Origin of the sequence: Mesorhizobium sp. B2-3-2, from assembly GCF_006442295.1 — a bacterium.
In the GTDB taxonomy this organism is placed as follows: domain Bacteria; phylum Pseudomonadota; class Alphaproteobacteria; order Rhizobiales; family Rhizobiaceae; genus Mesorhizobium.
Map to the genome: position 1 here is coordinate 1 of NZ_VFWA01000015.1, position 57671 is coordinate 57671.

At 60.5% G+C, this 57671-nt stretch carries 41 protein-coding genes (1 of these 41 running past the window's edge); 12 read left to right on the forward strand and 29 right to left on the reverse strand.

What is annotated here, in order from left to right:
* A partial coding sequence (locus tag FJ964_RS25015) for a caspase family protein (protein ID WP_140552874.1) occupies positions 1–1408 on the reverse strand: 1408 nt, incomplete at its 3' end.
* Positions 1409–1790: 382 nt separating this feature from the next.
* Here FJ964_RS25015 and FJ964_RS25020 point away from each other — a divergent pair.
* Both FJ964_RS25020 and FJ964_RS25025 read left to right on the forward strand, forming a co-directional pair.
* Positions 1791–2894, forward strand: coding sequence for an OmpA family protein (locus FJ964_RS25020; protein ID WP_140552875.1), 1104 nt, complete (start codon positions 1791–1793; stop codon positions 2892–2894).
* A gap of 19 nt (positions 2895–2913) precedes the next feature.
* Entirely contained in the window at positions 2914–4152 is a 1239-nt protein-coding gene (locus tag FJ964_RS25025) for a caspase domain-containing protein (RefSeq protein WP_140552876.1), read from the forward strand.
* Positions 4153–4198: 46 nt separating this feature from the next.
* On the opposite strand, the gene FJ964_RS25030 is transcribed toward FJ964_RS25025, so the two are convergent.
* Entirely contained in the window at positions 4199–4777 is a 579-nt protein-coding gene (locus FJ964_RS25030; protein WP_140552977.1) for a hypothetical protein, read from the reverse strand.
* A gap of 204 nt (positions 4778–4981) precedes the next feature.
* Between FJ964_RS25030 and FJ964_RS25035 the strand changes: the two genes are divergently transcribed.
* Positions 4982–5518, forward strand: coding sequence for an OmpA family protein (locus tag FJ964_RS25035; protein ID WP_140552877.1), 537 nt, complete (start codon positions 4982–4984; stop codon positions 5516–5518).
* Positions 5519–5590: 72 nt separating this feature from the next.
* Here FJ964_RS25035 and FJ964_RS25040 read toward each other — a convergent pair whose 3' ends face one another.
* From FJ964_RS25040 to tagH (FJ964_RS25070), 7 genes are all read right to left on the reverse strand, one after another.
* Positions 5591–7921, reverse strand: a complete 2331-nt coding sequence (locus FJ964_RS25040) for a M23 family metallopeptidase (RefSeq protein ID WP_140552878.1) — start codon at positions 7919–7921, stop codon at positions 5591–5593.
* A complete protein-coding gene (locus FJ964_RS25045; RefSeq protein WP_224628628.1) occupies positions 7918–8424 on the reverse strand; it encodes a DUF1036 domain-containing protein in 507 nt (168 codons plus the stop codon). The genes FJ964_RS25040 and FJ964_RS25045 overlap by 4 nt, the downstream gene beginning before the upstream one ends.
* An 11-nt stretch (positions 8425–8435) precedes the next feature.
* The gene (locus FJ964_RS25050) at positions 8436–10880 is read right to left on the reverse strand and encodes a serine/threonine-protein kinase (protein ID WP_140552879.1); all 2445 of its coding nucleotides are present in this window, start codon (positions 10878–10880) and stop codon (positions 8436–8438) included.
* On the reverse strand, positions 10880–11659 hold the full coding sequence (locus FJ964_RS25055; protein ID WP_140552880.1) for a protein phosphatase 2C domain-containing protein: 780 nt from the start codon (positions 11657–11659) through the stop codon (positions 10880–10882). Before FJ964_RS25055 ends, FJ964_RS25050 begins: the two co-directional genes overlap by 1 nt.
* Before the next feature lie 156 nt (positions 11660–11815).
* Positions 11816–15373, reverse strand: coding sequence for a type VI secretion system membrane subunit TssM (tssM, locus tag FJ964_RS25060; protein ID WP_140552881.1), 3558 nt, complete (start codon positions 15371–15373; stop codon positions 11816–11818).
* 22 nt (positions 15374–15395) lie between these two features.
* Positions 15396–16907, reverse strand: a complete 1512-nt coding sequence (tssL, locus tag FJ964_RS25065; protein ID WP_140552882.1) for a type VI secretion system protein TssL, long form — start codon at positions 16905–16907, stop codon at positions 15396–15398.
* A gap of 285 nt (positions 16908–17192) precedes the next feature.
* Positions 17193–18248, reverse strand: coding sequence for a type VI secretion system-associated FHA domain protein TagH (gene tagH / locus FJ964_RS25070; RefSeq protein ID WP_140552883.1), 1056 nt, complete (start codon positions 18246–18248; stop codon positions 17193–17195).
* Between the two features lie 250 nt (positions 18249–18498).
* Here tagH (FJ964_RS25070) and tssI point away from each other — a divergent pair, with 250 nt between their 5' ends.
* From tssI to FJ964_RS25085, 3 genes are read left to right on the forward strand one after another with little or no spacing between them, the layout of a single operon-like run.
* On the forward strand, positions 18499–20826 hold the full coding sequence (gene tssI / locus FJ964_RS25075; RefSeq protein WP_140552884.1) for a type VI secretion system tip protein TssI/VgrG: 2328 nt from the start codon (positions 18499–18501) through the stop codon (positions 20824–20826).
* 9 nt (positions 20827–20835) lie between these two features.
* Positions 20836–21264: a DUF6484 domain-containing protein gene (locus tag FJ964_RS25080; RefSeq protein ID WP_140552885.1), complete on the forward strand. Its 429-nt coding sequence runs from the start codon at positions 20836–20838 to the stop codon at positions 21262–21264.
* Positions 21264–22346 carry a HEAT repeat domain-containing protein gene (locus tag FJ964_RS25085; protein ID WP_224713263.1) on the forward strand — a complete coding sequence of 361 codons (1083 nt, stop codon included), beginning with the start codon at positions 21264–21266 and terminating at the stop codon, positions 22344–22346. The genes FJ964_RS25080 and FJ964_RS25085 overlap by 1 nt, the downstream gene beginning before the upstream one ends.
* Before the next feature lie 8 nt (positions 22347–22354).
* Here FJ964_RS25085 and FJ964_RS25090 read toward each other — a convergent pair whose 3' ends face one another.
* The 18 genes from FJ964_RS25090 to tssA all read right to left on the reverse strand — a co-directional run bounded on the left by FJ964_RS25090 (position 22355) and on the right by tssA (position 43033).
* Positions 22355–23149, reverse strand: coding sequence for a type VI immunity family protein (locus FJ964_RS25090; protein WP_140552886.1), 795 nt, complete (start codon positions 23147–23149; stop codon positions 22355–22357).
* Positions 23150–23323: 174 nt separating this feature from the next.
* The gene (locus FJ964_RS25095) at positions 23324–23863 is read right to left on the reverse strand and encodes an SMI1/KNR4 family protein (RefSeq protein ID WP_181172616.1); all 540 of its coding nucleotides are present in this window, start codon (positions 23861–23863) and stop codon (positions 23324–23326) included.
* Between the two features lie 5 nt (positions 23864–23868).
* Entirely contained in the window at positions 23869–24798 is a 930-nt protein-coding gene (locus FJ964_RS31515; RefSeq protein WP_224679312.1) for a DUF4150 domain-containing protein, read from the reverse strand.
* A complete protein-coding gene (locus FJ964_RS25105) occupies positions 24798–25856 on the reverse strand; it encodes a beta-ketoacyl synthase N-terminal-like domain-containing protein (protein WP_140552888.1) in 1059 nt (352 codons plus the stop codon). Before FJ964_RS25105 ends, FJ964_RS31515 begins: the two co-directional genes overlap by 1 nt.
* Positions 25853–26911 (reverse strand): DUF2169 domain-containing protein, encoded by a 1059-nt coding sequence (locus FJ964_RS25110; protein WP_140552889.1) that lies wholly within the window; start codon positions 26909–26911, stop codon positions 25853–25855. The genes FJ964_RS25105 and FJ964_RS25110 overlap by 4 nt, the downstream gene beginning before the upstream one ends.
* 65 nt (positions 26912–26976) lie before the next feature.
* On the reverse strand, positions 26977–27519 hold the full coding sequence (gene tagF / locus FJ964_RS25115; RefSeq protein WP_224713253.1) for a type VI secretion system-associated protein TagF: 543 nt from the start codon (positions 27517–27519) through the stop codon (positions 26977–26979).
* Positions 27501–31037: a type VI secretion system membrane subunit TssM gene (gene tssM, locus FJ964_RS25120; RefSeq protein ID WP_140552890.1), complete on the reverse strand. Its 3537-nt coding sequence runs from the start codon at positions 31035–31037 to the stop codon at positions 27501–27503. Before tssM (FJ964_RS25120) ends, tagF begins: the two co-directional genes overlap by 19 nt.
* A 1-nt stretch (position 31038) precedes the next feature.
* Positions 31039–32361: a type IVB secretion system protein IcmH/DotU gene (gene icmH, locus FJ964_RS25125; protein WP_140552891.1), complete on the reverse strand. Its 1323-nt coding sequence runs from the start codon at positions 32359–32361 to the stop codon at positions 31039–31041.
* Positions 32362–32365: 4 nt separating this feature from the next.
* A complete protein-coding gene (gene tssK / locus FJ964_RS25130; RefSeq protein ID WP_140552892.1) occupies positions 32366–33700 on the reverse strand; it encodes a type VI secretion system baseplate subunit TssK in 1335 nt (444 codons plus the stop codon).
* 39 nt (positions 33701–33739) lie between these two features.
* Complete coding sequence (tssJ, locus tag FJ964_RS25135) at positions 33740–34192, reverse strand: type VI secretion system lipoprotein TssJ (RefSeq protein ID WP_140552893.1); 453 nt, start codon at positions 34190–34192, stop codon at positions 33740–33742.
* Between the two features lie 3 nt (positions 34193–34195).
* On the reverse strand, positions 34196–35659 hold the full coding sequence (tagH, locus tag FJ964_RS25140; protein WP_140552894.1) for a type VI secretion system-associated FHA domain protein TagH: 1464 nt from the start codon (positions 35657–35659) through the stop codon (positions 34196–34198).
* Positions 35656–36723: a type VI secretion system baseplate subunit TssG gene (gene tssG, locus FJ964_RS25145; RefSeq protein ID WP_140552895.1), complete on the reverse strand. Its 1068-nt coding sequence runs from the start codon at positions 36721–36723 to the stop codon at positions 35656–35658. The genes tagH (FJ964_RS25140) and tssG overlap by 4 nt, the downstream gene beginning before the upstream one ends.
* The gene (tssF, locus tag FJ964_RS25150) at positions 36687–38561 is read right to left on the reverse strand and encodes a type VI secretion system baseplate subunit TssF (protein WP_140552896.1); all 1875 of its coding nucleotides are present in this window, start codon (positions 38559–38561) and stop codon (positions 36687–36689) included. Before tssF ends, tssG begins: the two co-directional genes overlap by 37 nt.
* Before the next feature lies 1 nt (position 38562).
* Positions 38563–39318, reverse strand: a complete 756-nt coding sequence (tssE, locus tag FJ964_RS25155; protein WP_140552984.1) for a type VI secretion system baseplate subunit TssE — start codon at positions 39316–39318, stop codon at positions 38563–38565.
* Positions 39305–39760, reverse strand: coding sequence for an Hcp family type VI secretion system effector (locus FJ964_RS25160; protein ID WP_140552897.1), 456 nt, complete (start codon positions 39758–39760; stop codon positions 39305–39307). Before FJ964_RS25160 ends, tssE begins: the two co-directional genes overlap by 14 nt.
* 45 nt (positions 39761–39805) lie before the next feature.
* Positions 39806–41311 carry a type VI secretion system contractile sheath large subunit gene (gene tssC, locus FJ964_RS25165; RefSeq protein ID WP_140552898.1) on the reverse strand — a complete coding sequence of 502 codons (1506 nt, stop codon included), beginning with the start codon at positions 41309–41311 and terminating at the stop codon, positions 39806–39808.
* 3 nt (positions 41312–41314) lie between these two features.
* On the reverse strand, positions 41315–41854 hold the full coding sequence (tssB, locus tag FJ964_RS25170) for a type VI secretion system contractile sheath small subunit (RefSeq protein WP_140552899.1): 540 nt from the start codon (positions 41852–41854) through the stop codon (positions 41315–41317).
* A gap of 6 nt (positions 41855–41860) precedes the next feature.
* Positions 41861–43033, reverse strand: coding sequence for a type VI secretion system protein TssA (gene tssA, locus FJ964_RS25175; RefSeq protein WP_140552900.1), 1173 nt, complete (start codon positions 43031–43033; stop codon positions 41861–41863).
* Between the two features lie 319 nt (positions 43034–43352).
* Here tssA and tssH point away from each other — a divergent pair, with 319 nt between their 5' ends.
* Positions 43353–46124 (forward strand): type VI secretion system ATPase TssH, encoded by a 2772-nt coding sequence (gene tssH, locus FJ964_RS25180; protein WP_140552901.1) that lies wholly within the window; start codon positions 43353–43355, stop codon positions 46122–46124.
* An 883-nt stretch (positions 46125–47007) separates the two neighbouring features.
* Here tssH and FJ964_RS25185 read toward each other — a convergent pair.
* Together FJ964_RS25185 and FJ964_RS25190 are read right to left on the reverse strand one after the other, a co-directional pair.
* The gene (locus tag FJ964_RS25185; RefSeq protein WP_140552902.1) at positions 47008–47622 is read right to left on the reverse strand and encodes a methyltransferase domain-containing protein; all 615 of its coding nucleotides are present in this window, start codon (positions 47620–47622) and stop codon (positions 47008–47010) included.
* Between the two features lie 112 nt (positions 47623–47734).
* Positions 47735–48037 (reverse strand): YMGG-like glycine zipper-containing protein, encoded by a 303-nt coding sequence (locus FJ964_RS25190; protein WP_140552903.1) that lies wholly within the window; start codon positions 48035–48037, stop codon positions 47735–47737.
* A gap of 286 nt (positions 48038–48323) precedes the next feature.
* Between FJ964_RS25190 and FJ964_RS31095 the strand changes: the two genes are divergently transcribed.
* From FJ964_RS31095 to FJ964_RS25210, 5 genes are all read left to right on the forward strand, one after another.
* Positions 48324–48467: a hypothetical protein gene (locus FJ964_RS31095; protein ID WP_181172617.1), complete on the forward strand. Its 144-nt coding sequence runs from the start codon at positions 48324–48326 to the stop codon at positions 48465–48467.
* 170 nt (positions 48468–48637) lie between these two features.
* Positions 48638–49276 (forward strand): hypothetical protein, encoded by a 639-nt coding sequence (locus tag FJ964_RS25195; RefSeq protein WP_224713264.1) that lies wholly within the window; start codon positions 48638–48640, stop codon positions 49274–49276.
* A gap of 850 nt (positions 49277–50126) precedes the next feature.
* Positions 50127–50753, forward strand: a complete 627-nt coding sequence (locus tag FJ964_RS25200) for a toxin-activating lysine-acyltransferase (protein WP_140552904.1) — start codon at positions 50127–50129, stop codon at positions 50751–50753.
* 259 nt (positions 50754–51012) lie between these two features.
* Positions 51013–52014 carry a hypothetical protein gene (locus tag FJ964_RS25205; RefSeq protein ID WP_140552905.1) on the forward strand — a complete coding sequence of 334 codons (1002 nt, stop codon included), beginning with the start codon at positions 51013–51015 and terminating at the stop codon, positions 52012–52014.
* 1642 nt (positions 52015–53656) lie between these two features.
* Positions 53657–57671, forward strand: partial view of a calcium-binding protein gene (locus tag FJ964_RS25210; protein WP_140552906.1) — the beginning only. The gene runs 4109 nt beyond the window's last position; only the first 4015 of its 8124 coding nucleotides appear in the window; its start codon is at positions 53657–53659; its stop codon lies beyond the right edge, outside the window.

Genomic DNA, 57671 nt, shown 5'->3' on the forward strand with positions numbered 1-57671 from the left:
GGGGCGCGGGGCGTCTCGGGGCGGTCTGCGAGCGTTTCGCAGTCTTGCCCCCGGGACTGGGACGCGCGGTGACGGCGTCCGAGGCTACTTTAGCCGGCTTGGGCTTCACGATGACCGGCTGCTTGCAAATCCTGCCCGAGCGCAGAAAGAGATCGCCGAGCAGTCCGACGCTCGGCTCTGCCGTCGTTACGACCTGCTTGGTATTTCTGTAGTAGTCGGTGAGAGCACGGACTGAGCCCTTGCCCCAATCCCCATCGACCTGCATCCGGTAGCAACCCAGGCGACGAAGTTCCGTCTGAATATTGCGCGCCAGATCGCCCGTCTTGTCCTTGTCCGGCTCGCCCGCGGATGCCCCCACGATAAGGGTTTCGAGACCAGAGACGACACTTCGGCGGGCGTCTTCAACTCTTTCGGTTGGAGACAGATTGGCGACCTGAGTGCCAACCGGCTCCGGCAAGACGGCTGACGGTGCCGAAATCTCGACCGAGCGCAACGTCTGTCCAACGATAAGCACGGCGGTTTGCAGGTCATTGGAGGCAAGTTCGACCTGCAATCTCTTCTTTGCTGTGGGGTCTGCCAGGATACGTGAAAGGCTTGCGCTCAACTGTGCTGGATCGAGTACCTGTTGCTCCGTGAAGTAGAACTGCTCGCGCAGGTTCGATTGATCCCACGGCACTTGACGGCCGACCGTCAGCGCTTCGGTCTCGTTGCGCACGCGGATCATCATGTCCGAAATGCTGAGCCCGGGGATCTCGAGATTCTTCAGCAGAGCAACGGTGAACGGGCTGTTTTCGCCGCCGCCATCGGCCGTGACATTGCCGGGCTGAGTGGCAAAGGCAACGAACGTGTTTTCGCCGACTTCAACTTGCGCCAGACCATTGCCGGACCCGGCGCCGAGCGGATTGTTGCGGCACGCGTCCAGGAATATGAACGTCTGGCGGTCGCGGCGCCCGAATCTTGCGATCACATCATTCAGCTTGATGGCGGCGGCGGTCAGTTTTTCCAGGCTTTCAGGATCGGGCGTATCGACCGGGAGCAGGTAGTTTTCGCCGTTTAACTGCACGCCGTGACCGGCGTAGAAAATCAAAACTGCGCTGACCGTCGGCAGCCTTGCATCGGCTTCTCGAAGGAGCTTGGAAAATCCTTCGCTCGAAAGATCGGTGCCCGTCAGGACTTCGAAATTTAGCCGCTTCAAGCTCTCTGATAGCCTTGTGGCGTCGTTCACAGCATTGGGCAGATGCTCAAGTCGGCTGCTTTGATAGTTCGAATTGCCGATGACGATCGCCAACCGGTTGGGCGGCTGCGGCGAGGGGGTCTGCTCAACCGCGGCGCGAGCGCCAGCCGAGCCAAGAAGCAGGAAAAGCAGAAACAGTGGGACACGAAACTGAAGTCTGTTGCAGTGGGTCATGTCAGCATGCTCGCTCCAGCCTGCCTCAATCTTGGTCCAGCAACCTTCCAACCGCACCACAACGCAGGCCACAATCGGGCCTGAGCGCCTGCCCCCATGCCGGCGAAGGTCACCAATTTATACCAAGAAACCTGTCAAGGATAGGGAAAAGGGATCTGTATGCGCTCGGTGATTGGAGTGAGGAGGACAACATGCCTCTTGCGCTGCCCCGATAGGGAGCAGCCAACAAAGCGGATTAGGCGATCACTGTGACCGGGCCACAGACTGGCCAAGCATATCAATCGGGATACTCGCCAACCGAGAGCAAGTGTTCTATTGTGTCTGTGGACGCCGCATGATCGGACGTCGCTACGCCAGTCGGGTTCGGCGGGCAGGGGGTTCCATGTTCGAAATCCTCGGATTTTGGTCGAAAGCACGGCCAAGCTGGCGCGCCACAAAGGCGCTCGGTTTGACCATTGTGCTGTCCGCGGCCATTTTGTCCGGACTGGGAACCGCGAACGCGCAGACAAACTGGACGCTCGATCCGACTGCTTCGGTCCTCACCTATCAGTCGGTCAAGAAGAACACGATCGTCGAAACCAACAAGATCAGGAATATTTCGGGCAGCCTTACTTCGGACGGAGACGCCAAGGTCACCTTCGACCTCAACTCAGTCGATACGGGGGTCGACCTGCGCAACGTCCGGATGCGGTTCCTTTTCTTTGAGACCTTCAGGTTTCCAACCGCCGAACTGACAGCGAAAGTGGATCCGGCGGCATTTGCCGACCTCCCCACCAAGCGACGTATGAAGGCAGTTCTCCCATTCCGTCTCAACATGCATGGGGTCGACAAGGATCTTGAGGCCAATGTCGTGGTGACCATGGTCAGCGACAACATGGTCTCGGTCGCCTCGGAGGCCCCTGTCGCGGTGCATGTGGAGGACTTTGGTCTATTGCCCAATGTCGACAAGCTCCAACAGGCGGCCAATGTGACCAATATTGTTCCTACCGCGTCGGTGTCGTTCGACTTTGTTTTCACCGCTGACGGCAGCAAGCCAGCCCTCGCCCAGACCGTTGCGGCAAACACTGAGGTCGGGCCTGTGGCGACCGACGCGGCGAAGACCAACTTCAGCGATGAGGAATGCCTCAACAGGTTTGCGGTGCTGTCCCGCACCGGGGCGATCTATTTTCGCCCCGCGAGCGCGCGGCTCGATACCCAAAGCCGGCCGCTCCTTGCGGAGGTCGTCGGTGTCGTCAGCAAATGCCCAGGCCTAAAGGTCGAAGTTTCCGGACATACCGATGCCGATGGACCGGTTGCAGAGAACAAGCGTTTGTCGGAGCGCAGGGCCCAGGCAGTGGCCGACGCCATTGTTGGGGCGGGCATTCCGCGCACGCAGATTACGGCGACAGGCTACGGCGAGGAGCGCCCAGTCGCAGCCAACGACACGCCGAAGAACAAGGCGCTCAATCGGCGCATCGAGTTTTCCGCCACCAAGCTCGTCAACTGAGGAAGGATTTGTTGTCCCGGTGGGTTTCGATCTAATCGCCCGTCGCAGTGGCCTTGTTCGCGCAATCGGGCTCGCGGCGGTTGCGCTGCTTTTCACCTTGACGGCAGCCAATGCCGAACGCCGTACAGCGCTGGTGCTTGGCAACTCCCAGTATCAGCATGCCCCGGCACTCACCAATCCGGTGCGCGACGCAAAAGCCATGGCCGAAAGCCTGAAAGATCTTGGTTTTGAGGTCGTTTCCGGCTTCGATCTGACCAAGTTGCAGACCCAGACGACAATAGCGCAGTTCGCAAAGCAAGTGCGCGGGGCAGACATCGCGCTTTTCTTCTATGCGGGCCATGGCTTGCAGGTCTCAGGCAGCAATTACCTTCTTCCGGTCGATGCCGCGCTGGAGGACGAGACCTCGCTCGACTTCGAGGCGGTGCCTGTGGATTTTATTTTGCGGCAGATGTCGCGTGAGACCAGCATAAGGCTGATTTTTCTCGATGCCTGTCGTGACAATCCCCTTGCCGAGGTGTTGGCAAAAACCGCCGGCGTCAAGGGAGCAAAAAGCGGCCTTGCAGAAATCCCGATTGAGAATGGTGGCGCCGGCACGCTTGTCGCATTCGCCACCAGCCCAAATCAGGTCGCCTATGACGGATCGAGCGAACATTCGCCGTTCACCTCGGCGCTGCTTGCGCATATGGGCGAAACGAATGTGTCCATCAGCGAGGCAATGAACCGTGTTACCGCCGATGTCTTCAGGACAACCGGCGGCAAACAGCGCCCTTGGAGCAATGTCTCGCTGACCACTGAGGTTGTCCTGCACAAGGTCGATCTCAACGCGCCGCTGATTGTGGGCGAGGCGAGTGCCCCGGAAGGCGGCTCGGATATGCGCAACGCCACGGCCAATCCGGCGGGCTCCGCTGACGAGAGCGAACTTGCACTCAATATTCTCCGTCAGAAAATCCCAAAGCTTGCCTCTGACGACCCCATCTTTTTCGACCGTCCGATCAATTTCGGTGATCCCGAAATCGATGGGAAAAGTATTGCGGAACTCATAAAGGGCGAGCCACGCTTTAGTCCGGTGGAGGGCCTCGACAATTCGGTATGGAAAGGCAAGCATTGCAGCGGCTGCCACGATTGGAACGAGACGCGGCTGTGTGATCAGGCGAAGAATTTCGCCACCAACGACGTCTCCGTTCTGCGCTTGCAGCATCCGCTTGGGACACGTTTCAAGGTGGCGCTCGCCAAGTGGGCTCAAGGTGGCTGCAAGTAGGCGGGGCGGGATGGCATCCGGCCAAATTTCTGTCTTGGCGAATGCTCTAATAAGCGTCCGCTGATTGGTGCAGTGCCTCGATCTCGGCCATCTGGATGCCCATTTCGACGAACGCCGACAGCACGGAAAAACGGTCGGCGAGCGCGACACGTGCGAGGCCGGTGAGAATTCCGGCACTGATCGCATGGGCAAGAGGAAATGGTTGCAGGGCCGATACCGACGTCGCGTCCATTTCAGCACCGTCTTCATGCGATCCCGCAGCCAAGGCAATCCAGCCGACGGGGGTTGTTGGCGGCCTCGCCGCCGCCGCTATGAGATCTGCTCGATGGCGGGGGCTGTCCGGTTCGCCCACCCAGTCCCGAACAAGGGCGAGCAACTCGTGATCGGCCTGATCGAACCGGTCGCTTAGGTGGCTGAGGCATTCGTGGGCCCACCAGACCGCAGCCCGCTCGGGAAGCAGGTAGGCGCAAAATGTAATCGCTTCCTCGGGAATACCCCCGGCGAGGAGGTCACGGCAAAACGCGAGCGAGGGCTGTTCGGTTGGTGGAGTCCGCATCTCCTTGCCAATCGCGGGACACGCCGTGAAAAGGTCCCGTGCCGTTTTGAATCGGAGCCCATTGACCATGAACGCCACGCTTTCATCCAGGAGCTTTGGCCACTCAAGCCTCCGGCGCGGCGCGGGTCAAGTCTCAAGCCGTGCCGCGTTAAAAAACAGTCGAGCCGATTTCGCCTCCGACGTTGGCGACAGACAATCGCGCTGGAATTTGGTATGCTGCCGGTCAATTAAAATCGGATGCTCGAAATCGGATACTCAAACAGGAGGAGCGCTATGCTGTGGAAACGTTCAGTCTTTGTGTTGGCGGTCGTGTGTTTCTCGACCCATGCCAGCGCCGACCCGGCTCGGAAATCAGAAGACATCGTGAAGTTTTTTGCCGGTGCAGCTAACCTTGGCAAGTCTCGAGGAATTTGTGTTGGCTCCGAAGAGGAGTGCAAAAGCAAGAGGACGCCAGATGCGCAAGAAGGAGGCAAATCCAACCTCGACATGCTGATCAATTTCGGGTTGGACTCCGCCGAGCTCGACGCGACTGCTCGAGCTGAGCTCCAAGAGTTCGCCAAGGCGTTGAAGGACAACCGGCTGAGCACTTTCAGCTTCGTGGTCGAAGGCTACACCGACGCCACCGGCACGGTGCACTACAACCAAGGCTTGTCACAACGAAGAGCGAAATCGGTAGCGGCCTTCCTGACGGCCAGCGGTATTGAGCCCGCGCGCATCAATGCCGTGGGCATGGGCGAAAACAACCCGCGCAACGCCAACCCGTACGATCCTGCGAACCGCCGCGTGGAAATGCGGATAAAGACACAATAGCCGTTCCAAACTGCGCGGCGGCCGTAGGCGACAACAGTCTCGGTGTGAGAGACTTAGGCCGCGACGGGATGCTCAGAGCGTAGCCTGGATCGAGCCTATGAGGCCCGAAATGGCGTGCTTGTACTTTTCGAACTCCGGCGATGTCTGACGGATTTCGGTGGTGGTGGTTTGCGAGCTGACGTTGGTGGCCAGACGGCTCAGCTTCTGGCCCATTTTTCTTTCGGCCCAGTCCACCACATAACTGGCTGTCTTGCCGGTGAGAAAGGGGTTGGCCTGGATGACGGCCGATCCCAGCACAGCGCTCAGTTGCGCCGATCCTGCTGCCGACAGCACCTGATGTGCGCCTTCCATTCCAAGGAAATGACAAAGATAGAGTCGGCCCGCCGTGATCTGGTGACCGCGCTGGCGAAGGTAGGCCTCGCCTTCGCGCGCCAGATTGCGCACCATCTCTCGCGAGATCGTGGCGTCGTAGCGCAGAGCGAGCAGGTCGGCGGTCGAAAGGGAACGGGCAAGCTCCGGGCGGTAGGTATTCATCATCCTGATCCACGTCTTCGTTATGAACTGGCCAGCGCCGGTTGCAGAAGAATTAGGATTCTTGGCGCGAGCACTGCCGCCACTCTCGACATGAACGATGCGCTCGGTGAGCGTTTCGACGGCGGAGTCGTCTGAGGCGACAGCGGTAACCGTGCCCAAGGGGTCGATTGCCTCGCCATTTTGATAAAGTTCGAAATGCAAATGAGGTCCGGTCGAAAGCCCGGTGGTGCCGATATAGCCGATGATGTCGCCGGCCTTCACCTTGGTGCCGGCGCCGCCTTCGATTGCAAATTTCTGCATATGGGCATAACGCGTCTCACGGCCGTTTTCGTGCGAAATCTTGACCAGATTGCCATAGCTTCCCCCATCGCCCTGGAAGGTGATCTCGCCATCGAAGGCGGCTGCGATCGGTGTGCCCACGGGCGCCGCCCAGTCGACGCCCTTGTGGATGCGCACGGTCCCAAGGATGGGGTGCTTGCGTGGCCCGAAGGTGGAGGTCATGACACCATTGACCGGGCTGACCATGCCATTGGTGACCGTCAGCGAGCGAACCTGATCATCACCCGTCACGCACGCAAACTGGCCGTCGCTTTGCTGGAAGACGAAACAGTCGAGGCTATTTTCGCTCCCCTGGACGCCCACATAAAGCACCCGCCCCGCCTCCTCGTTCTTGTCGCGTGGCGTCTGCGAATAGATCAGCACCAGACGCTGATCCTCACTTGCAAAGGCGTCCAGATCCTGTCCTCGCGACAGATACATGATCGCCTCGCCGATCACACTGGTCGGAACACTGTTGCGGGCTGCTGTCGAATAGATGGCGTCGAGCAGACGGTACTGTCGTTTGTGGGTGCCTTCTTCCTGTGCGCCCGAATAGTTGAACAGATCTTCGCGGACCCAAGGATCAACCCCCGAGACGAATGCGCCTGCGGCGTCACGCGTGAGCGTGCCGACAAACACGTTCTTGGCGTAGATCGAAACCTGCATCAGGGACATTGTTGTCGTCTCGCGCGTCGGCCTGAACCCGCGCATGGCAACGACGTAGCCCGCTTCCAGACCGTCCCGGTTGAAGACTGCCTTGAGGGCCTCTCCTGCCAGCTTGGCATCGTCTGCGGAGAAATGCGCGTCCAAGGCTACGCTATCCAGAGTGCGATCGTTGAGGACCTTCACGAACGTGTCTTCAGTCGCCTCGAACCGCTGATACTCGTTCGTGACGGTCGCCACGCTCGTATTGTTTTCGATCTGGGTCTTCTGGAATGTCGGTAGGGCTGCATCGCCTGCATCGATCGTCTCACCCCAGCCCGCTTCGGGATCGTCGGCATCCGCCTTTTGATTGGAACTGGCCTCAAGATTGCTCGTGGCAGGCGACGGCTGAAGATCGTTCTGCAGATCGCTGGATGGCGCGTCAGGCGTGTTCCGTTGTGCCTGGAAGAATGCGAAATCCTCCTGCGTCGACGGTATTGTCGTCATGAATTTTTCGCTGGCGCTCAGCATGACGTCGGACAGGACTTCGATCTGGGGCGAAACGCCGGCCTGTTCGAGTTCTGCGGGGCGCGGGAGCACTCTGCCCTTCGTTGCGGCCCCGGCATCTGGCGCAAGGGTTATCCACATCGGGTCCCCCGCCAGGTCGATAATGGCGGGCACGTAGATGGATGCGTCGGCCGGCACATCGTCCGCTCCCTCGACGGCGTGCAACTCCTCGTCTTCGTCGCCGAATGACCAATAGTCGGCTGTAAGGTAGAAACCGGCGGCAACGGAAAGCAGCAAAGCCAGGACCATACCCGCCGTGAGCCTGCGCCATAGCGTGCGCCGGCGAAGGGCGGCGCGCGCCTGCTTCTTCTGCCTGAAGCTCGTGTCGAGATGGTGCGTCACGGATTGCTTCCGGTCAGGAAGAACGTCCACCGTACTTGTTCGAGCGTATCGACTTCGAGAAATTGCGCGGCGATGTGGCCGCGCTGCCAGCATTCGTCAATGCCACGGATCGAGAAACGTCGCCGATCGATGCACATTTCGGTCGATCCTGTGAGGATGGCGTGACCAAACACGTCCGTTGCATAGATGTAGACGTAGCGGTTGGTCAGCTCCTCGCGGATGACGTTCACGCATTGATTTGCTCCAATGGTCCACCAGCCGTCGGTCTGGTCCGCATCATCGACTTTCTGGCCGACGGCGAGATTGACGACATCGAGTGTCTGATTGCAGACCGTGAACTCGGCTCGCGCTTGGCTGGACGACAGCACGGCCAGCAGTGCGGCGCCCAAGATGACTGCCAGCCTGATGCGCCGGGTCAGGGCAGATAAGGCCCGCACCGGATCATCCTGCTTTCCAGGCAGGGCGGCAGACAAGTGGGACAAACACGAGCAGCGGCGTTCCATCGGCGCCCATGCTATCCGCCGAGCCGAAAATATTTGGCAGTGGCTGAGAACTGAGATCCGTCGGTTTCGATTTCCTCGAGGATTTTCGGCAACAGCTCCGAAGCCGGCGTCGGATTGGAGAACGAAGCCGCCTGAATGTCCTGAGGGCCAGTGATGACGAGTATTATCTGCGGCACGGATTTTCCAGCAGCCTTGTCGGAGGCGCCGAGACCAATCGGGATCCTGAAGGTCGCCTTGTCCGATTCTGCGACGACGCGGTCGTCGAGATTGAAAACCATGCCTTTGTGATCGATCAGCAGGACGCTGGAAATGAGCCCGCCACGCGTCACCAATGTGCCGCTGATTGGCGTGCCGTTCGGCACAGATGTCCGGTCAAGAACAAGCTTCGGCTGGGCGCTCCCAGTCTGCCCAAGAAAGCGCAGAAAATTGGTTACCTCGCATTGGCTTGGCTCAATGAGACGGACGCTGATGTCCGGTTCGACATGGAATTTTGCCTGGAAGTCGGCGAGCATGCGCTCGAATGGCTGGACCGCCGTGCCAAATCCTTCGATCGCGGCGGCTTTGTCGCTAGCAGACGTCACGGCAGCATAAAAACAGTCACCGCCGCCGAAGTGGCGAACCCAGGCAGTTCGTTGCGCGATATCGTCGACGCTGGCGGGCATCGCTGGTTTGGGGACGTTCAACGCCACGACGGGTTGGTCCGGCTGTTTGATTTTCGGCAACCCAGAATTTTGGCTGTCGGCGTTGGCGATGACCGGTGGGGCGGCATTGGATTTGGGTTTCGGTGTTGGGGGTGCCGCCAGCGGATTCGTCCGTAGCTCGGGCGTTTTGGCCTCGACAATCTCTGGCTGAGGCGGCGGTGGTGTTTGGACTGCTTCGGCTGGTGGCAGGGTTGGGGCGGTCGCCTCTGACGGCGACACCGGCGTTTGCCTATCGGGGGCCATCGCATCGGATCGGATCGGCGGCGATGCCTTTTCGGGCGGCTGCGCGTCCGTCGCGGGTGGCTTTGGCGGGACCTCGGTCCGCAAGGGGACGTCGACGGGCTTGGCCGCCGGCGGCTTTTGCGCTGCCACAGCATCAGGCAGGTCCTCAGCCGGTCGTGTGGAGGCCTGCGTTTTCGGCTGCGCGGACGGAACAGCCTTTGGCGGCGTCGGGGTGTTACCGACAGTGTGCGTCGGAGCGGGCTTCGGCGTTTCGGGCGCGGGCCTTGCTGGCTCAGCAGCGGAAAGCGACGTCGTGCCCACGGTCGGCGTCGCGGGCGACATGATGCCGTTCAGATAGAGGCCGCCTCCAGAGGCGACAGCCAGCGTCGCCAAGGCGGCGAGCGTAATGGTTCGGGTCTTTGTGGATCGGCTAGGCACATCAGCCGTCCCCGCCCCCGAGGCGAGGACGGCCGGACCTCGCGGCCCAGACAAAAGCGGGGGCCGCATATGCTCGACAAAGCGCTGCCCGCCTGAACCCGTCGCGGGCACATTGTCATGTCGCTCGACTTTCGGCGGCCGGGCCTCATTCTTGCTTTCCGGAGCAGAGCCTTGCCCTGTGCGCTTCAGCCCCGGCTGTTCGCGGAGCGTGACGGAAGGCGGCCGCATTGTCGCCTCGTCGTCGTCACGGGTCATTCTGGCGACTTCCGCCATGCTGACCGGCCGGTCCCGCGGATCCGGTTGCAGCATGGCTTCGACTATGCCGCGAAAATCGTCGTCGATATCGGAAAGATCGGGCACAGTCCGGCGCTTTTCGATGACTTCGAACTGCGAGCCGCTCATATCGATCGGCTTGCCGCGCAAAGCGGCGACCAGCACCAGCCCCAGGCTGTAGATGTCGGACTGCTCACTGACGTCGCCGCCGTAGAGCCCGAGTTGCTCGGGTGAAACGTAGTTGTACTTTCCCGCGAACTTTCCGCCGATCAGGGTCTCTCCGCCCACGGTCGCCGAGCGTGCGATACCGAAATCGATGATCTTTGCACGGTCAACCCGGTCTCCCGGCAGGATGATGTTATCTGGCGAGAGGTCGCGGTGTATTGCTCCGGCCTGGTGCACAGCGCTTAGACCGGACGCGAGGCGGTGGCAGAGCTTGCGTACCTCTGCCGTCGGCATCGCCCCACGCCGCATGATGTCGAACAGCGATGCGCCGTCGACGAATTCCATGGCGAGGTAGGGCCGACCGATGCCCGGATCGATCGTGAAGACGTGATAGCGGACGACCGCATCATGCGAGAGGTGATTGAGGATAGTGGCTTCTTTGCGAAACAAGGACAAGATCGTTTGGTCGCGGGCGAACTCTGGCAAAACGATCTTGATGGCGACATGGTCGCCGGTCTGGATGTTGTGGCCCCGGTAGACCTCGCCCATGCCGCCGAATGCGATCCGCTCGTCAAGTTCATAGATGCCGCTGAGTTGCGTCCCCACGACGGTGTTGGCTGCGCCGGGCGATATCCGCGTCTTGTCGTCCTCGCTCATCAGCGTCGCCCCTCCGCTTTGGACAGATCCGGACGAGGCGATTGTCTAACGTGCCCGCCGCCGATCTTCACAAGCACGACGGTCACATTGTCAGTCCCGCCACGCGCCAGAACCATTTCCAGCAGGTTTTCGCAGGCCGCCTGAGCTGTTGCGGACACGGTCGCTGCCTTGATTTCGGCATCGGTGACATGCGCCGTCAGGCCATCCGTGCTCAACACAAAAACGTCACCCGGCAGGATTTCGCCTTGCTGGAAATCGATGACAACCTCGTCGTTGACGCCGACCGCCTGGGTAATGACATTGCGGCGCGGCCAGGTGAGCGCTTCGGCTTCGGTGAGCATGCCTGTGTCGAGGAGCTCCTGCACTTCGGTATGATCTTTCGAGATCTGCGAGATCTCGGCGTCGCGGATCAGATAGACGCGGCTGTCACCAGCCCAGAGGCAGGCAAACCGCCCGTCCATGACCAGTAGTGCAGCAAATGTGGAGCCGATTGTTATGCCGCGCGATTCGGATATGCCGCGGATCTCGGCATTGGCCCTGCTCAGCCTGTCCTCGAAGCGCGCCCGAAGATCAGGTGCGGAGCTTGCAATCCCGATCGTTGCAAGGTGGTCGACGATACTGGCTGAAGCGACCTCTCCGGCGTCGTGCCCACCCATTCCGTCGGCAACCGCCCACAGGCCAGTTTGGGGCTCGACCAGGTAGTTGTCTTCGTTGAGCTCCCGCACGCAGCCTCTGTGGCTGACGCCGAAGCTTTCAATGGGAAGGGCGACATTGTTCAATTTGCCACCAAACGCTTCTTCAGCGTCCTCCGCGGCGCACCTTCGGGCGCGCGCTCACGCCACTTTGCCATAGGCTCAGCCATTAAAGTATCGAAAACTAAAATATGTTTGCGTCTGGTTTTGCGCTTCGGCGGCTTGCTATCCAACCTCCCCGTCTCAAAACGCCTTGGGACAGGTGAACCCGGAAAGGGCAGGGAGCAAGAAGGGGTTGGTGCCCGAACCTGCCTGGATCGTATAGGTGACGTCGCGGCCGCCGATCACGAAGCGGGCCTGCTGGCTTCCGTCATTGCCGGTGATGGCAGCCTTGTCCAGAAGCCGCTTCAGGGCCCACGGCCCTTCGAACTGGATGGCTGAATCGCGGCCTGGCATTTCCGGCGTCAGGTTTAGACTGGCGGATCCCGAAGCTGTCCCGATCGGCCAGGCCACCGTGCCTGGTCCGTTGCCCGTTTGGTTGCTCTGGATAGTCTGACCGTCGACATCGAGTATCGCCGTGTCGGCATCGCCATGCAGGGAGTAGGGTGTGAAGGTGATGCTGACGGAGGGCACTGAACCGCCCGATGGAAAAAAGGCATTGCGGATTTCCGCGGCGAGCTGGAAATCCTTCAAGGTCGATTTCGACAGGTCACGTCCAAAGCGCGCATCCTGTTTCCAACTCCAGTCCTGGCCGGTCATGTCTATCAGCGACGCAAGATATTGTGCGAAGAACCGGTCCATCAGCCCGCCCGGGGCGAACAGTTTCGCGAAATCCTCCACCGCGATATCCTGCGTGCCGTTGCCGTCGAAGGGGTAACGACCGTTGATCACTGCCTCACAGGGTACTGTGACCGCCTGGTCAAGTACCTGGTTCAAGTTTGCCACCGAGGTTTCGGCGACGTTGCTTTCAAACTCATCTGCCGTCGCGTTGACCATCCGGCCGAGCTGCTTGGGCAGACGCGAGACATTGGCGCGAAGGGTGGCTACTTGCAGCTGCAAATTGCTATTGACGCGCTCCATCTGCGAAGGCACGTCGGCCGCCAGTCGCAGGCTTTGATAGATATCGCTGAAGTTCTGGGTCAGTGCATCGATTGGGCGGTGTCCGGCAGGGCCGTTTACCAAGGTCTGGAAGGATCTGAACCGCGCTTCAATGTTCGCGCCCGGACTCAGGTTTTGTGCGTCAGCGGACCTTGTGCCGGCGCGACCTTGCGATTTGCCTTTGGCGATGTGTATGCCGATGCGGGCCAGGCCCTTGGCTAAATCAACGGCGCTCCGTTGCTGGTTTGGAGCCGTGCCTGCTTCGGCCTCGGCGCCCGGACTGTCACCTGGATCATGCGTCAGAGCCGTTTCATTGGCGATCGCCGCAAACAGCTGCTTTATTGGCGAGGTAGGGGAAGCAGCGGCTGAAAGGGCTATGTAGTGCGGCTTGTCTGCCAGCATCGTCCTGAATTTCAACTGGTCGAGAACGCTGTTCCACGCTGCGGCGAACTCCTTCCCGTAGCGATCGAGAAGTTCGGGCCCGAGCTCGAGCAATTGCTGATCGATGTCGCCCTGTTCGCCGCCGCCACCGAGGACCCATTGTTCGTCGACAAGCATCTGCGCAAGGCGCGACAGCTGGGCAAGGTAGAACTTGTTGAAGCCGGCATAGGTGTAGATCCCGGGAACGCGAAGGCCCGACACATCACTGCCGTCGGTACGCTCGAACAGCAGCTGCGCTTCCGGGCCACCTTTGAAGGAAACGGAAAAGTCATCCAGCGCGGCCGCGTATGCTGCCGACCGGATCAAAGCGGTCGCCCGATCGGCAAGGCTCATGCGACCGAGAGAGCGTTGGGCGGCTTCAACAAGCGGCTGGTTCAGTTCGAAAATGGGATCATAGGCGTCGTCCAATGCAAGCATTGCGCGCAGATGCTTTTCGAGGTGGCCGCGTCCTTCTCGGTTGTTTTCGCCTGGGTATCGGTTCTGTTCCCAATCCTGCTTCATCCAGGAAACGATCAGCGCGTCATCGACCTTCGGTGCCTGGCCGCCAAGCATCAAGTAGATTTTCAAAGGTTCGTAGAGTGCGACGGGATCGCCCATCTTGGCTTGGATCGTACGCTCCGCCTGAATGAGCAGGCGCGAGCGGAACATGCGTTCCAGCGCTTGCCGATAAGCCGTTTCGGATGCCGAAAGAAGTCTCTCCCGCTGACTGAGGCCGAATGTCTCTCTGACCGGTGTCGGCAAGCCGCCGGAATCGAACCCGGCCGGCAGGTCGCGCAATTGGTCGAGCGGGCCGATGACGTTTTCCAGGTCGACATCGGTCACCGTCGTCGCTTTGAGCAGCGTATCAGCTGTTTCGCGATATTGGGCCACGGCCTGAGCCGTGGAGGCGATGAGCGAGCGGTTGCCCGCGAAGCTCACGGCCAGCGCCCCCAATATGGCGGTTGCGGTCAAAGCAATTGCGGCAAGCCCGCAATATCTGACGATCGCCGCCCGCCGGTCAGCTGATCTGTCGGATGAAACCCAACCGGATTCGGCAAAAATCACGTCCGTCAGCAGATCGTGCAGAAAGAAGCTTTTGCCGGTTCCGGAGAGATGAGGTCGGGAGTTGCTGCCGAAATCGCGACCAATGGCGCCCAGCACCTGATCGATCGGCGTTCCTTCTTGCGTGCCTGACGAAAAATAGAACCCGCGCAGGCTGACATTGACCTGGGTGCGCACCGGGTCGAACAGACCGGCTACAAACTTCCCAATTCGGACCTTGAGGGCGCCGAACTGTGCCGGGAAGCCAAAGATGGCGATGCGCGTGACCGGATCGGTTTCTTCCTGGAGGCGGTCAGTCATCTCCTCCGCCAGTCGATTTGCCAGCGCATCGAATTCGGCGGGGGCCTGGCCGGACATGTTCCTGTCGCGCTCTGCGGTCTGGAATGTGGCTCCCCATACTTTGCGTCTGCGCGGCTCATCGAAGCCGCCGAAATAATCCATGAACCCCGAAACAAGATCAGCCTTGGTGAAAAGCAGATACACTGGAAACTGGATTTTCAGCGTCTCGTAGATTTCTCGCAGGCGGCTGCGTATCTCGGTGATGTGCGCGTCCAATTGCTGATCGTCGAGGCTGATGAGATCGGCCAGGCTGATGGCCAGGATGACACCGTTTATCGGTTGCCTGGCGCGGTATCTCTTGAGCAGCGACAAGAAGGCGAGCCAGCTCTTGTTGTCGCGTTCAGCGTTGGAATCTTGCGTCGTGTAGCGCCCGGCCGTGTCGATCAGCACGGACTGGTCGGTGAACCACCAGTCGCAGGAGCGAGTGCCTCCAACGCCAGCCACCGGCTGAGCATCCCCCGAACCGGCAAGCGGAAAATTCAGACCCGAATTGACCAGTGCCGTCGTCTTGCCCGCCCCGGGCGGGCCTATGACGACGTACCAGGGGATCTCATAGAGGAAGTTGCGCTTGCCGCTAGATCGCTTGAGGGCAGCCACGGCCTCATCCATGCGCGCTTGAAGCACCCGCGAATCGTCGCTGAGGTCGTCATTATGTGCAACGGCAGTCTCGAGCTTTTTTTGCGCCCTTCTCGCTTGCCAAAAACGCAGCCCATAAAAAACAACGAGTATTGAGGCGATCACACCGATGATGGTCGCGCGCAGCCAGGCAGGTCCCAGAGGACGGACATCGGCGAAGCGGATCAACGGTCCCGCAAACCACACAGCCGCGGCGAAACCGGCCAACGCCATCATGCTGAATATCCGCAGCAGCCACAGCCTCATCGGCGTTGCCAACAGAGGGCCTTCATAATGTCTCTTCCTTGGCGATCATCACATCGACACGGCGGTTCTTGGCGCGGCCTTCCGCCGTCGCATTGTCGGCGATCGGCTCGTCCTCGCCCTTGCCATCCACCGATAGCCGCGAGGAATCGCTGAATCTCCATGCCATCATCGATTCGACAGCCTTCGCCCGGGCGACGGAAAGGTCGTAGTTGGATTTAAAGGGGCCCGACCTTCGCGGCTTCACATTGTCCGTGTGGCCGACAATCCGGATTGGACCGGGTTCGGGCTCCAAGGCTGCGGCGATATCCGCAGCAATGGGCTGGAAATCCGGCTTCGCCTCGGCCCTGCCGGACTGGAACAGCAGAAGATTGTTGATTTCCACCACGATGAAGTCGCCCTTCGTGCCGACGGTCAGCCCACCGCCTTCGACGTCCTTGGCCAGTGCTGAGCGAATACGATCGATCTGCTTGATTGTCGCCGCGGATGGGGTGACTTTCACCGGCTCAGCCAATGGCGCGACGCTAGCTCGTTCGATGGCGACTGGTGTGGAGGGATTGAGTGCCAGCAGTGTGCCGGCGGTGGCCTCGCCTGCATCGGTGATGAAGACCCGCAACGCGAAGAATGTCGCCGTCAACAGCGCCGACGCCGCTGCCGCAAGGACCCAGAGCGGCAGACGGGCCGACGGCTGCGCCATCGTCGCCGCCAGACCCTGCCAGCGCGGCGAGATGTCCTCACCGGCGCGCGCTCTGAAGTAGCGCAGCGTCTCGTAGACGTCGCGTCGAACGCGTTCGAGGTTGTTTTCTTCTCGCGTCAGCCCTCGATACTGGCCCTCAAAACCCAGCGACAGGCAGGCATGCATCAGTTCGAGCAGATCGTAGTGCTTCTCGGGATCGGCCAGGATCTTGTTGAGTGCTTCATAGAAGCCTGTTCCAGCAGACGCGGTGTGAAAGAACTGCGACAGCATGCTGTGCCGCGCCCAGGCATCGTTTTGTGGCCAGGGTAGGTTGCCGATGAGATCGTCGACGGTTTCACACAGGGCAAATTTTGCAATCCGGGCATCTTCTTCGGCAACCCCTGATTTCGCCAGCGTTCTGTCGAACTTCTCAATCGCTTCGGCGACATGGTCAGCCAGCAGCCCCGCTTGCCTCTTCACCGGGACAAGCCTGAGCTGGCCGAGCAGCATCAGCAATGGTGCGGCGGCTGCAAGGATCGGGTTTGCGGCGGAATAACTGACATTGGCCGTGGCACCGACCAGGGTCTCCTGCCGGATGGCCGGCGTCGGCACTGCCGCGGAAGCGCCGAGTTCTGCCGCGCCGGACGGAGCGCCTTGACCAATCACGGTCCCAGATGTCCAGCCCGGCGCATTGCGCAGGCCGATGCCGGGATCGAACACCGTTGATTCCTTCATCCGGGAGGACAGCCCGCCATCTGCGACGGGCTCCGGAGGGGCCGGCGCCGGTTTCGGCTCGCGCCTTGGAGTGGCGCGAATGACGGTCTTGCCCGCCGGGCCGAAAGGATCGTCCTTCGAGCTCATCGCCCACCGTCCCGCAGGCGGCGCCAGAGGGTCGCAAGGTGGATTGTGAACGGACAAAGGAAATTCAGACGCTGCTGTCCAGGGCTGTGTCCGCAGCAAGGGGGGTTAACAGACGCTATCCCGCTGTAACATGACATTTGCCGCAGACCCCAGGTTAATCAACCTTACCCGATTGGCGAACTGTCGTATGTGACTGTAATCTCAGAATTCGTCGATTGGAACCGACGTCTTACACGGAAGCCACTTTCTTCGCCGACGACCGCACCACGGCTGCGTTGCAGCAGTCTATTTTTGCTTTGCGGCTTTGGCGTAGGCCTCACTGAAATAGGCCAGGAATATGTCCAGCATGCCGTTTTCGTGTGCTTCCTCCATGGTCCGCCACGTCGCGACATAGGCGTCCCAGGCCTGGTTCTTCTTCGACGCAAACGAGGTAGGGGGGATTTTCCTGCCGATCGCCTCAGGCGACAGGTCGTCAAGTAGCCGGGAGAGCGCGGCTTGCATTGCGGCATAGGTGGCAAGTTCGTGCGTCTTGAGATCACGGAATGCGTCTTCAATACTGCGCCTAGCATCAAGATAGCCGGCCCGGCGACGGGCGAACATGATTTCAAGGATGTCGTCGGTTCCTGGGACGAACTTCAGCGGATTGTTGTCGGCGGCGCTGATCATCGTCCGTTGTGGGCTCTTGGCCAGCATTTTCGCGGCCGCGCGCGCTTTCAGCAGCACGCTCAGTTCCTCGACCACCGCCCGCAGCACCACGCCGATTTCGGCCGCGACTTCATGGCGGTCGCGTGATTGAAGCAATTCCGACGAGATACCGGCTCCTATAGCAATTTCCCGCAGCACGTCGTCCCTGGTCGAAGGGAGAGGCGCAGGTCGCGACGAGGGCGGCGATCCAGGAACGCGCTGCTCGAGCCTTTGGTCAGCCGGAGTGACGATTGGCTCATCGGCGAATTCGAACGGCTTATCCGTCGCGACGGGCCTGTCTCGTTGCGTCGAACCGTGGCTTGGATGGCCTGTCGCGGCGCCCTCATCGTCGATGGATACGAAGATGACATAGCGGCCGATCAGCACCCGGTCGCCGTGATCCAGCCGGTGCGTGCCGGTCATGCGCTGGTTTGACCCGTTGATATAGGTCCCGTTGCGCGAGACATCATGCAACCAAAACGCGCCTGACTCGTATCGAACCTCGCAGTGCCGGCCGGAGATGAACTTGTCAGGGTCCGGTAATGTCCAGTCACAGGCCTCCCGGCCGATTTCGAAACCACGATCGCGCGCCGCGTAGCGGGTCGAATTGCCAGCGGGTAGGGCGTCGGCATTGTTGATTTGCAGGCTGATGTACATCCTGGATCGCCGTCGATCGGTTACCGATATTGCGCCATTGTAGCAGTTTGCGCGCACAACGGGACAGCAGCGTTTCGGGATGATGAATCGAGGGGGCAAGCTCCAATGACCATGCGGCCCTTTGGTCAGCAGGACAACATGTGCTAGTCTCAACACAGTCTGGTGCGGCGGGTCCAAAAGAAGTTCCTCAACGGGTTGCGGGACCTTTAAATCCTCCACACCGGCGGCCGCGTCCAGGAGGGGCACGACCATGCCGAACGAACGTGCCACGGTTGTCCAGACACCGGTTGGCTCCGAGTTGTTGACTTTCACGCATCTTGTCGGGCGCGATGAGATCAGCCGTTGTTTTGCCTACACGGTCGGGTTCGTGAGCACCGACTCCAATATCGATCCGCTGAAGATGCTGGGTGGCCCGGTCTCGATCGAAGGTGAATCCGATCCGAAGCGCTGGTTCAGTGGCATTGTATCCGAGTTTCGGCTCACCGGGATTGAGGATCGGCTGGCCTACTATGAGGCAGTCATCAGGCCGTGGCTCTGGTTTGTCGGCAACACCAGCGATTGCCGGATCTTCCAGAACAAGAGCGTCGTCGACATCGTCAAGGACATCTTCAAGAAATACAGCGCGGCGGAATTCGATCTGCGCCTCCAGGGGTCCTATCCCCCGCGCGAATACTGCGTGCAGTACGATGAGACCGATTTGGACTTCGTCCAGCGGCTGCTCGAGCATGAGGGCATCTTATATTTCTTCGAGCACGATGACGGCAAGCACACGCTTGTCTTGGCTGACGCCATGAGCAAGCTGAAGCCTGCGCCGGGCTACGAGAAAGTGCTCTACAACTTTCAAGGTCAAGGTTCCCGGCGTGATGTCGAGTACATCACCGCGTGGATACCGGGCAGTTCGGTGCGCCCCGGCGCTTATGCCCATACCGACTATGATTTCAAAAAGCCGGGCGCCGACCTCATGGCCAAGTCGGCCCAGCCGTTCAGCCACAAGCTGGCCGCCGGCGAGAACTACCGCCAGCCCGGTGCGCATCTCGAAGTGGGCCGGGGCGACAGCCTGGCCGCGATCCGGCGCGAGGAAATCCAGGCCGTGCACCAGCGCATCGCCGCTGTCGGCACCGTGCGCGGCCTCTATTCGGGCTGCACGTTCAAGCTGGACGGCTTTCCGCGTGACGACCAGAACCAGGAATATCTGGTGGTGAGCGCCGAATACAGGCTGTTCGACCCGGGTTACAGGCCCCATGCCGACGTCGACAGCGAGAACTTCCAGGTGATCCTCGGCGTGGCGCCGACCGCCGTGGCCTATCGCCCGCCACGGATCACGCCGCGGCCAATCATGCGCGGACCCCAGACCGCGACCGTGGTCGGTCCGTCCGGCGAGGAAATATTCACCGACAAATATGCCCGCGTGAAGGTCCAGTTCCATTGGGACCGTCTGGGCAAGAAGGATGAGAACAGTTCCTGCTTCGTGCGCGTATCGCAGACCTGGGCCGGTAGCGGCTGGGGGTTCATCCAGATACCGCGCATCGGCCAGGAGGTGATCGTCGATTTCATTGAGGGAGACCCGGACCTGCCGATCATCACCGGCCGGGTCTACAACGCCTCCCAGATGCCACCTTACGGGCTGCCGGGCAGCGCCACGCAGTCCGGCTGGAAATCGGATTCCTCCAAAGGCGGCGGCGGCTACAACGAACTGATGTTCGAGGATAAGGCCGGCTCCGAACTGGTCAATTTCCAGGCGCAGAAGGACCACAACCTTCTGATCAAGCACGACCGCACCAAGCTCGTGCAGCACGACCAGTCCGACCGTATCGACCACGACGCCAAGCACTCCGTCGGCCACAACCTCGACGAGGACGTCGGCAACAACAAGACGGTCAAGGTCGGCGTCGACCAGACGACCAACATCGGCTCGAACGACACCGAGACGGTGGGTGCGAACCGCTCGCTGACGGTTATAGCCAACGAGACGATTCATGTCGTTGCGAATTCGACCGAAAACATCGACGCCAACCATTCGCAGACGGTTGGGCTGGTGCAGACGGTTACGGTGGGCGCGGCGCGTGTCGATACGGTAGGGGCGGCTGAAGCGCGAACGGTCGGCGCATCACAGACGAACACGATCGGCGCGTCGCGATCGGTGAGCGTGGGAACGGCGCAGGATCACAGCATAGGAGCTAGCGACAGCTGGCAGATCGCTTCCAACCAGAACGTGTCCATAGGCGGCAGCCACACGGAGAGCATAGCGAAGAACCAAGGCTCGACCGTCGGGGGCGCACGTACCGCTTCGGTCGGCAGGGACGATTCGACATCCGTAGCCGGCGCGCATTCGCTTTCCGTTGGCAAAGACAGTGCCATTTCGGTCACCGGCAACGGGACGATCAAAATCGGCAAGAAGCTGGTCATCGATGCCGGAGATGAAATCCTCATCAAAACGGGCTCGGCCAAGATCATGATGAAGAAGGATGGCACGATCGCTATCGAGGGCAAGGACATCTCGGTCAAGGGGTCGGGCCAGATAAGCATCAAGGCATCGAGCGACATCACTATGAAGGGCTCGAAGATCAGCGAGAATTGAGGTGCAGCGATGAGCGACGTTCGCGAACGCATTGACGGTGTGGTGATCGGCATCTTTCTCGGTTTCGACGACGCAGCGTCGCCGCTCGTGGTGTTCCCCGGCAATCCGGAGGAGACAGCCTTGCCGGCGCGCAGCTTGACTGCGCTCACATCCGACATGATCGGCTCCGAGGTGGCCTTGCTCTTTCAGGAGGGCGATCCCGCCAAGCCGCTTATCGTCGGCCGCGTCGTCGAGCCGGCACGCAAGATCGCTGCGCCGCAAATCGTGCGCGACGGCGAGGGCGTTCGCATCATCGGGGAAGAGCGCATCGAACTGCGTTGCGGCAAGGCGACGATCCTGATGGAAAAAGATGGTCGCATCATTATTCGCGGCACCTACGTCACGAGCCACGCGAGCGCCGCCAATCGTATCCGAGGCGGTTCGATCGATCTCAACTGATGTTGGCGGCAACCGGAAAACCGAAACCAGAAGGCGCGCCGGAGCAGCGCCGAATAGTACCGGATGTCGTCAGGCAGCATGCCGAGCAGGCCGCGTTCTTCTGGTCCCAGCGCGACACGCTGATGGAAGATGATCCGCCGGACCTTGATGTCGTCGCCGGCGTCGACCGGCGCTTGGAAGCCAATCTGGATGGACTGCGTATTGCTGGACCGGCCGCCTGGCCGTTCGTCACCGCAGCGTATGAGGATTTTCCCGAAAAGGGCGAATTGTTTCTCTATGGATGGATGGCGATCGAGCAGAACGACAGTCGCCGCGTGGCCGACGCGGTCGAGTTCGGCCGTCAAAGCCAGGACGACGCTCGTGGATTGGTCGGCGCGCTGGCATGGCACCGACCTGGGACGATCGCCCTGCTGGTGCGGGACTGGATCGGGGCGCCGGATGCCTTCAAGCGATTTCTCGGCGTATCGGCCTGCCTTGGGCATGGCGTCGACCCGAAACAGATGCTGGCGCGCCTCGTGCGCGATCCGGATGCGCGCGTTCGGGCCACCAGCCTGCGGCTTGCCGGCAAATTGAAGCGTGCCGATCTGGCTCACGAGTTGCGGAACGCGCTCTCCGATCAGGAGGAGAACGCGCGCTTCTGGGCCGCCTGGTCGCTGGCCAAATTCGGCTCCGGCGATCTCGCCGGCAAAGAGCTCCGTAAGGTTGCAGTCCTCGGCGGACCCCACGCGCTGGCCGCACTCCGCGCCGTCGTCAAGGCCGGGCCGGAGCAGGACGTCCGCGCCTGGATGGGGGGCCTGCTGAAGAACCCCGAAACCGCTGCCATCGCCGTGCGCGGATCAGGCATGCTCGGCGACCGGACCATCCTGCACTGGTTGATCCACCAGATGCGTAAACCAGCGCTTTCGGTAGCGGCTGGCGCCGCGCTTTTGGATCTACTCCCCGAGGCGCGCGAAGCGGATTTGTTTACGACCGACCCAAGCCATGTCGGGCCAGCCTTCGCAGAGCATTTTGGCGATGATGTTGCGCGCGTGCCGTTCGCGGACAAAGTGAAGGCTTGGGGGGCCAAGCTGAGGTCGGTTTGACTTGGATATCAGCGCCAGCCGGCAGGATCAACGAAGCGTCTAATCCACTTCATCGTGTTGGGGTCAGAAAAAAAGTCGGTGTAAAAATCCGGATGATCCTGAATGAGGGCTGGCTCAAGGATGCGAGAGGCCTGAAAATATTCGTCCGGAATGTTGCCTGGCCGATTGACGTCTCCAACCACAGGCTCCGTTCCAATCACCGCGACGGACCCATTGGGATGATCGGTAAGCTCGAGGCGGCTCTTTAGGGAGTATTCCTTCAGCCGCTGCGACAGTTCGGGGTGCAGGTCGAGTGCGCTCCCGAGCATTGTAATCCAGCTGACCGTCTTTAGTCCGCGCGAGCGTGCCGCCAATGTCGCCTCGAGATCTTCGACATCGATGCACCAGAACCTCCGGGCCCGATAGTAGATCTCTTCAAACGCAACCGCCTTGTAGGTCGGGTTGTATGCGAACGTCAGCCCCCCGTGGCCTGACTTGAATCGAACCCGGGCAGCGATATCGCGTGAAGCCTCGATCATCCTCTCGACGTCGAAGCCGACGGGGAACAGAAAGCGGGCGCAACTCATAACCCCACGATCACGGAAATGCACTCCATAGAGAGAGAGACTATAGCTTCCGGCCGGATCTTCGATTCCGCGCCCGTCCCATAGCCTGAGCTCGAACCCTCGCCCTTCGCGTATGCGCTTGCGCGCCGGTTCCAGGTAGGGGAGCCAACGACCTCCGGCCAGCGCGACCTTTACGCTGGCTGTCGTTTCCGGTTGATCCGTGCGCCTCCAGTCCGCGAGCTCGGCGAGCTTGTACATACGAACCGATCCCTTCGGCGCAAGGGAAAGAAACACAGCAACAAGATGATCGAGTTCCGCGACGCTGGGTCCTGTCAGATAAACAGTTAGGTCGAGCAAAACCTTACAGATCGCTGGCTCAACGCCATCGTGGTAAAAGACCTTCTGCAGTGGTGGCGGAAGCTGAACGATCGATCAATCCTCCTCGCGACCATTGCGTTTCTCGTCGATAGATGACTCCGTCACCCCTATTCTATATGTCAAGTACGCTTCAAACGTCTTAAACGTTGCATTTATATTCATGTACTCATATTCGACAAAGACTGGATCTCCGTTAGGGTCTTCCTTGTTCGGAATGAGAACAATGAAATAGGGAAGGCCGTCGCCGGCCACGACCAGCAAATGATCTGATTTGAACGGGTCATCGTCGTCCGACTCCCAAATGCTCGTCCAGCTTTCAATGATATCCGCTTCCCACGGGGTACCGTGATCCTCTGTGGACAGGATCTTTCCCGCGCCTTCAAACCTTGACCATCCATTGTATTTGGACAGAAACATCCGAAAGTCCGCCGGCAATTGACGCCCCAGAATACTTTCTGTTTTCGCTATCTGCTCCTCGCTTGCCGGTTCGCCGCGCTTTCCAGGGTACTCCTTGTCAACCGCCAACAGGTAGTATTCACGCATTAGTTCGAGCAGACGGTCTGCCAGGGCAATGATGTTGGATTGCTTGCTCATCGCTTTTAACTCCCTCCAGCGCAGCAGTCCGGCGCCACGCCCGTGTGCGAGTTGTTCATCTCTTTGAGTTGTGAGCCCATGCATCGGTTTGGACCTCTCGACATCACTCTCAAATTGGCGCTCGAAGTCGGATGGCCACCGATCTGCAGGTCTACCGAGTGGTCGATATCGATACCGACCATGTCATTGTCGACCTTGTCCATAACCTCCTTTTTGCATTTTTTTGTAAGTCCGTCATGAGGGACGGCCTTCGCCTTCCCACTTTTGATGTCGTCCCTCAGGTCCTCAATGGTGACAAGTGAATCCAGCCGCGCCTTGGCGCGCTGTGCGTCTGTGCGTCTTCTGACGCCCGCCGATGAACGTTGTGGCGCGGCCGCGTTTCGAGTCCTTGCGCACTCTTCATTTATCGCTTTGCACTTCGCGCAAATCTCCATTTTTTCGCACGTGGTGTATTTCGTGTCGCTGGTCTTGGGTGCATCCTTGCACTCGATCGTCAGCGCATTGTCTCCGGCATCGCCCACTGCGAACATCGGGTCGACATTGCCGGCCAGGTCCACGGTGTTCTTGTCGTTGTGAAACTTTTTGTCAGTGTGGCGGCAGGCATTCTTCCCGTCCATCTTTACGTCGAACGAGTAGGTGATCCAGTCGGTGGCCTTCTTGAATACGTTGGATTTGACACCGCCCACCGTGCCGGGTTCGTCACCTGAACTCATGCCATATTGCGAGCCCTTGATCGCAATCATCTTGCCGCCTTTGGCGAAAACCGTCGTCGTGCCGTCTTTCAGCGTTCCCTGATTTGCGATGTTCGGGTAAGGCAGTGGGATCGGCCCGCCGGGGCTTGGCGTCTTGCAGACATCCGGAATGGTCGCGATTGATATCCCAATCGTTCCCTTGTAGGTCAGCCCTAGCCCATTGACGACGATATGGCTGGGCATCAGCTTGACCTTCTCGGTCCGCCGAGCAGGACTGCTGCCCGCGCGCCGTTCTCGGAACTCGCCCAGAGCAGCGACAGCGCCCCCCTTTGGTATCCTCGTGCCTCGGCTTCCGTGACAAGACTGACGAACAATGGTCCCGAAGCGGCGCCGACATCACCCCAGCAATCGGCTGGCGTTTCGAAATCGGCCGCATCTTTGAAACGTCCCGAATTGCGCAGCACGGCGAACCCGTACTCGTTGCCACGGTAGCGTTCGCCGTTCATGTCGCAGATTATCCTGTCGACCGGATCGATCGGCGCCTCCTCGGAGAGGAAACGGAACGCCGCGCCAAGCCCTTCGCCGAGCACGACTGTTTCGGTCTTGATCCTGTTTTCCTCGCCAGCCGTGGAGACGCCAACGACTTCGAGGAGTGGCTGTAGCGCAAATGCTCGTGCAGTGGTCAATTTTGCCAGCAGACAGAATCCTGCCGCCTCCCCCGGGCAGAAGCCGTAGATGTTACGCTCAGAGTGGAGTTGCTCGTTTTCGTCCAGCCACTCTAGGGTTTCCGGCCCAAGATAGGTATCGACGCCACCTGCGAGACAGAACGTGGCTTTTCCATCTCGCAGTGTCTTGCAGGCATGGTAGATCGCAAGCAGCCCCCCGGCATGGCCACCCTCGATCGACCCCCCACCTTCGAGGGCGACATGCTCGGCCAGTCGCTTGCGTAGCTTGGAGTTGACCTGGGCGGCGAAGCCTTCCGGTTGACCTGGCCGCGGCTCGCCTGTGGAAAGGATAAGAGAAATTGCGGCTGCCTGCACCGACGCTTGCAATGGCCACAGTGCATCAAGTGCCGGCGAGACCGCGATTTCTACCGCGCGCTCCGCGCCAGCAAGGCTTGCGTCTACGCCGATGTCGAGAGTGACTTTCATGCGCTCGCCGAACCTGTCGACCATATAGGGATGATCCTGAATGGCGGAGATACCGGCGCGGACAGCCGCAGCACTTGAGGCCGCGTCAAAACCCAAAGGCGTACGGGCTCCTACGCCGATGACAACAATCGTGTCCTCCTTTGTCGTCATTCGTTTTCTTCCGGTTGCCAGATGCCTGTCGCCGCGACTGTCGGCGAAATGCCGGAACGCGATCTGATACGCAGATTTGTATTCTTCAGCCGTTCTTCGTCGAAAGGCACCGGCAGGGCCGACATCCACGTAATCGAGAACTGCCTTAGATCAGGCTTGATGCGCAGTGTGTGGATAGTGGCTTCACCGTTTTCGCGATCCGGGCGACTGTAGAATTCGGTGGTCAGGTCGAACCTTATGCGCGGCAGAAGGAATTGCCAGAACCCGTCCTCCGTGAAGTTCCCTAGCCGAACGTCCTCGTAGCCGATCAGCGGGGTCCTAGTTTGTTGGTCTTCCGGGGCACATTGGTAGTACAAGCGGCTGAAATCACGTGGCAAAAGCGGATCACGCGTTTTCTCCCATTCCTCGCTATAGGTGCCGGCATGTTTCATACGCGGCTGCCAGTGCCGTGCCACGGGTCCGAAACCGGCCGGTTTGCCGCTCCTGTGGTCGCGATAGGGCGCGTCTGGATATTCAAAATTAGGCCCGGTTTTGCCGATCAGTCGCTGCGGGTCGACCGCAAAGCCCGTACCGACCGGATTACGCTGGTCCCAATTCGGAGTCGACGCCTCCAAATCCGTGCCACCGTAGGTCCGACGCCAGCTGATCGGGATCTTAGTGAACGGTTCTGGTCGGCTCATCCGCACCGACACCGCGCCGGGCATGAACACTCGGTCGCCTACCACATTGACGGTCTTGTCTACGTCCGCGACTTTCATGCGCGCCGCGCTCTCAGTAGCCGGACGTCCACCGGGCGTATAGAAGTGTCCTTCGACCAGAACGTCCGTATGCTTCTTCTCCAGATTGAGGTCCGTCTCGTCGAGCAGCTCGTTCGGATCAGTGCCGTGAACGGGTGCCAGGTTCACCGGAGTCTGATCCTTCAGGAGCCGCTGTTTGCCGTCGGGATCGATCTCGAACGATGCCTTGATCGCGATCAGCCAGACCTCATATCCCCGCTCGTCACGCGTCCAGCTTTCCTGGGCGGCAAATGGCGTCTCGTTAGACAGTATCCACATTTAAACTCACGCATCCTTACGCGGCGGTGAAACAGCAGCCTTCAACTGTCTTGGCAATATCTGCATCAATTGATGTCCAAGCTGGCGACGAAGATCTGCTCCAGCGTCGCTTGCGGCGATAATGGGTCGATGTCGAAAAGGTCCGAACCGGCGGTCCACATCACCAGATCACTGATGACCTCGTCATCCGGATCGACACCTGGCACCGGCAGGGCGCCTAGCGCGGCATCCAGTTCGTCGGGCGTCCGTTCCCCCTGTTGGGCGGCGATGGCCGCCTCTTCGATGCTGGAAAACCACGCCCAGGCGTCGGCCAGCCGAACGGGCGCTTCAGCAAGCTGCGCGACGACGGTTAAAGGGAACTGCCTGCCGACCCTGTCGGTGCTCTGCACGATGATGCCTGCCGATGCGCCGAAGGAAGCCGGGCCTGCAAGAAAGCGCAGCGCGGTTGTGCTTGGCCAAAAATCCGAGCCAAACAGCGGAACGATGTGCTGCGCCAGCCAGCGGTCCCAGCCGCGAACAAAGTCGCCCGTCAGCCGCCTCGTCACGAAATCGCCGGTGGCGGGCATCTTCCCGTAAAAGCCGGGCGCATTCATATCTGCGGTGGACATGTGAATTTCTTGAACATTTCCAGGTTGTAGGGGTTTTCTACGCTGGCGGCCTTGAGTTCGAAATCGGCCCACATGGCCTTTGTCCCCAGCCGCAGGCTATAGACATCGGTCAGCGAAGTGCCGGCGAAACGGCCACCGCGCAGCATCCTAAGCCACGCCCAGCTGCCAGTCTCGTTGAGCATGATTTCTGGCGAGCCGTCGATCGGCTGGAAGGCAAGCGAAATGACGCCGGTGCCGTCCTTACCGGGCCACGTCATTGGTTGCGGCCTCGTAGCGTTGTTGTAGTAGACGAGATTCTGGCCATCGAGATTGAGCGTGACACGGGTCACGTTCGGGGAAAGATCCTTCGGTTCCAGCGTGAAGCTCATCACCGGTCCGGTGCCGCCGGGAAAGAGGTCGTCGCGGATGTGCCTGGCCTGTTCGAAGGCTGCCAGAGCCGAAGGATCGAGGCCGAAATCGGCGCGCCATTTCCATGGCTGGCCGGTCGTATCGACATAGTTGATCAGGTGATCGTTGATGAAGCCGTCGATCAGTCCGGCCGGTCCGAACAGCCTGGCGAAATCACGCACATTGACGTCGACCGCACTGTCTTCACTGAAGGGATAGCGATCGTTCAGCGCTGCCTGGCAGAAAGGCAGTATGTCGGCGCGCCAGATGGCGTTGAGTTCTGAAGTGACCGCCTTCTGGGTCAAATTGCTGGTGTCGCCGGCAATCCCGCCCAGCCAACTGTTGATGGGGTCGGGAAGGATCTGAGCCTGCCTGGCGACCGCACCGGTGAGTTCGGCAAGGCCGCCCTGCTTTTTGATCGCGTCCTGCGGGTTGGGGTTGGCGGTGACCGTCTGCAGCACGTTCGAAAGCGCGGTCAGCGCTACAACGGCGGCGTCCAGTGCCGGCGGCTGCCCGTCGACCTCGGCGATGGTGCTCTTGAGCGGTTTGAAATGCTCGGCCACCAGATTTCCGGTGAGATCCACCTGGTCGGCGGAGCCGGCGCGGGGAAGCAGCTTGGCACCTGATGTCGCCAGCTTGCCGAGCTTGCCCAGCTTGCCGAGCAGCTTCGAAGCGCCCTTGGTCGCCGCCTTGTTGTCGGCAGGCGCGTCATCGGAGCGCGTCAGTTCGGTCTCCTGGACGACCGCCGTAAGCAGCCGCTTCAGCGCCGAATCCGCGCTCGAAAGGTCTTTCAGATTTTCGCTGGCGACATTGAGATCGGTCAATGGCGCGAGCCTCATGTCCCGCAAGAAGCTGTCCCATTGCGCAATGTAGTCGTCATAGTAGAGCTTTAGAATATCCTCGGACAGCGCCGAAACCGAGGTCTCGGCGTTTTCCGAGCAGCCGCCCGCGAAAACGGCACGATCGAGCGCCGCCTGGGCGGCGACATCGTCGATGCGGTCGAGAATGACGTCGTGGAAGCCGGAATAGGTGAAAGCTCCCGAAATGCCAACGCGAAGTGTCTTGCCGGAACGCCGCGCAAACACCTTGCCCCCGTTTGGGCCGGCGAAATTGGCCGGTATCCATTCCTTCAGCCCGGTCACTGCGGGGTCGGCCAGCAACTGCTTGTAGCCACGTGCCGGCAACGAAATGGTGCACACCGTTTTGAGCGCTTCGGCAAACAGGGCCTGGTCCGGTGCGATATAACTTTCATCGACGGTCATCCGCCGGATGGCGGCAAGCTGATGCTCTTCGGCATCGGCTGTCGGAAATGGTGCCGCGGCGGCGAATTCGGGCAAGCTGTTCACCCACCAGTTCTGGGCGTAGTCGGCATCCATCTGCGACAGGCCGGTCATCATGCGATAGGTCTTGAGCGCACCGAGCATGAAATCCGGATCGCGAATCTGGCGCCACATCGTCGCCTCGAGCAGTGCCACCATCCGTGGTTCGAGCAAGTTACGCAGAGCGTGATCGTAGGTGTCGGCCTGTGCTCTGGCCAGTTCCGCCGAGGCTGATGGGCCTAGCAGATCCTGAGCCGCGCCCGGCGGTGGTGTGCGAGCGTTGGCAACCGCGTCCATCGCCTCGAGCGCCCCATCCATGGCAGGTTGCTCAACCGATGCAGGGTTTGCGGCAATTGCGGTCAGCGGCTCTTGCAGCGCCTCGAACTGGCTCGCCTGGGCCGCGATCGCGTTGCGGTTGTCAAAGTAGGCCCAAGCGAACAGCCCACCAGCCAGCAACGCCGCTGCCGCGCATCCGGCAGCCGCACCCCGCCAGATCCAGGCGCGGCGGCGTTGCGCCAGCGGGTCAAACGTGCCGAGACCGGCTTCCTTGAAGATGACTTCGGTGAGCAGGTTCTTCAGGAAGAAGCTGCGCTTCTCGACCCTTGGTGCCGGCAGAGCCCGCCGGGGCGCAAGGCCGAAGGAAGAAGACAGCGCGGCGGTCAGCCGGTCGATGGGTGCCCCTTCCTGCGTTGCCGATGTCAGATAGAGGCCACGCAGCCAAGCGGCCTCCTCATACCTGCTTTCGCCGAACATAGCTTCGACCAGCACCTGGATCGGTTCGGACAGGCTTGCGAGCTGGGCAGGAAACCGGAAGATCTCGGCACGGGCGGCGAGTTTGTCTTCGTCCTCCAGGCGTGGCACCAGGCGCCGCTCGAGCTCAGTCGCGAGCGTTGAGATTTCGCGCTCGATGGTCTTGGCATCCACACGTGCGTTTAGCGCGAAGGTCGCTCCCCATACCTGCTCGCGCGAGGCGGTGGACAAGCCGCCGAAGAAAGCCTCGAAACCCTTGATCAGGTCGGCCTTGGTCAGCATCAGATAGACCGGCAGCCGGATTTCGAGCCGGTCGTTGAGCTCGGCCAACCGGCGGCGGATCTTGCGGCCATGCGCCTTGATGGTTTCGTCGCCTTCCGAAAGCACGTCAATCGAAAGCGCGACGATCACACCGTTCAGCGCGCGCCGGCCCCGGTGCTTCTTCAAAAGGTCGAGGAAGCCCAGCCATTCCGCCGCGTCGACATCGGGCTGGCTCTCCTGTTGGACATAGCGACCGGCAGTATCGATCAAAACCGCGTTCTCGGAAAAGAACCAGTCGCAGTTGCGTGTGCCCCCGACCCCCTGCAAATCGTCGGTAAGGTCGATCGGAAAGTTCAGCCCGGACTGCCGCAAGGCCGTGGTTTTTCCGGTCGCCGGCGGCCCAACGATGACGTACCATGGCATCTCGCGCAGAAACTTGCGCCCGCCCAGCTTGCGACGCTTCAGTTCGGCCATCACATCAGCGAACTTGGCACTGACGGCAGCGACGTTCTCTTCGCCCGGGCTAAGCGGCTTTTCCACCGCCGGCGCGGCAATCTCGGCGACGAACAGGCGGTTGGCACGGATTGCCCGGCGCTGGGCGACGATCAGCCAGACCAACCAGAAAATGACCAGCAGCGCGATGATGACGATGCGCACATTCTCGGAAGCGAAGGGCTCGTAGGGACCGACCCTGACGATCGGACCGAAGATCCAGATTACCAAGGAAAGCAGGGTGAGGCCGATCAGCGTCCACAGCCAGCGCGAAGTCAGGACTGCCCAGATGAAGCGCAGGATGAACATCTCACAGCCTCTTTTCGACCATCACCTCGACGCGGCGGTTCAAGGCTCGCCCCTCGCGCGTGCTGTCGCTGGCCACGGGATCGGTGGCCGCCCGGCCCTCGGAATGCACCCGGTCCTGCGGCACTCCGTTCTGGACCAGCATGTCGGCGATCGTACGGGCGCGAGCCTCGGACAGGCGCTGGTTGGTAGACAGCGGATTGGATTTTTGTAGTGGAACGCTGTCAGTATGACCGACCACCGTGATGTTTCCGATCAGGTCCTGATTGGCGAGGATCACCTTGGCGATCGACCCGATCAGGGGCTCGAAGCCGTCGGTCAGTTGTGGCCGCGACGACTGGAACAGTTCGGGATTGGAAGCCTGGATGATCAGCTTGGCAAGCGAAACGCTCTCGGTGCCGCTGAGAGCAGATTTGAGCTCGGCCGGTGCGGCGGCCTGAAATTCCGGCAACAGCGCAAAATCCACTTTCTCCGGTGGCGGGGCATCGACCTTGGGCGACGCACGGATGATGTCGCCGCGCGCAGGCGGGGGCAGGGCGCGAACAAGTGCGGACAGCTCGACCGCCTGGCTGCTCAATCCCATTGACAGCCCGATATGGATCGCTGTGGCAATAACCGCCGCGCCGAGCGCCATAACCCAGATCGGCACGATGAAGCGCTGCGGCTCGTCGGACGCGATGACACCTTTCCAGTTTGGCGCCAGCGGCGCGCCTTCGGCATCGGCATCACGCAGGACGCGGGCGGCCGCCACGCGAACGGCATTGAGCGAGCGGTCGCCTGACCGGCCAGGCACACGATATTTGCCACGGAAGCCGAGCGCCAGGCAATCATACTGCAGCTCAAGCAATTCGCGATCCCGGTTCGGATGGCGCTCAAGTTCGTCGAGACGCGTGAAGAATTGCGTGCCGGCATCGACATCGCCGCGCAGCATGACCACGAGCGGCTGCCGCGGCCAGGCGCTGGCGCCGCCCCATGGCGTGTTCAGGGCCAGGTCGTCGAGCAAGGCCGCCACCAGCCAGGCTGCCTTGTCGGCCCGCTCCATCGAGGACCCCGTTGACATTGCAGTGTCGCGTGCACGAACCAGTTCTTCGAGCAATCGGGTCCGCAATATTTCCGGATTTTCTGGCGGAAGCGCGCTCTCAAGCTCGGGAGCGAACTCGAGCAACGGCGCGAATGCGTTGACAAGCGCATTCGGGTGGGTGCGAGACCGCTTTACTGGCGCCCCCGGCAAAAGGGGCGCCAGGGGCCGCGGCATCGGGGCGCCACTCAATTTTATGCGAGTGCGTTCGCGATCCTCCGACAGTCCGAAAGGATCATCGCCGCTCATCATCTCACCTGTTCACCGAATAGCAGTCCACCTGCGGCTCGCTTGGCAACACGCCCGAAACGCCGATGACGAAGCCTGGTGCATCGAGCAGCGACGCCCAATGCTCACTTTTCTGGTCCAGCTCGAGGCACAATCGATCGCCATCGTAAGGAATTTCGCGTGGCTGGGAATGAAGCGGTTTCAGCGGAATGCCGGGCAAGCGCGATTTCCACAGGCCCTCGAACTGGTCGGCCGAACCGACGGTTGCCTGATTGACGAAGATCTTTCGCAACGCATCCTCCGACAGCTCAGAACCGACCCGGATGACGATCCGGCTGGCCACCAGCAGTTTCGGGTTGTCGATGCGAACCTTCCAGACATTGGTCGAGTGCCGCATCACAGGCAGGGCGCGCGATTTCGGCTCGATGTAACGCAGGCTGAGAATGAGCGAGCGCAGGGCATCCGCCAGCGCCGAATAAGCAGGGCCGGGCGCCATGTGATCGTAAGCGGGCAACTCTCCCAACCGCCGCGCGCTCGATCCGTAAGTTGCCATCGAACCGGCGAGCCCGGCGAGCTCCAGATAAAGCTCGGCCGGATGGAAGACATCTTGCGCCAGCATGTGAGCCAATCGCGGACGCGCCGCATTGGCGAGATTGAGCATCAACAGATCTTCGACACTGCGCCCAGGCCCGCCCATGACCATCTTGCCATGCGCCTCGGCGATCTGGTCGAGGCCGGTGACAACTTCCAGAAGCAGTTGCCGATACCAGGCCACCGCGCCGGTAACCAGTGCCGGTGGCAGGAAGGCCTCGTCCAGAGAGACGCCGCCATCGGCCCGAACTCCCTTGAGCTCGGCTATCGGCAAGGCGGTGTAGCCCCCGACCGACTTGCCAGGTGCAAGCAGCAGCGCCTGCGGACGGGCGATTTCGATTTCTTCAGGATCCGAACCGCCCTGGACAGCGTCGCGCACGGAAACGATCCGCCCATGATAGCGCGCTCCCGAGGCGGCGGCGTGTGCCGGATCGAAGCCGACACCGCCGGCAGGCTCCAGCGGCAAGGCGACCAGCACCGGCCCTGCGCCCGTGTCGGGGGTGACCGACAGTGGTCGCGGTGGGTCCATCAAATCTGGAATCGAAAAAGGCGTCCCGTCCGGGAAGATACCCCGGGCCGACAGGATCGCGATCTGGCCGGCCTCCAGCAATGCCTGGTCCAGCGCCAGCTGTCGAAAGCCGAACGTATGCAGTTGTCCGGCCTGCAAGGCGCCGCGCACCGTCGCCTCGAAGAAGCGATCCTGCTGCTGGAAATGCTGGGTTCGCAGGAAAAGTCCTTCGGACCATAGCACCCTGTTTGCATCGCTCATGCCGCTACTCTCTGCATTGAGCTCCCCTTGCCTTGGCTGCTAGGCGGAGATGCCGCCGCTGCCCAACGTGACATTGATGGTGAATTGCGATCCCGGCGACACTGACTTGGTTGTCCGCCAGTTCCTGCCGCCAGGTTCGCGGATCAGTGCAACGAAGCCCAGAGCCGTCGCGTCCGGCTCGACCGTGATGGTCTTGGATGCGGATTTTCCCGGCGCAACGGCGATCTGGTCGGACCCGATAAGATCTCCTGCGAGTGCGCTGCCGGCATCCCCCTGCAGCGCAAAGTAGTCAGCGGAATTGAATTTGCCGGTACTTTTCAAGCGCATCACGAGGACCGTCACCGGCCGGTCGCCGCCACCTGGCCCCGGGTTCATCCCGGCCGCGCCGCTCACATTGACGGTGATCACCGACGGCTTTGGCGGACCGCTCTGGCACGCCGCAAGCAGCCCGGTCGCGCCTAGGGCAATCATCAATTCACGTCGGTCGATCATGGCTCACTCCTCCTCATATGCCTCTCGAAAATCAGTACCGATTTCCCCAAGGAAACTTTTTTCCGCGCTCTCGGCAATTTCACGATGGCGTTTCCGATAGAGCTCCCACAGCTTGGCGCCGCGCCCGCCAGAAAGCAGGGTGCCGATCGCCGAATTCGATTTCAGCTCTTCCTCGATCACTGCCGGGTCAAAACGATCAATCATCCGTCGCAAAGCGGCCTGTATGCCTCGCCAGGCGCGCACGTGATGTTGCGCCAGATCGCGAATTGCATCGGCGATTGCCGCCTCACCGGCGAGAAATCCGGGGCTGCGCTCGGCGATAAGCGTCACGATGGCGTCGTCGACCGTGGGCAGAAACTTGAGCGGGTTGACTTCGGAGGCCCCGACCATTGTCTGGGCGACGCGGGCGTTTCCTTTCTCCTCGGTCCGTTTGCGCAGAAGCTGCATGAGGCCTTCCATCATCAGCCGGTACTCGCGGCCGAACTTTTCCATTTCCGCGATGCTGTCGCGCCCGGGGAAATCGGCTTCCTCGACGCCCATGCCGTGCAGGAATGCGGAGCGAAGCGCCATCTCCCCCAGCTGCGCCGTTGCCGCCGGGCGGCCAGGTGCAGAAGCAGCACCTGCGTGCGATGGAGGCACGACATCGGCTGGTTGCCTGGCCAGATCCCAAGGACTGGCGGATTGCGAGGGTTGGGCGCGTTCGCGCTGTCCGGTCGAGCCGGTGCCGCCTGCCGAACTGGGCGTCGAGATCGGTCCGAAACCAAAATCATCGTTGAAATCGGGCAGCTTTCCAGCAGCGGTATCGGCTCCGCGGCTGGGAGAGCGGGATGGGTTGAGGCTGAACGGGTCCGCCTGGTTCGCCGCGTTATCCGGCTCGAGATAAGCGGCCGCATTATTTGACACCGGCGTTGAAACCGGATCGAGGCTGAACGGGTCATCGAAAGCAGGCGAGCTGCGCTGGCTGGCGCGCTCGAACGCGCCAGGGATCGGCTGCTCGAACGGGTTCGGCAGGTCGGCCGGTCGTGGCCGTGGCGGCACTTCCTCGACCTTTGCGGAAAAGAAGTCATCGCCGCCGATGCTCACTGGCGCCCGCGATGCCGGCGGCAGGCGTTCTGCAACCGGCTGGCTGGCCGGGGATGCTTGAGCGGTTGGCGGCTGCTCATCGACATAAACGACATAGTCGCCCAGTCTCAGCCGCATGCCGCTTTGAAGGCGCGTCGACTTGCCCGGACCGAGCGGGCTGTGAGCATCGTTTATGAACAACCCGCTGCTCGACGTGTCGGTAACGAAATATCCGTCTCGCCCGCCTGAGATCTTGCAATGAGCGCGCGAAACGAACATGTCGGGATCGTCGATCTGCCAGCCAGCGTCCGCGCTGCGGCCGATCACCAGCTCACCGTCGTCCAAGCGAGTCTGCCGTACCGCCTGGGTGCGTGGCCCTTGCTCCAGCGTCAGCAGCAGGCTCATGCCGCGACCCTCGCCATTTCCGGCCGCCATCCGACGATTGTCTGCAGCCGCATATCGTCAGCATCGCCCCTTTCAGCGGGCCGCGCAAGCCAGGCGGTTCGGCCAAGTTGTACCGCTCCGATACGGGGCGGCGGCACGGCATCACGCGCAAGCACGATGCGCAGGTCGACATCGAGCGATTCCCCGACCATTTCGCGAACGGCCTGCTTGAACAGTTTGAGCCGCTGACTGCCAGGCAGGAATGCCTTGAAATCATCATACTTCAGCGGGCCGACCCGCAGTTCGATCCTGCTTTGGCGGCTGAAAACGCGTGGGCCGATCGTCGCCCCCCGGCCGAGCGCTGCATAGGCTTTTGCAAGGCAGGTCTGGAGGCCGGCTGGTATAGTTGTCCAGGCGGCGATGAATTCCTTGATCTGTACTGGTACCTTGAAGGCTTCGGCCAGGAACAGCGTCAATCGTTCCGGGCCCTCGACCTGGCTGGCAAGCGAAGCCGCCTGGCGAAGCTTCACCGTATCGAGCTCGATGTTCTGGGTGCCGGGAAGGCCGATCCCAGCCATGGCCGCAAGCATGGCGCGAATGCGCCCACCGACCGCGCGTTCGACCTGTACGGCCGGTTGCGCATCCGCCCACGCCCGATAATAGAGGGCGATCATGCGGTGTTGCAGAATGTTGACGAAGTCCACGAAGGTCGTATCGCTGGTCAGCTGTGCGTCGGCGCCTGCGAACCAGCGCTGCGACAGGCGGTCGAGCACCCAGCGCGTCAGATGCAGCGGCATTGGACCCTCGGGTCCCAACAGACCGAGATTTGCAATCGTGACCCGGGCCGGCTTGCCGTCCATGGCTCCCCGGAAATGAACCAGATCCCGCGCGGAAAAGGCGAGGCGCACATGCTGGCCAAGCCGTGCCGGCTCACGGTCGAGGCGGCCTGAATGGCCGAAAAGGCCGTTGCCCTGTTCGAGACGGCGCAGCAGTTCGAAAAAGTCGAACCCTTCAAACAGAGCTTCGGCGGTGCTTGGGGTGGGCTTGTCTAGATCAGGTAGCGATTGCCGGGCGTCATCGGCCATGGCACATCCTCCTGCTTCTGCAGCAGCCGCGTGCGGGTCCGCACGAAGCCGTTTATTCCGACATAGCGGGCAAACAGCCGCGCCAGCAAGGCCGAAAGCAGCAAGGTGCTTTGGCCGGCCAGGACCGATTCATCGACGTGCAACGTCACCTCAGTACCGCGTCCGAAGCACATCGGCCCATTGATCGGCAGCCGTTCGACGACGGGCCGGGAATCGACGCGCACGATCGAATGGACGTTGCGAGCAAGGCTCGGATCGCCGCGGTCGGCGTAGATGTCGAGCAGCGCATGCAACGGGTCGACGCCGCGGCCATCCTTGGCGAGGCTGACGAAGTTGAGCATGAGCTGTGCGATCAATCGCCAGGCTAGGTCGTCGGCGCGCGATTCACCGTCGGCCCCTGTGGGCAGTGCCGCAGGGACCGCCGGCTGCGGTGGACGCAAGGCTCCAAGAAGCCTGACGGTTTCGACCGGGTCGCCGGCCTCCAGCGTCAACGTCGGACTGTCGTCGAGGATCGGCAGGTCACGATTGGTACAAAGAGCCAGGACGTCGAGACGCTTCAGCGGCCGGTTCGCCGGAGTGGCAAGCGGCCGCGATACGGCCAGGAAAACATCGTCGCCGGTGTATGACGTGCGGGTCAGCCCGTCGCGCCGTTCCTCTTCCGTCGCCCGCCGCGGTCGCCGCTCGGTTGAGTAGACCCAGCCACTGCCGCTGTTCTGCCCCAGGCTGAAGAGTTCGGGAATTTCGGCCTCGTTGCCTTCCGTGTCGGCGTCCTCGACGTGGATGATCCGATAGATTTCAAAGTCGCGCGCGCGCGTTCGGTCTGCATGCAAGACCTGGCGTGTCTTGCGCGCATCGACCTCGACCACGTTGCACTCACGTTCGAACAGATTGATGATCGGCGTTGCGAAAAGTTCGAAGTCCGCCGGCGTCAGATCGGCCAACTCGGGCACCGGACGCCTGAACAGGAAAACGATCTCAAGCCCAGCGTCGCATCGACGCACGATGGGCTGTAGCCCCGAAACGCGCACGTAGTGGAAGCGCTCGGGCATCATGAAGTATTCGCGCAGCAGGCGGTATCCCTCGAATGTCGGGCGGGTGCGCGGCATCAGGGCTTCGTCGTCGCTGATGCCGACCATGTCTGGTGCCGGCAAGGGCGAGAACGGGTTGGTGTTGCCTTGCGCGCGTGCGCCAACGGTCGAGCAAGTGCCGAAAATCGCGTCGAACAGCAGCGACGCCTTGGTGCGCCTTGCAAAATAGAGGTCGAGCCGGTCGAGCGCCAATTCGTTAAGCTTGCCCTTTCCGGTCCGGGCCAGCGTGATGCGGAGCGCCGCCTCGCCGTGCACACCGCCGATCGTGGCTATGCCGCCTGCCGCCAAGGCGCTGCGGTCTTGGAAATAGCTGACTGAATTAATCGCTATCGGCCATAGGGTCACTTCTTGCGCGGTCGAGAAAGTGCAGCGCGTCGACAGGCCGGGCTGCAGGCTGGAAACCAGCCGCGTGTTGCGCTTGACGACATGGCCGTCGAGCATGGTCTGCACCTGCTGGCCCGGCTTTAGCACCACCATCGCCGTTGCTGGCGCCGGCGTGATCAGATCAGGATAAAGGACGTCGAGGACACTGCGCGAGAATCGCGAACGCTCGGCGTCGACCTTCAGCCGGGTGCGCGCGGCAAGGAAAGCTACGCCGTCCAGCAGCCGCTCGACATAGGGGTCCGGACAGGGGACCGTGTCGAGGGAAAGGTTGCGCGCCACCGCCGGGTGCATGTCGGCAAATTCCGCCGCAAGGCCGCGGATATGGGTTAGTTCCTCCTCGTAATATTCGACGAAGACCCTATCCATGTCAGGCGTCCCTGATTTCGGTCCGCGCCAAGCCGTTATCAAGATTAATCGTGGTGCGCAGGCGCATGCGTTCCGGCGTCGGCGTCATGATCAGCACACCGTCAATCTCGATCTTCAGGCCCATGGTCTTGTCGCCAAGGGTGACCGTGACCTTTGTCTCCCTATCCTTGAGGCGCGGCTCGAAAGTGGCGAGCACCGCGCGGATCTCACGCGCCAGCACATCGCGATCAAAGTCGCGCGACGACCGGCCCGAAAAGGACGGCACGCCGTAATTGACCACACTTCGGCGCACCTCCGGAAAGTCGGCAAGCGAAGGTGGGTTGTCCGACACTTGTTCATTTTCCACATCGGACAGAAGCGGTGTGGCCTCGAATCGCTCGGTGTTGAAGAGCGCCTCGATGTCACGCCGCACCGCTTCCCTGAGCACACGGGCCGATACCACCACGCGACGGCCTTCGATCTCGAGGCGGTGCTGGGTCTGAAAGGCAAATCGATGCAGGCGGCGTTTCTGGTCCGCTGTCAGTTCCGCATCCGCATCGATGGTCCGTGCACTGCCGGCAACGAGGCTATCGAAACGATCCGCGCCAAGCTCGTCCCGCAAGACTTGGCGCAGCCCGTCTATCTCCGAGGTCAGGCCTGGCAGGTCATTGACGAGGCGATCCCAAAGCGACGGCTGGACGGCCTCGCTTTTTGCTCGCAAGCTGCCCGTGAGCTGCTGCCTGCCCGCGCCTGGCCGCCGTACCTCACTTGCCGACATAGACATCCATTTCGGCTTCATCATTGCCGTCATAGACGAACTTGATTTTCTTATAGGCGAAGCTGACAGCTTCCTCGATCAGGTCTTCCTCATCCTCGGCCTGCGACATGTCGTACTCCATGATCGAAGCATCGGTGAGGGTAACGACCAGGTAATCCTTGGTCTCGCCATCGATTGTCCTGCGTGCCGAGAACACCACTTCGTCGAGGGCCTTGTTCTCGAACAAAGCCTTTTTCAGATAGGGCGAGGATTTGTCGTAATGTTTGATGAACTTGATCATGCCCATGGACACGCGGCCTCGACGTGAGAGCGAATTCGGGTCATAGGGTGCGACCATCTTGTAGTCGACGCCATGGATTTCGATCTCGTCGTCGTGACCATCGCGGGTGCTGGGGCCTTTGATGTCGGGAACCTTCAGAAAACCGTCAATCTTCACTGGCATTGTCTCTCTCCACCACTTTCAAAACCAAGATGTTGTTGCTGCAGATCAAGTCTTAACGGAGGGCAGTTCCGACACCAGCCGCAACGAGGCGTTGATGCCCTCCAACTGGTAATGCGGGCGCAAAGCGAAGGTGGCATTGTAGTAGCCCGGCCGCCCCTCCACGCTGTTCACTGTAACTTCCGCGGCAGCAAGCGGACGCTTGGCGCGCGCCTTGTCGTCTGCGAAGGCCGGGTTGGCCAACACGTAGCGGTTGATCCATTCCGTCAGCCATATCTGCATGTCGGAGCGCTCCTTGAACGAGCCGACCTTGTCGCGCGCAATCGCCTTGAGATAGTGCGCAAAGCGTGAAACCGGGAACAGATAGGGCAGATTGGCGCTCAGGCGCTCATTGGCCTGCGCATCGGGATCGACCAGCCGCCCCGCCCGTGTTTCGTCGTCCTGTAGCGAGTGCGCGCCGATGAAGGCCGCAAGATCGGTATTCTTTCGATGCAGGATCGGCATCAGGCCAAGCTTGGCAAGCTCCGCCTCACGCCGGTCATCGATGGCGACTTCGGTCGGGCATTTCATCGCTACTGACCCATCATCGGTTGGGAAGCTATGCACCGGCAGGTTGAGGACCGTGCCGCCATTCTCGACCCCGCGGATCTGGGTACCCCAGCCAAACAACTTGTGGCTGCGGTTGATGTTGACGCCCATCGGGAAGGCGGCGTTCATCCAGACATATTTGTTGTGGTCGCCGTGCACCTCTTCCTCGAATGTGAAACCCTTTACCGGAACGGTCTCGGTGCCGTAGGGCAGCCGTGCCAGGACGCGGGGCATGGTCAGGCCGATGTAGCGGGCATCCTCACTTTCGCGAAGTGACTGCCACGAGGCGTAGGCCGCGTTGGAGACGATCTGCTGCAGGTCTTGCGGGTTCGGCAATTCTTGCCAACTGTCCATACGGAACAGGCGCGGCGAGGCAGCCGCGATAAACGGCGTGTGCGCCGAAGCACAAATGCCGGAGATATTGCGCAGCAGACCCACGTCGCGCGGGTGGTTGGAGAATTCATAGGCGCCGATCACACAGCCGATCGGCTCGCCGCCAAGCATCGAATACTCGTCTGTGTAGACTTTCTTGAAGATCGGGCTCTGATCCCACATCTGACCTTCATAGTCTTCGAGCGTGTCGGCCAGTTGCTCCTTGGAAATGTTCATCACCCGAATTTTCAGCTTCTGATCCGTCTCGGTGTTGTTGATAAGATACCAGAGGCCACGCCAAGTGCCTTCCATCTCGCGCACTTCCGGCGCGTGCAGGATCTCGTTGACCTGTGTCGTCAGCACCTTGTCGATGCCGGCGATCAGCGATTTGATCGACTTGATGGCATTGGACGAAATGGTCGTGGTTTCGGAACGCGACTGCGCCGCGAGCGCGAGATTGCGCACGAGTTGCTGCAGCTTCTCGCTGTCGTCCTTCTTGACCTTGAAATCCTTCTCGAGGAGCCCGCTGAATTCTCCAAGGTCTATGGCTTCGGCCTCGGCGGCGACGTCGGCGGTTTTTTGCTGTTCAGCCATGATCTATTCTCCCGCCTTATCGTCGTCGGCCAGCGCCTGGCCGGCGATCTTGCCAAGAAGCGGCTCGTTGTTCAGCAGCTGCGCAATGCGCTTTTCGGCATCGACGCGGCCATCCATGAAGCCCAGCAACTCCTCGAGTTGACGACGCATCTTGAGGATCTCGGCCAGTTGCGGAACCTGCTCGGCGATCTTGTCGGGGGCGAAATCGCCCATTCTGGTAAAGGTGAGATCGAGCGCCAGTTCCTCGTCGCGCTCCTGGCCTTCGGCCTGCGGCAGCGTGTTCTTCACCCGGGCTTTGACCCGAGGCCCGAGCGCCTCCATGAACTTGGGGAAGCGGTTCGCGTCGGTCTCGACAAAGGAGCGGTCCAGTACTGACTTTGACGCTTCCTTGGTTTGCGAAGCGCCGGAAAGGTCGGCCATCACGCCCATGACAAACGGCAGTTCGATCGTCGTCGGGCTGCCATAGGTTTCCACGTCATAGGAGATCTGCACGCGCGGCGCACGATTTCGTTCGATGACCTTGGATTTGCTTTCAGCTGGCATGTGTTGTTACCTTTCATCCTTCTGAGCCGTCTTCTTGACGTCTGGAACACCGGCAAGAAGCCGGAATTCCTTCAGCCCCGAAGGGGCGAGATCTTCCATCAGTTCAACGAAATCCATGTGCACCATTCGGCGCACGCGCCGCGCCAGATGCGGGATCGGGCTGGACGGTTCGGTGCGGTCATAGAAGGCGACCACGAGGTCGAGGCATTTGACGACGTCATCGCGCGACGAGATCCGGTCGGGCAGGCCGCCGCTGCCGGACTCTGCGTTGCCTGCCACGCTTGCCATCGTGTCGGCTCCATAACCGTTGCGAACAGCTGTTGCCGGTTCTGCGGGCGCTTGCACCGGTTTGGCCGCGCCATTCCCCGCGGCGCCGGCTGCCGAATTCCGTTCGAGAGTCGTCAGCAAACGTTGCAGAAACCGCTTTAATTCCGGAACGCTAGCGCCACCGCCTCCAAGGCGGGCGTTGAGGGCGCTGTCGACTGCATCGAGGCCGGCGATCGCGGCGCGGGCGTCGGCGAGGAGCGACATCATTTCTGCCGCGGCCTGTTCGATCTGCGCCGCGCACGCGCTGCGCACCCGGTTGACCAACTGCCCGTGCTCGCTTGCCAGTTTCGCCTTTTCTGCCGTGTTCAGTCCCGAAGCAGCCTCCTGAAGCATGACCCGCTCGTCGAGCGAACCCTTCTCCAGATCCTCGCCCAGGACAGATCCGATGGAACGCGGCGCAAAGAAGGTCATTTTCCGCAAATCTTTGAGCAGGCCATTCTGGCTGTTCTGAAGGTCAGTAAGCGCGTTGATGCGGCGCAATGCGGCGTCGCGCGGCGTGGCGCCCGGTCGCAAGGCCGGATGCATGGTCGCCCAATGCTGATCGAAGGTTTGCGCTATGAGGGTCAGGCCGTCGGCTAGACCGGCCAGGCGGTACTCGTTGGCCAGAGCACGCGTGACAATGACGAGAAGGCGCAAATCCCGGCCGTGTGGGCGCAGCTCTTCGGCCCTTGTGAGCACGGCGGGCCAGTCGATCGGAACGTCGACTTCCGTGTTTTTGCTGCCCCGGAACTCGACCTTTTTCTGCTGCTCCGTCAGGCGCTCCAGCTCATGGAAGGCTGGATCGTTGCGCAAATCTTCCCCTGACGGATTTTCACCGTCGAGCGGAGTAAGCCAAAGTGCGACATCAATCACACAGACCCCCAGCGACCGGCCCTCAACGGCACCTAACCCAACGTTACCACACTGACGTGCCGTACGCCAATTAAGCCGCCGCTTAAAAATTAACGAAAGCTGACCAACCGCGTGTTCGCGATGTGGAGGGCTTGGCGAGACTGCCCAACACAGTCGGTAAAATGCCCCCATGGATGCACGAATTCGTCTGCCGCCAGTGGTCCGAGCTTCCAAAGGCTGACGGCACCGAACCACCGGCGCGCCCGCATCCATCGGGCGCTTTGTCAAGTGGCGGCTTATGTGGCAGGGTATCCATTGGCAGATTGCAGGAGCACGTTCGATGGAACAGCGCCGGTCGTCACAGAGCTTCAAGCGTAAGGAACTGGTCGGCAAGCTCAATCCTGTCGGGGTGCGTGCCTTCAAGGCAGCTGCGGACAGCGCCAAGCTGCGCGGCAATCCTTACGTCGAACTCGTCCACTTCATCGAGCAACTCGTGCTTTCCGATCGCTCGGACGTGCAAATGATCATCGCCGATGCGGGAGTGGATGTCAGCCGGCTCACGGCCGATATGACCCGCGCCGTGGACAAGCTGCCCTACGGCGCCACATCGATCGAGGAATTCTCCGACCACATCTTTCATGCCATCCAGGAGGCCTGGAACCTGGCGACGCTTGAGTTCAACGTCGAGGAAGTCCGCAGCGCGCATATTCTGCTCGCTTGCCTGAAGACGCCGGTGCTAGAAGGCCTGCTGTCGAAGATCAGCGGCGCATTCGACAAGATCGACGCCGACGCGGTGATCGCGCGGTTCGCCGATGTCATGGAGGGCTCACTCGAAGCTGGCACCTCGACCATGACCTCCGCACCACAGGCGCCACGGCGCGCAGCCGGCGGCGATGCGGCGCTGGCGAAATATGCGACCGACCTGACCCAGCGTGCCCGCGACGGCCAAATCGATCCTGTCGTTGGCCGCGACCCGGAGATCCGGCAGATCGTTGATATCCTCATGCGACGGCGGCAAAACAACCCTATCCTGACGGGCGAAGCCGGGGTCGGCAAGACTGCGGTCGTCGAGGGCTTCGCGTTGCGTATTGCCCAGGGCGATGTGCCGCCTATGCTAAAGGGCGTCAGCGTGCGCATGCTCGACATCGGATTGATGCAGGCCGGGGCAAGCCTAAAGGGTGAGTTCGAAAAACGGCTGAAGGCTGTGATCGACGAGGTGCAGTCGTCCGAAACGCCGGTTATACTTTTTATCGATGAGGCCCACACCTTGATCGGCGCAGGCGGCGCTGCTGGAACCGGCGACGCGGCCAATCTTCTGAAGCCGGCGCTGGCACGCGGTGAATTGCGCACCATCGCGGCAACGACCTGGGCTGAATACAAGCAGCACATAGAAAAAGACCCCGCGCTGACCCGCCGTTTCCAGGTGGTAAAGATCGACGAGCCCTCGGAGGCTGTGGCCGTTCTCATGTTGCGCGGGGTGGCCGGCGTTCTCGAACAGCACCACCAGGTCCAGATACTGGATGAGGCCATCGAGGCGGCAGTCGGCCTGTCACACCGCTATATCCCGGCGCGGCAATTGCCGGACAAGGCGGTAAGCCTTCTCGACACCGCTAGCGCCAGGGTCGCCATATCGCAGCATGCCACACCGGCCGAGGTCGAGGACATCATGCGGCGTCGCCAAGCGCTGGAGGTCGAGCACGGTATCATCGATCGCGAGGCGGCGATCGGCATCGACGTCACCGAGCGGCAGGCACGGGTCGAAACCGGACTTGACGAAACAGAGGTCACACTGATCGCTGCGCAACAACGTTGGGATCGAGAAAAAGTCCTGGTTGCCGAGATACTTGAATTGCGTGCCCGGATACGGGGCGATGGTATGCCGCTCGATGCGGCAGAAACGCCGGAGTCCGAAACAGCAGATGCCGACGCCTTTGAGGCTGGGCTGTCTGAGACCGAAATGATCGAAGACAAGGTATCCAGGACAGAGCTCGAAATGCCGGCTGTTGCCGAGCAACCTCCACGTCCGGTCGCCGATCTTGCCCGTCTGCGCGAACTCATGGCCGAACTTGCGGAGGCACAAGGCGAGGCGCCGCTGATCCTGCCATCGGTTGACCGCAATGCCGTGGCTGCGGTGGTCCAAGACTGGACTGGCATCCCCACTGGGCGGATGCTGTCGAGCCAGACCGAAAAAGCCCTGCGGCTGGCCGTCACTCTGTGCGAGCGCGTCGTCGGCCAAGATCATGCCATGGAGATGATTGCCAAGCGTGTACAGACCAGCCGCGCCGGGCTTGGCGCGCCGGAAAAGCCGGTGGGCGTGTTCCTTCTTTGTGGCCCCTCTGGTGTCGGCAAGACCGAAACGGCACTGGCCCTGGCGGAGACGCTTTATGGTGGCGAGCAGAACCTGATTTCGATCAACATGTCGGAGTTCCAGGAGGCGCATACTGTCTCGACCCTGAAGGGTGCGCCGCCCGGCTACGTCGGATATGGTAAGGGCGGTATCCTGACAGAGGCTGTTCGACGCAAGCCCTATTCGGTGATCCTGCTCGACGAGGTCGAGAAGGCGCATCCCGACGTCCACGAGATCTTCTTCCAGGTTTTTGACAAGGGCATGATGGACGACAGCGAAGGGCGGCGCATCGACTTCAAGAACACGTTGATCCTGCTCACCTCGAACGTCGGCTCTGAAGTCATCATGGACCGGACGAGGAACGGCACGGTTCGGGCCGGACTAGACGATCTGGATAAGGCCTTGCGCGCGCCTTTGCTGAAGGTTTTTCCTGCGGCGTTTCTCGGACGGGTGGTGACCATTCCTTACTATCCGCTCTCTGATTCGATGATCGAGACGATCACTCGTCATCAGTTCGCCAAGATCGCCCGCCGGTTGCGTGCAACCAGTGACGCGGAACTGGTGATCAGCGACGGTGTCATCGATCTGGTCAGGGCACGGTGCACGGAGATCGAATCCGGCGGGCGGATGATCGATACCATCTTAACCAACACACTTCTGCCGGAATTAAGCCGCGGCGTGCTCAACCGGTCGCTGGAGGGTGAGAAGATGACGAAGGTGACGGTCGGAGCCTCCGAGGGCGGCTTTACATATTCTTTCGAGTAATGATTGGATTATGGTTTGCGCATTGGACCATCTCTCGCCACAGATTGGCATGGCGCTCGCAAAGGAGTTCTTTTCTTCGAGGAGGCGACTAGACCGTCTTCCTTTGTCGCTTTCCATCGTGGTCCCCGGGTGTGCTCATCCTAGCCCCGGGATTATACTGAATGTGAATATGCGGAAACATAGGCCCTTGGTCGTTCACGAGGACTAAATACTTTGCCTTGCCAAGCTCAGAATTAAGTTCCTGCTGTAAGAAGTGCCCCAAAAGGATTGACAATATACCTGTCCCACGATCCGCCAGCTTTCTTGTCCTAATATCGATTGCGTTACCGGAATGATGAAGGGACCAACGAGAGTGATTATACCACTCCTTTCCAGCGGTGAGCTCAAGTTCAAGGTGCCTCGGCGCGTATTGCTTAAAAACACGTCGAATTATCGGAATGGCCTGCTGCATTGGCGGACTTAGCCCGCTTTCGATCGTTCTCTGCCTCATCGCAATCTCCGTAAAAAAGACAGCGTCATACCTGTACCACAATTTCCACAAGCACGCTTGATCTATGAATGCCCAGGCCCAGAGCGCCCGCATCAGTCCGGCCTGAGCGCACGAACCGGCCGCGGAATCGCCTTACACTGCCCGGTCGGACGCTGGCTGCGGATGCCCATGTAGGCAGCACGGCGTCCGATGCCGACCCGGTCGGTGATGGCTGTCATTGACCATCCAGATCTCGCCGATATGGGTGGAAACGAACGCCGAGGTCGAGCGTGCGCTGTTAAATGGTGACCTCTCACCGCTACAGACGCGGCGCGTGCCATGCGAAATGCGCCGGAGCGCAGTGCGTCACCCACTCTTTGGCAAGAAGTTTCAGCTCGCCGGCAAGGCTTGTCGTCACCCCCGTTTTTTGGCGAACGCCCAAACCATCAGCGGGTACTCCTCATCGTTGCTGAGGTCGCGCCACAGTCCATACGCCCGTACCGGGCCGCCGATATGGGCCTTGGCGCATGCCTTATTGCCCCAGCCGAACGCCTGAACATCATCTTCGGCGAAACCGCCTTCAATCATCAACTGTCTCAGCCCCGCCGGTGTCCAGCGGTTATAGTCGTGGGGGCGTGCATGCACCCGGAAGAGGAAGGGCGTGGCCACCATCGCCCAGCCGCCGGGCTTGGTCATGGCGTGGATGTTGGCGGCCGCTGTCATCGGGCGCTGCACGTGCTCCAGCACCTGGTCGGCGATGACGATGGAATATTGTTCTGGTGTGCGGTCCTTGCAGATATCGAAGTCCGGAAAGTCGACGGAGCGATAATTGGGGCAGAGCGCCCGCCAGTAGCGGTTCCAGCCCGGCGAAATCTCGATCACGTCCCGCGACTTGCGGTTGGCCGCTTCAAGGAACATGGTGAAAGCTTCGATCTGACGGATGCGCAGCCAGTTGCGGCTGTCGTAGCGAAGCAGCCGCTTTGCGGCATGTCGGCTTCGGTTCCTCAGAGCATCGGCAAGGCTTGGCATACTCGACCTCCTCCTGCCCGCTGAGAATCTCCCTATCGCGCAAATCGTACAAAAGAATGACAGCGAGAGGGAGCCGGCGCCAATGCACCGGCTCCCTCGGTGAGCAGCTCAATCAATAATTACCGTCGCAGGGCGCCGTATAAATGCGGCCGGAGCGATCCTGGTAGCGGCAGAGCTGCTCGCCGCGGCGCTGCGGCGTGGTGGCTGAGCCGACCACGGCGCCGAGCAGTGCACCGCTGGCCGCGCCGATCACCGTGCTCTTGGTGTTTCCGCCAATCGCCTGGCCAACGAGCGCGCCGCCGGCGCCGCCGACCAATGCGCCGGCAGTGGCCCGCTGCTGGCCTTCGGTTTGCGTCTCGCATCCGGCGAGCGCCGCGGTCATCAGCACCGCGAGTATGGCCTTCTTGATAAACATCACTCGAACTCCTCTGAAGCCCGGGCGACAGACAGGCTGGGGCGAACAAGCCCCGGAATGCGGTCGCATTGCGGCGGAACGGCGGCAGAGCCCTCTCACGAACTGAATCAGGGTTTCCCAGCCGTTGAACGCCTTGGTTGCCAAACGGGAAAGATCCTCTTCGCGAGTGTAACCACCAGGCGTTCAGCTGATCCTCAACGGCACCAGCACACCGCCTTCACAACTTGCCGATCCTTCGACGCCGCGGCAGCAATTCGTTGGCATAGATCCCATGGAGATGGCGGCTATGGAAGCCGAGCTAGCCGACGTGTGCGGCGAGTATCAGACTGCCGCGGCACTCAGTGGCGTCTGGAATCTCGAACTCGTCGCGGCCAGGGGCTACCTGGACAGGATCATGCGGAACGTGCGGGTGATGAAGTCCCTGGCTTAGAATTTTCCAGAGCGGTTTGCGCAGTTCCAATCGATCCTGGAGTCCTCGATTTCATCATCTCCAACATGCATGGCGCCAATGCGGAGAACCCTGAGGATGGCCCGGCGTTGCTCAACTGCATGAAGTTCATCCATCTAGAAGCTAATCTGAAAGAGTCCTATTTAGCTGGCATGCCTGAGCGCCGAAAAATCGCCCCGACCGCAAAAAAAGTAGCGGAGTGGCCGTTGTCTGCGGCTGCAACGCTTGGATCGTCAGTACGGGCGAGGGGCATTTTTCTCGAGATCCGCGCGCGCCTTCCAGTGCCCTTGAAAAAGTTGCTCCATATCGAATCCCGCGTGCTGACCCTGCGCCTGCCGGAGGGCACGGATGCCGACATTGGAGCGGCAGCGGCGATTGTGTCCAAAGCCATGCAGGCTATCGAAGATTTGCCGGTAATCCCTCGCGAGGTCGAGGACATCCTGACGATCTCCTCCGGCGAGCGGCACCGCTGGCTGAAGGACGGTCGCTTGCAGAGCACCGGGACCAGGACGGTCAAACTTCGTGGCCGCGCAAGCAAGATCACCTTTCACGTGTTCGATCCACGCCAGATCGAAGATGTGCTCGACCGCGACCTGGTCACCGTCTGGCGCGAGGAAGACGCGGCCACGGCCGCCGAGAACCGGCGACGGGCCGCCGCAAAGTCGGCGCTGAAGCGCTCGCAAAAGAGGGACGGCGGGGCTGCAAATGATACCGACAAAAGCCGCGATGAGGTGACCCGCCCCAAGTTACGCGGATGGGAAGACTTCGATAGCGATGGGCTCTTACGCTGACGGGCGACCCGGAACGCTGTGTCAGGTGCAGCGGCGTCGAGCCATGCCACCAGGACGAAATTGTCCATAGAACATCCAGTTTGACTGGGGTCCCTGGAAGCTTCGAACTTGTGTCGTGCTCCTCCAGTCGAATGAAGCTGCGTGTTCAAGAGATTGGGACGTCTGATCACACTTCGGGTCAAACTTGATCATCGGGGAGGTTCGCTCGCCATCGGGGGTTCGAGTCGGGAGAGCGCTACCGCCTTTCCCCCCACTCGGAGAGCATGCGATATTTTCTACAGTGTCGGGCGTGATGGGCGTGTCTCGGTGCTGCACAGACCGTAGGGAATGAGCGAGTCCGGCTCGAAAAGCTATCCCGACGCGAACGGCAGCTTTGCGCCTAATATCGGCCGTCCAGGTCAGCTTTGCGGTCGCCCAAAGCGGATATTGCCGCGACCAAACGGGCGGTCACGGTTGCGACGGAAGCTGATCTTGAGAACAACCCGTGCGAGGCAGAGTGCCGGGGGCGGAACAGGGCCCGGTTAGCCAACCTATGTCCACCTCAGCAAACCAAGGTTCTGTCGAACGTAGAGCCGCAGGCGCAGTTGGCACCGATTTAAGGACCTGGGGCAATACCGCAATCTGGATCACTCAAGTACGCGCATCATTTCCGAGATCGCGTTTGATTGCGATTTGAGCTCGGCTCGGCCGATATACGGAAAGTGATTCATTGCCGGGCGGAATGGTTTGGCGCAAGGCCATAGCAACGGACATCCTTTACGCCTATCGGAGTCGACAGTTCGGTTGTTGACCCCGACGGTGGTTGCAGCAACCATGGCCGAACCGAAACTGCAGGCGTGGCGAGGATCTGATGGCGAACGAAAAGAGCGGCAATGGCGAGGTACCAAAAACATCGTCGAAGCAGACTGGCGGTGGGAGCGAACCCGGCAGGGGTAGCGCCGCGACCGCCGAAGTCAAGGCGGCGCGGCCCCAGTTGTCTGCCGAGGCCCAGGCGAAACTGCGCGAGATGCGCAGCAAGCTCGCCACCGCGTTTTCCCAGGTCACCATGGCGTTGATGGCGACGCCGCGTTATCGCAACCTGTCAATCTCGGACCTTGAGTGGTTGGTGCTGGAACCGCTGCTGCGCGACCGCATCGCGATTGCCTCCGGCAAGCTTCCGGCGTCCGGCGATGAGGGGCCGATGGTGGGCTTGGCGATCTGGGCAAAGGTGTCGGAGGCCGTCGGCGCCAGGATCGAGGAGCAGGCCCGCGCCGGCAATTTTTCCGTGAGACTCAAGGGCAATGACTGGGACAGCGGCGACATCGTCTGGCTGCTCGACGTGGTTGCCGCCAACCGCGCGCTGGCCACCAGCGTGCTGATCAGTTTCGGCCAGCTCTCCAAGGGCGCGCCGGTGCACGTTCATCCGATGGTCCGGCAATTGGTCGACAAGGAAATACTGGAAAAGCTCAGTGAAAAGCGTGCGCCCGTGCCGTCGTAAGTTTTGGAAATAGCAGCGTTGGCCGCCTGTTGGCGGAATATTTTTCCGCACGGCCTTCAATCTGGGAAATATTGCTATCGGCGAGCGGAAGCCCGCCTCATCCAGACATGTACAGTAGATAGAGGCATAAATTAGGCGTTACTCATAGAAAGAAACAAGAATTTCTTAAGTTGTTTTCCCGCGAGGCCCTTAACACTTGCTCTCGGTTATGTTACCAAATTTGCTGCGGGGGTAACGCGACGGTGATCGTCGCGCGCCCATGAAAAGCGGCGAGGGTTTAATGGTGTCGGGCGTCACGCTTGGCATGGCTGGAGGCATATGCGAGTGGGAACCGGCATCGTCTAAACGTGCTGTGGCCGACCGGTCTGCTCATTGTGCGGCCCGGGCTGGGACATTTGCATCGGCGCTTTTCCCGGATATTGAGATATCTCTGTTTAGGAGCAGAGCTAGAAGTGTGGCGTCGAGGAACCCATTGCGGGCAAGGTCGAAGAATCGATTGCGTCTGCCATCTGTGGTCGCGCTACTGACTTTTTATTTGCTAGTACCAAGAGCATTCGCCGCTGAAACGGCGGAAGATGTCTACAAGCTGCCTTGCACGGAACCAGATCTCAGCGCCGAGCCTGGGCATCTGACGAAGGAAGCTGAGCGCAGGCGCCTGATCGACCCCGCGCACCCTGTCGCGATCAACCTCGGGCTGCTGAAATTCGAGATACCATGGGCTTACATCTATCCCCGGCCGTTCTCCACTCATCTCAATTGCAATCCGAACCGTAAGTCGGTCGGGATTATATTCTGGATACCGGACCTGAAGGCGCCGGAGCGGGACCTTTGGGGAATGCCGGAGTTCCATCCGGTTGAAACGGATAGGCCGAATCCCGGGCCGGATGACTCAATTATTAGAGTTACGGGAATACAGTATTACGACCAAGAGTATCCGCTGAAGGAAAGTACTGCTGACCAAAGAATTGACAAATTACTTAGAATATCTCGCAAAGATAATCTTAGTATTATAAATATTGATGGGCTTTCGAAAATTCAAACAAAGTACACCACAAATTACAACGACCAGTATTATTTGAGGAATGACACGGATAGCCTTTTATTATCATGTATGCCGACATACTGCCAAGCATACCTCGATCTAAAAGACATGAATCTGACTGCACAATTCGCAATACGCAGGGAGGTTTTCAGAAAGTATCAACAGGCATCTCTGGGCATCAGGACGCTCCTCATGCGCTGGAAGCTTCCGAAGAAGTAGAATTATATTCACATGGGAGACCTGTGTTATGGTTGCTCTGTCGGACGATCAAGTAGAGACGTTAAAGGCTATCACAAATAATGGACAGGATAATTTCTGGGCAGGTTATATTTTCATTCGATCGGCGATAGAAGCTGACTCTTCTTCTTCATCAGCAGCGTACTGGCTGACGAAAGCTAGCGAGATCAATATCAATGATTCGACAAGCGAAGCTGCCAATTTCGTTCGCGGTGTTACAAGATATGGTTTCCTATTCGATGGCATCACTGACTTCGATATTCAGCAAAATTCGACATTCATAGGTAGATCAGTCCTGGAGGATGTGATCTCCAATAGCGTGATGCCGTCGATTGAGGAGATCGTAAAAAGAGATGTCGGTCAGGCCGTATTGGGCGGTGGGCAAACATATGGTGGTTGGGGCGGTGCGTTCTACTATTGGAATTTTCCACTATCCGGGACCCCGGGCGATACCGTTGGTCAACGAATCGCGAACAACCCCCTCGACTATGACAAGTTTATAGCAGCAAACGCGAAGTCAACTTACGATGTCATGGCAAAGTTTGGTCTAACGGCCGAACAGGCCATCTCCGCGGTGAATGCTCAAGTTCCGTCGTCAGTCATTGCAGATATAATCACGCGTATCTACGAATATGCCGTCACGCACGAAGTCCCCAGCCTGGCAGGTGATCCATATAATATTGACGGGTTCACTCCAATCATCGGCGAGAACGACGACGTCGTTGGATGGCGACACAACACCGAGACCGAAATCGGCGTTGAGGTCACCGATGCAACGCTGATAGCGCAGCTTAACGCTCGTTATGCGGTTCGTATCAGGCTTTCCGATGATCCTGCTTTCAATTCGACAAACCCCGATCATGGATTGGCTGCGCAGGGCGGATTGGACGCTTTAGCCGACGATACGCGTGAGTTGAACGGCATCTTGCACCAAGCGCCCCAGTCATATGTTTCTACTGGCGAGGCCCAGATTCAGCTTGCGCAGTTGGCCACTTGGTACGCCGACCGCTTTGCCAAAACAGAGGGCGCGGGCACGGTCGGAGGTGGCACATCCACCGGGATTCTTAAGTCAGGTCTGGTCGAATCTGGTGTTCTGTCAGTCGAGTTTTCGGCCGAGATCAACGCCGTCATTGACTATGTAGCGCCCAACTCAGTGGGGCTGAGCACCTTGGAAAAGGAGCAACCAAGGCAATTCGCGCTAAATGCCGTGTATCAGGGGCTGGCGTCGTCAGGCAACCCGGACGCCGATGCGACCTCTCTCCTTGAGAGCGCAGTCAGGACAATCTGGGATACTGGTGATGATACCGCCCGAGAGACTGCTATCAAGAAGATCCAATACTACGGGTTTGACGCTCAAGGGGGTACGGGTGTTACAATTCATGCGCAGACCCACAACGGCGTTGATCTCAATTCAGCTCTCGTGGGTGGCGCCGGCGGCGATCACCTTGTCGGTCTGGCAGGTGACGACGTCTTGGTTGGTGGGGCGGGCGATGACTTTTTAGAAGGTGGCCGTGGATCGGACATCCTTTTCGGCGGTGACGGAAACGACACGTTTGTGGGCGGGGCAGGCCAAGATTTTCTGGCTGGAGGCAAGGGAGACGACACATTCATCGCATTGCCCGGTATGGCCAACTCGGGCTCGCCTAGCGGCGGTGACTATGACGACACCTATGTCGGAGGCGCCGACCGCGCGACCCCCTGGAGCCAGTGGGTTCTTGGAAACCATGGCTCGGATGATACCGACACGATAAAGTATTATTCAGGCGCCCAATCCCCTGACCTGATCGATCCAGTGACGCATGAACCCGCGGTGGAAAACCGAAGCGGCGTCATCGTCGAGCGGCTGGAAACTGTTTCCGAGGAAGGTCATAAAAGCATAGAAATCGTCGTCCGCGACATGGAGGCCAACCATACCTCCGGCACTGATACATTGGTTTCGATTGAACGCGTCGAACTGTCCGACAATGCAGATATCGTACGCGTTACCGACAATTCGCTCGATGCGGAAATCATCATCGACATGGGCACGTCGCGCCGTGTCCAGTCCGAGTTGAAACCCGGCGACATCCTCGACGAAGATGCCTTCATTCACAATGTCGACACTGTCGACTACTCCGGCGTCGGCCATGGTCTGGTCTATTTCAACGGCCTCACGACAGAGCGCGAACAGGGCCTGCTCACTGGCGGCATTTCGCAGCTTGGAGGCATTGAAACGGAGTTCGGGCTGCTTACTGGAAAGGGCAACGTCGACAATCTGCGCATCGAAGGCGCCGACAGGATTGTCCTGACGAACCAGGACGACGTGTTCGTCGGCGCGCAATACGGGTCGATCGTTGAACTCGGCGATGGCCAGGACAAGGTCTGGCTGCAGCCCGGCATCCTCGTTCAGGGTTTCGACGCCGACGATCGGCTGACGCTGTTCGGCACGCTCAACCTCTATGGGGGCTGGAAGAATTCCGCTTCGGAATCGCCCTACGCGGTCGGCGCCTATGGCGTGCAGTATGGCATCAACCAGGATGGCGACCTGCTCGTTATCAATCCATGGATGATCCCGGCTGACGGGCGCGATCCCCACATGTTCATCGAGGGTTGGCAGCAGCAGGTGCAAGGCGGGGAATTTGGTGCCGGCACCGGACCCGGCAACATCCTTCTCGCGGAAATCACCATCACGTCGTACCGGCTGATGGACGAGCGGCCCAAGATGGCCAATGAAATTGATCTCTGGAGTCTGGTCGACCTTCAGCTGCGTATGCTCACCGGCGCCTGCGGCCCCGAGACAGCCGATCCGCTGGTGCTCGACCTCGATGGCGACGGGCTCGAACTGACCATGCGCACCGGGACGTCGGCGCGTTTCGACGTCGACTTCGACCTCTATTCCGAGCGCACCGCCTGGGCGAAGCCCGATGATGGCATGCTGGCGCGCGACATCAACGGCAATGGCGTCATCGATGGCGGCGGCGAGTTGTTCGGCTACGGCGACACCTATGGCTACAGCATTTTGGCTGCGCTCGACGGCAATCACGACGGCATCGTCGATGCCGCCGATAACGGTCTCGCTGACTTCAATGGCGATGGCATCGTCAACGGCTCCGACACGTTCGGCAGCCTGCTCGTCTGGCAGGATTTCAACGGCAATCTGATTTCCGAGGCGGCCGAACTGAAGACGGTCGGCCAGCACGGCATCGTCTCGTTCACTCTGCCCACAGCCGGCAACGGCGCCGTCGAAATCGGCCCGAACGGCGAAGCCGTGATCCTCGACACCATCAACGGCAACCATGTCATCGGAACCTCGACCTTTACCCGGGCCGACGGCTCGACGGGAACCGTCGGCGAGGTGCTGTTCAACATCGACGATATGAACACCCGCTATGACGGTCCGCCGATCACGGTCACCACCGAGGCGGCCGCCCTGCCAAACCTCAAGGGCTTCGGCATGCTGACCGATCTGCGCTCGGCGATCAGCTATATGCAAAACCCCGCTGATCCGGTCCAGCAGCAGGCGGCACATGACCGCGCGGCTGCCATCGAGGATCTGCTGGCGGCCTTCGACACCAACGACCTTGAGGCCCTCGCCGCCGCGGTGCGCCCGATCGCCCAGATCTGGGGCAATGCGGCGCCCGTGCGTAACGACGCCGGCGCCATCGTCACCGGGCTCGAGGACCTGCCCGACCTGCTGGTGGTGCGCGTCGGCGGCCAGATCGTCGATTATGTCTGGGGCGGTACGCGATCGACCGTGCTGGACACGGACGGCAGCACGATCACGCTGACCACGGTCGAATTCGCCAGCGGCGCCAGGATCGTGCATAGCCATGATTCCGATCTGTCGACCGGTTCGGCGATCGGCGACTGGCACGATCTCTACGATGGCTTGTTCGGCACGGGCGACGCCTACGAACTCGACGCGGCCTCCGCATGGAACAATTTGAAAGGCACCGATGGCGGCCTCATAAGTTATCAGGCGGGATCGGTCAGTGGCACGCCCCGGCCAGTTATCGACGGTGCCACCGGCGACCTCGGCCTTACGCCCGGTACGGTTCTCGAGTGGGTGCAGGGCGAAGACCTGGCCTTCTTCGAGCGCTACACGGGCACGGACCTGTCCGTCTTCTACCAGCGGCCGGCGCCGCAATCGGCGCCCGTCACGACGCTGATCGAGACGATCACCCGCATGGAGGAAGGCTACAAGCAACTGGCCGTCCGGGTCGCGGTGCAGGGCGGCCCGCTGTCCAGCTATTTCAGCGATCTCGCCTACGACGCCGATGCCAATGTGTTCGTCGCCACCAATCATCTGCGGCAACTCGGCGGGTCATTCGAAAAGATCATCGCCGAAGCGGGAACACAGGCCGATCCGATCGACTGGCTGCATGACTGGAAGCCGCTGCTCGACTACGTCATCGGCAATTTCCAGCGCGGCGAGGCCTTTCTGCAGAACTCGAACCCGTTCCTGCTGCAGAATGTCGTCGATGGCTATGAAACGGCCGGATCGACACTGGACTTCGTCGACGTCGCGACCGCCATTGGCCTGCCGGGCGAAGCGATCATCGCCGCCAGCGGCGATGTAGTCGGCAGCAACGACATCGACCTGTTCTACCTCAATGGTGACGAGACCAACGTCTCCGGTAAGGCCGGGGCAGACGCCTACGTCTTCGGGCGCAATCTCGGCCACGTCGTCATCGAGGATACGGTCGTGCTGGCCGACGGCACTGGCAATCAGGTGCGGTTCTCGCAGCATGTCGCGTCCGATTTCGACGTTACCCAGGACGGCTCAAATCTCGTGCTGACCCTGATTGCCACGGGAGAGACCGTGACGATCAAGGACCAGTTCGCCGGCGAATGGCCGAGCGACCTGATCGGCAACGCCTGGCCGGTTTCAGGGATCGACCAGATCGTTTTCGCCGACGGCACGACCTGGAACGACGCCGACCTGACCCGCGAGGCGGCGACGGTCGATGCCGGCAGCACCACCGTTACCGGCTCGAACGACACTGACTACATCTGGGGCGGTAAGGGCGACGACCGGCTCGAAGGCGGCGGCGACTTCGACATCTACCGCTTCGACCTTGGCGACGGCCATGACGTGATCCATGATTTCGAGAGCAATCCGTTCCGCTCGATGGCGGATTCGATCTATTTCGGCGCCGGCATCACCGCCGCCAACGTCTCGTTCACCCGGGAAGGCAATTCCAGCGATTACACCATTAACTACGGCAATCTCGGCGACCAGATTGTCGTTGAGGGCGCAAACGACAAGATTTATCCGGCGTTCTATCCCGAGTTCTTCACCAGCAGCATCGAGTACATCGTCTTCACCGACGGCTCGTCGATCACCGAGCGGCAGATCATGGACCGCCTCATCGACTATCAATCGACCGATGGCGACGATAATATCTATGGCTTCAACGCCGATGACAGGATCGATCTCGGCCGTGGAAACGACTTTGCCCAGGGCGGCAATGGCAACGATACCTATCTGTTTGGCGCGGGCTATGGTCACGATCGCATCGACGATGGCGCCGGCAACATTTTCGGCGGCCTGGATGGCGACGCGCTGACCTTCACCACGCGCTTCAATCTCGAAGAGCTGCAGCTTCTGAGGGACGGCAATTCGTGGGATCTGACGCTGCGGCTTGCCGACGGCAGCG

What these genes read in the sequence shown, in the direction of transcription:
- FJ964_RS25020 (WP_140552875.1), top strand. Translation starts at nt 1,791, where the DNA reads ATGTTCGAAATCCTCGGATTTTGGTCGAAAGCACGGCCAAGCTGGCGC.
- FJ964_RS25030 (WP_140552977.1), bottom strand. Translation starts at nt 4,777, where the DNA reads ATGGTCAATGGGCTCCGATTCAAAACGGCACGGGACCTTTTCACGGCG.
- FJ964_RS25035 (WP_140552877.1), top strand. Translation starts at nt 4,982, where the DNA reads ATGCTGTGGAAACGTTCAGTCTTTGTGTTGGCGGTCGTGTGTTTCTCG.
- FJ964_RS25045 (WP_224628628.1), bottom strand. Translation starts at nt 8,424, where the DNA reads ATGGAACGCCGCTGCTCGTGTTTGTCCCACTTGTCTGCCGCCCTGCCT.
- FJ964_RS25050 (WP_140552879.1), bottom strand. Translation starts at nt 10,880, where the DNA reads ATGAGCGAGGACGACAAGACGCGGATATCGCCCGGCGCAGCCAACACC.
- tssM (WP_140552881.1), bottom strand. Translation starts at nt 15,373, where the DNA reads ATGAGGCTGTGGCTGCTGCGGATATTCAGCATGATGGCGTTGGCCGGT.
- tssL (WP_140552882.1), bottom strand. Translation starts at nt 16,907, where the DNA reads ATGAGCTCGAAGGACGATCCTTTCGGCCCGGCGGGCAAGACCGTCATT.
- tagH (WP_140552883.1), bottom strand. Translation starts at nt 18,248, where the DNA reads ATGTACATCAGCCTGCAAATCAACAATGCCGACGCCCTACCCGCTGGC.
- tssI (WP_140552884.1), top strand. Translation starts at nt 18,499, where the DNA reads ATGCCGAACGAACGTGCCACGGTTGTCCAGACACCGGTTGGCTCCGAG.
- FJ964_RS25080 (WP_140552885.1), top strand. Translation starts at nt 20,836, where the DNA reads ATGAGCGACGTTCGCGAACGCATTGACGGTGTGGTGATCGGCATCTTT.
- FJ964_RS25085 (WP_224713263.1), top strand. Translation starts at nt 21,264, where the DNA reads ATGTTGGCGGCAACCGGAAAACCGAAACCAGAAGGCGCGCCGGAGCAG.
- FJ964_RS25090 (WP_140552886.1), bottom strand. Translation starts at nt 23,149, where the DNA reads ATGTACAAGCTCGCCGAGCTCGCGGACTGGAGGCGCACGGATCAACCG.
- FJ964_RS25095 (WP_181172616.1), bottom strand. Translation starts at nt 23,863, where the DNA reads ATGAGCAAGCAATCCAACATCATTGCCCTGGCAGACCGTCTGCTCGAA.
- FJ964_RS31515 (WP_224679312.1), bottom strand. Translation starts at nt 24,798, where the DNA reads ATGCCCAGCCATATCGTCGTCAATGGGCTAGGGCTGACCTACAAGGGA.
- FJ964_RS25105 (WP_140552888.1), bottom strand. Translation starts at nt 25,856, where the DNA reads ATGACGACAAAGGAGGACACGATTGTTGTCATCGGCGTAGGAGCCCGT.
- FJ964_RS25110 (WP_140552889.1), bottom strand. Translation starts at nt 26,911, where the DNA reads ATGTGGATACTGTCTAACGAGACGCCATTTGCCGCCCAGGAAAGCTGG.
- tagF (WP_224713253.1), bottom strand. Translation starts at nt 27,519, where the DNA reads ATGTCCACCGCAGATATGAATGCGCCCGGCTTTTACGGGAAGATGCCC.
- tssM (WP_140552890.1), bottom strand. Translation starts at nt 31,037, where the DNA reads ATGTTCATCCTGCGCTTCATCTGGGCAGTCCTGACTTCGCGCTGGCTG.
- icmH (WP_140552891.1), bottom strand. Translation starts at nt 32,361, where the DNA reads ATGAGCGGCGATGATCCTTTCGGACTGTCGGAGGATCGCGAACGCACT.
- tssK (WP_140552892.1), bottom strand. Translation starts at nt 33,700, where the DNA reads ATGAGCGATGCAAACAGGGTGCTATGGTCCGAAGGACTTTTCCTGCGA.
- tssJ (WP_140552893.1), bottom strand. Translation starts at nt 34,192, where the DNA reads ATGATCGACCGACGTGAATTGATGATTGCCCTAGGCGCGACCGGGCTG.
- tagH (WP_140552894.1), bottom strand. Translation starts at nt 35,659, where the DNA reads ATGAGCCTGCTGCTGACGCTGGAGCAAGGGCCACGCACCCAGGCGGTA.
- tssG (WP_140552895.1), bottom strand. Translation starts at nt 36,723, where the DNA reads ATGGCCGATGACGCCCGGCAATCGCTACCTGATCTAGACAAGCCCACC.
- tssF (WP_140552896.1), bottom strand. Translation starts at nt 38,561, where the DNA reads ATGGATAGGGTCTTCGTCGAATATTACGAGGAGGAACTAACCCATATC.
- tssE (WP_140552984.1), bottom strand. Translation starts at nt 39,318, where the DNA reads ATGTCGGCAAGTGAGGTACGGCGGCCAGGCGCGGGCAGGCAGCAGCTC.
- FJ964_RS25160 (WP_140552897.1), bottom strand. Translation starts at nt 39,760, where the DNA reads ATGCCAGTGAAGATTGACGGTTTTCTGAAGGTTCCCGACATCAAAGGC.
- tssC (WP_140552898.1), bottom strand. Translation starts at nt 41,311, where the DNA reads ATGGCTGAACAGCAAAAAACCGCCGACGTCGCCGCCGAGGCCGAAGCC.
- tssB (WP_140552899.1), bottom strand. Translation starts at nt 41,854, where the DNA reads ATGCCAGCTGAAAGCAAATCCAAGGTCATCGAACGAAATCGTGCGCCG.
- tssH (WP_140552901.1), top strand. Translation starts at nt 43,353, where the DNA reads ATGGAACAGCGCCGGTCGTCACAGAGCTTCAAGCGTAAGGAACTGGTC.
- FJ964_RS25185 (WP_140552902.1), bottom strand. Translation starts at nt 47,622, where the DNA reads ATGCCAAGCCTTGCCGATGCTCTGAGGAACCGAAGCCGACATGCCGCA.
- FJ964_RS25190 (WP_140552903.1), bottom strand. Translation starts at nt 48,037, where the DNA reads ATGTTTATCAAGAAGGCCATACTCGCGGTGCTGATGACCGCGGCGCTC.
- FJ964_RS31095 (WP_181172617.1), top strand. Translation starts at nt 48,324, where the DNA reads ATGGAAGCCGAGCTAGCCGACGTGTGCGGCGAGTATCAGACTGCCGCG.
- FJ964_RS25195 (WP_224713264.1), top strand. Translation starts at nt 48,638, where the DNA reads ATGCCTGAGCGCCGAAAAATCGCCCCGACCGCAAAAAAAGTAGCGGAG.
- FJ964_RS25200 (WP_140552904.1), top strand. Translation starts at nt 50,127, where the DNA reads ATGGCGAACGAAAAGAGCGGCAATGGCGAGGTACCAAAAACATCGTCG.
- FJ964_RS25205 (WP_140552905.1), top strand. Translation starts at nt 51,013, where the DNA reads ATGAAAAGCGGCGAGGGTTTAATGGTGTCGGGCGTCACGCTTGGCATG.